Source organism: Actinomyces glycerinitolerans (assembly GCF_900098745.1).
Taxonomy (GTDB): domain Bacteria; phylum Actinomycetota; class Actinomycetes; order Actinomycetales; family Actinomycetaceae; genus Actinomyces; species Actinomyces glycerinitolerans.
Genome location: NZ_FQTT01000009.1, coordinates 424470 through 482140, shown reverse-complemented (window position 1 = coordinate 482140; position 57671 = coordinate 424470). Strand labels below are relative to the sequence as shown.

42 protein-coding genes (2 of these 42 cut by a window edge) are annotated in these 57671 nt (G+C 67.3%); 20 read left to right on the top strand and 22 right to left on the bottom strand.

The genetic code is table 11. From position 1 onward, the window contains the following. The 7 genes from ACGLYG10_RS06095 to ACGLYG10_RS06065 form a co-directional block, all read right to left on the bottom strand. On the bottom strand, window positions 1–945 hold the 5' end (the start) of the coding sequence (locus ACGLYG10_RS06095) for a glycoside hydrolase family 3 N-terminal domain-containing protein (protein ID WP_073329033.1). 1500 nt of this gene lie to the left of the window's left edge; the window shows 945 of its 2445 coding nt (coding positions 1–945); the start codon lies at window positions 943–945; the stop codon falls past the left edge of the window. A 60-nt stretch (window positions 946–1005) separates the two neighbouring features. Continuing rightward, window positions 1006–2208, bottom strand: a complete 1203-nt coding sequence (locus tag ACGLYG10_RS06090; RefSeq protein WP_083565614.1) for a family 43 glycosylhydrolase — start codon at window positions 2206–2208, stop codon at window positions 1006–1008. A 2-nt stretch (window positions 2209–2210) separates the two neighbouring features. Then, entirely contained in the window at window positions 2211–5162 is a 2952-nt protein-coding gene (locus ACGLYG10_RS06085) for an alpha-L-rhamnosidase (RefSeq protein WP_073329028.1), read from the bottom strand. 100 nt (window positions 5163–5262) lie between these two features. Beyond that, the gene (locus tag ACGLYG10_RS06080) at window positions 5263–6114 is read right to left on the bottom strand and encodes an ABC transporter ATP-binding protein (RefSeq protein ID WP_073329026.1); all 852 of its coding nucleotides are present in this window, start codon (window positions 6112–6114) and stop codon (window positions 5263–5265) included. Beyond that, window positions 6111–7913, bottom strand: a complete 1803-nt coding sequence (locus tag ACGLYG10_RS06075; protein WP_083565612.1) for a dipeptide/oligopeptide/nickel ABC transporter permease/ATP-binding protein — start codon at window positions 7911–7913, stop codon at window positions 6111–6113. The genes ACGLYG10_RS06080 and ACGLYG10_RS06075 overlap by 4 nt, the downstream gene beginning before the upstream one ends. Continuing rightward, on the bottom strand, window positions 7910–8857 hold the full coding sequence (locus ACGLYG10_RS06070; RefSeq protein ID WP_073329325.1) for an ABC transporter permease: 948 nt from the start codon (window positions 8855–8857) through the stop codon (window positions 7910–7912). Before ACGLYG10_RS06070 ends, ACGLYG10_RS06075 begins: the two co-directional genes overlap by 4 nt. A gap of 40 nt (window positions 8858–8897) precedes the next feature. Beyond that, window positions 8898–10433: an ABC transporter substrate-binding protein gene (locus ACGLYG10_RS06065; protein ID WP_073329023.1), complete on the bottom strand. Its 1536-nt coding sequence runs from the start codon at window positions 10431–10433 to the stop codon at window positions 8898–8900. A gap of 267 nt (window positions 10434–10700) precedes the next feature. Here ACGLYG10_RS06065 and ACGLYG10_RS06060 point away from each other — a divergent pair, with 267 nt between their 5' ends. Next, window positions 10701–11756 carry a LacI family DNA-binding transcriptional regulator gene (locus tag ACGLYG10_RS06060; protein ID WP_073329021.1) on the top strand — a complete coding sequence of 352 codons (1056 nt, stop codon included), beginning with the start codon at window positions 10701–10703 and terminating at the stop codon, window positions 11754–11756. Window positions 11757–11867: 111 nt separating this feature from the next. Here ACGLYG10_RS06060 and ACGLYG10_RS06055 read toward each other — a convergent pair whose 3' ends face one another. Further along, the gene (locus tag ACGLYG10_RS06055) at window positions 11868–14201 is read right to left on the bottom strand and encodes a PKD domain-containing protein (RefSeq protein ID WP_139240867.1); all 2334 of its coding nucleotides are present in this window, start codon (window positions 14199–14201) and stop codon (window positions 11868–11870) included. An 821-nt stretch (window positions 14202–15022) separates the two neighbouring features. Here ACGLYG10_RS06055 and ACGLYG10_RS06050 point away from each other — a divergent pair. From ACGLYG10_RS06050 to ACGLYG10_RS06035, 4 genes are all read left to right on the top strand, one after another. Then, window positions 15023–15967, top strand: a complete 945-nt coding sequence (locus ACGLYG10_RS06050) for a hypothetical protein (RefSeq protein WP_139240866.1) — start codon at window positions 15023–15025, stop codon at window positions 15965–15967. A 392-nt stretch (window positions 15968–16359) separates the two neighbouring features. Further along, the gene (locus ACGLYG10_RS06045; protein ID WP_211482984.1) at window positions 16360–19323 is read left to right on the top strand and encodes an alpha-L-rhamnosidase; all 2964 of its coding nucleotides are present in this window, start codon (window positions 16360–16362) and stop codon (window positions 19321–19323) included. Between the two features lie 12 nt (window positions 19324–19335). Further along, complete coding sequence (locus ACGLYG10_RS06040; protein WP_073329016.1) at window positions 19336–21030, top strand: carboxylesterase/lipase family protein; 1695 nt, start codon at window positions 19336–19338, stop codon at window positions 21028–21030. Window positions 21031–21041: 11 nt separating this feature from the next. Next, the gene (locus tag ACGLYG10_RS06035) at window positions 21042–23063 is read left to right on the top strand and encodes a CocE/NonD family hydrolase (protein ID WP_073329013.1); all 2022 of its coding nucleotides are present in this window, start codon (window positions 21042–21044) and stop codon (window positions 23061–23063) included. A gap of 18 nt (window positions 23064–23081) precedes the next feature. On the opposite strand, the gene ACGLYG10_RS06030 is transcribed toward ACGLYG10_RS06035, so the two are convergent. Continuing rightward, entirely contained in the window at window positions 23082–24641 is a 1560-nt protein-coding gene (locus tag ACGLYG10_RS06030; protein WP_073329315.1) for a DUF1593 domain-containing protein, read from the bottom strand. Between the two features lie 753 nt (window positions 24642–25394). Between ACGLYG10_RS06030 and ACGLYG10_RS16180 the strand changes: the two genes are divergently transcribed. Both ACGLYG10_RS16180 and ACGLYG10_RS06025 read left to right on the top strand, forming a co-directional pair. Next, on the top strand, window positions 25395–25538 hold the full coding sequence (locus ACGLYG10_RS16180; RefSeq protein ID WP_168709442.1) for a hypothetical protein: 144 nt from the start codon (window positions 25395–25397) through the stop codon (window positions 25536–25538). 273 nt (window positions 25539–25811) lie between these two features. Continuing rightward, complete coding sequence (locus tag ACGLYG10_RS06025; protein ID WP_244542586.1) at window positions 25812–28235, top strand: prolyl oligopeptidase family serine peptidase; 2424 nt, start codon at window positions 25812–25814, stop codon at window positions 28233–28235. Between the two features lie 220 nt (window positions 28236–28455). On the opposite strand, the gene ACGLYG10_RS06020 is transcribed toward ACGLYG10_RS06025, so the two are convergent. Next, the gene (locus tag ACGLYG10_RS06020) at window positions 28456–29064 is read right to left on the bottom strand and encodes a DUF1269 domain-containing protein (RefSeq protein ID WP_073329008.1); all 609 of its coding nucleotides are present in this window, start codon (window positions 29062–29064) and stop codon (window positions 28456–28458) included. Window positions 29065–29219: 155 nt separating this feature from the next. Here ACGLYG10_RS06020 and ACGLYG10_RS06015 point away from each other — a divergent pair, with 155 nt between their 5' ends. From ACGLYG10_RS06015 to ACGLYG10_RS16175, 3 genes are all read left to right on the top strand, one after another. Next, the gene (locus ACGLYG10_RS06015) at window positions 29220–30473 is read left to right on the top strand and encodes a PucR family transcriptional regulator (protein ID WP_083565608.1); all 1254 of its coding nucleotides are present in this window, start codon (window positions 29220–29222) and stop codon (window positions 30471–30473) included. 1069 nt (window positions 30474–31542) lie between these two features. Further along, window positions 31543–32049 (top strand): hypothetical protein, encoded by a 507-nt coding sequence (locus ACGLYG10_RS15845; protein ID WP_139240865.1) that lies wholly within the window; start codon window positions 31543–31545, stop codon window positions 32047–32049. A gap of 599 nt (window positions 32050–32648) precedes the next feature. Next, window positions 32649–32903 carry a hypothetical protein gene (locus tag ACGLYG10_RS16175; RefSeq protein WP_170866466.1) on the top strand — a complete coding sequence of 85 codons (255 nt, stop codon included), beginning with the start codon at window positions 32649–32651 and terminating at the stop codon, window positions 32901–32903. Window positions 32904–32925: 22 nt separating this feature from the next. On the opposite strand, the gene ACGLYG10_RS15840 is transcribed toward ACGLYG10_RS16175, so the two are convergent. From ACGLYG10_RS15840 to ACGLYG10_RS06005, 3 genes are all read right to left on the bottom strand, one after another. Then, window positions 32926–33342 carry a hypothetical protein gene (locus ACGLYG10_RS15840; RefSeq protein ID WP_139240864.1) on the bottom strand — a complete coding sequence of 139 codons (417 nt, stop codon included), beginning with the start codon at window positions 33340–33342 and terminating at the stop codon, window positions 32926–32928. A 118-nt stretch (window positions 33343–33460) separates the two neighbouring features. After that, the gene (locus ACGLYG10_RS06010) at window positions 33461–34441 is read right to left on the bottom strand and encodes a C2 family cysteine protease (protein WP_139240863.1); all 981 of its coding nucleotides are present in this window, start codon (window positions 34439–34441) and stop codon (window positions 33461–33463) included. Window positions 34442–34526: 85 nt separating this feature from the next. Next, on the bottom strand, window positions 34527–34904 hold the full coding sequence (locus ACGLYG10_RS06005; RefSeq protein WP_139240862.1) for a hypothetical protein: 378 nt from the start codon (window positions 34902–34904) through the stop codon (window positions 34527–34529). Between the two features lie 429 nt (window positions 34905–35333). Between ACGLYG10_RS06005 and ACGLYG10_RS06000 the strand changes: the two genes are divergently transcribed. Continuing rightward, window positions 35334–36434 carry a Gfo/Idh/MocA family oxidoreductase gene (locus ACGLYG10_RS06000; RefSeq protein WP_073328997.1) on the top strand — a complete coding sequence of 367 codons (1101 nt, stop codon included), beginning with the start codon at window positions 35334–35336 and terminating at the stop codon, window positions 36432–36434. Window positions 36435–36456: 22 nt separating this feature from the next. Next, window positions 36457–38829, top strand: coding sequence for a prolyl oligopeptidase family serine peptidase (locus ACGLYG10_RS05995; RefSeq protein ID WP_073328995.1), 2373 nt, complete (start codon window positions 36457–36459; stop codon window positions 38827–38829). Between the two features lie 47 nt (window positions 38830–38876). Here ACGLYG10_RS05995 and ACGLYG10_RS05990 read toward each other — a convergent pair whose 3' ends face one another. Together ACGLYG10_RS05990 and ACGLYG10_RS16830 are read right to left on the bottom strand one after the other, a co-directional pair. Next, complete coding sequence (locus ACGLYG10_RS05990; protein ID WP_073328992.1) at window positions 38877–40376, bottom strand: DHA2 family efflux MFS transporter permease subunit; 1500 nt, start codon at window positions 40374–40376, stop codon at window positions 38877–38879. Window positions 40377–40539: 163 nt separating this feature from the next. Next, window positions 40540–41205, bottom strand: a complete 666-nt coding sequence (locus ACGLYG10_RS16830; protein WP_073328990.1) for a sugar O-acetyltransferase — start codon at window positions 41203–41205, stop codon at window positions 40540–40542. Between the two features lie 288 nt (window positions 41206–41493). Between ACGLYG10_RS16830 and ACGLYG10_RS16825 the strand changes: the two genes are divergently transcribed. From ACGLYG10_RS16825 to ACGLYG10_RS05955, 6 genes are all read left to right on the top strand, one after another. Further along, entirely contained in the window at window positions 41494–43224 is a 1731-nt protein-coding gene (locus ACGLYG10_RS16825; RefSeq protein WP_073328987.1) for a GMC oxidoreductase, read from the top strand. Window positions 43225–44043: 819 nt separating this feature from the next. Beyond that, window positions 44044–45141, top strand: coding sequence for a low temperature requirement protein A (locus ACGLYG10_RS05975; RefSeq protein ID WP_073328984.1), 1098 nt, complete (start codon window positions 44044–44046; stop codon window positions 45139–45141). Between the two features lie 238 nt (window positions 45142–45379). After that, window positions 45380–45559: a hypothetical protein gene (locus tag ACGLYG10_RS05970; RefSeq protein WP_073328981.1), complete on the top strand. Its 180-nt coding sequence runs from the start codon at window positions 45380–45382 to the stop codon at window positions 45557–45559. 146 nt (window positions 45560–45705) lie between these two features. Next, a complete protein-coding gene (locus ACGLYG10_RS05965) occupies window positions 45706–46302 on the top strand; it encodes a TMEM175 family protein (protein WP_083565604.1) in 597 nt (198 codons plus the stop codon). Window positions 46303–46448: 146 nt separating this feature from the next. Next, window positions 46449–47486: a helix-turn-helix transcriptional regulator gene (locus ACGLYG10_RS05960; protein ID WP_083565601.1), complete on the top strand. Its 1038-nt coding sequence runs from the start codon at window positions 46449–46451 to the stop codon at window positions 47484–47486. A 127-nt stretch (window positions 47487–47613) separates the two neighbouring features. Then, window positions 47614–48231, top strand: coding sequence for a sugar O-acetyltransferase (locus tag ACGLYG10_RS05955; RefSeq protein ID WP_211482983.1), 618 nt, complete (start codon window positions 47614–47616; stop codon window positions 48229–48231). Window positions 48232–48506: 275 nt separating this feature from the next. Here the strand turns inward: ACGLYG10_RS05955 and ACGLYG10_RS05950 are convergent, their stop codons facing one another. Next, the gene (locus ACGLYG10_RS05950; RefSeq protein WP_073328979.1) at window positions 48507–49985 is read right to left on the bottom strand and encodes a CE1 family esterase; all 1479 of its coding nucleotides are present in this window, start codon (window positions 49983–49985) and stop codon (window positions 48507–48509) included. A gap of 43 nt (window positions 49986–50028) precedes the next feature. Beyond that, window positions 50029–50853: an alpha/beta hydrolase gene (locus ACGLYG10_RS05945; protein WP_073328976.1), complete on the bottom strand. Its 825-nt coding sequence runs from the start codon at window positions 50851–50853 to the stop codon at window positions 50029–50031. Window positions 50854–51128: 275 nt separating this feature from the next. On the opposite strand from ACGLYG10_RS05945, the gene ACGLYG10_RS05940 reads away from it, so the two are divergent. Both ACGLYG10_RS05940 and gtfA read left to right on the top strand, forming a co-directional pair. After that, on the top strand, window positions 51129–52352 hold the full coding sequence (locus tag ACGLYG10_RS05940; RefSeq protein ID WP_073328974.1) for an MFS transporter: 1224 nt from the start codon (window positions 51129–51131) through the stop codon (window positions 52350–52352). Next, the gene (gene gtfA, locus ACGLYG10_RS05935) at window positions 52349–53809 is read left to right on the top strand and encodes a sucrose phosphorylase (RefSeq protein ID WP_073328971.1); all 1461 of its coding nucleotides are present in this window, start codon (window positions 52349–52351) and stop codon (window positions 53807–53809) included. Before ACGLYG10_RS05940 ends, gtfA begins: the two co-directional genes overlap by 4 nt. Window positions 53810–53856: 47 nt before the next feature. Here the strand turns inward: gtfA and ACGLYG10_RS05930 are convergent, their stop codons facing one another. The 5 genes in view from ACGLYG10_RS05930 to ACGLYG10_RS05910 are tightly spaced (at most 7 nt apart) and all read right to left on the bottom strand, a layout consistent with a single transcriptional unit that may run on beyond the window. Continuing rightward, window positions 53857–54921 (bottom strand): helix-turn-helix domain-containing protein, encoded by a 1065-nt coding sequence (locus ACGLYG10_RS05930; RefSeq protein ID WP_073328969.1) that lies wholly within the window; start codon window positions 54919–54921, stop codon window positions 53857–53859. Beyond that, window positions 54918–55916: an alpha/beta hydrolase gene (locus tag ACGLYG10_RS05925; protein ID WP_073328966.1), complete on the bottom strand. Its 999-nt coding sequence runs from the start codon at window positions 55914–55916 to the stop codon at window positions 54918–54920. Before ACGLYG10_RS05925 ends, ACGLYG10_RS05930 begins: the two co-directional genes overlap by 4 nt. A 3-nt stretch (window positions 55917–55919) precedes the next feature. Continuing rightward, complete coding sequence (locus ACGLYG10_RS05920) at window positions 55920–56744, bottom strand: carbohydrate ABC transporter permease (RefSeq protein ID WP_073328964.1); 825 nt, start codon at window positions 56742–56744, stop codon at window positions 55920–55922. Window positions 56745–56751: 7 nt separating this feature from the next. After that, entirely contained in the window at window positions 56752–57651 is a 900-nt protein-coding gene (locus tag ACGLYG10_RS05915) for a carbohydrate ABC transporter permease (RefSeq protein WP_083565597.1), read from the bottom strand. Beyond that, window positions 57651–57671, bottom strand: the 3' end of a protein-coding gene (locus ACGLYG10_RS05910; RefSeq protein ID WP_139240861.1) for an ABC transporter substrate-binding protein. 1341 nt of this gene lie beyond the right edge of the window; only the last 21 of its 1362 coding nucleotides appear in the window; its start codon lies off the right edge, out of view; the stop codon is at window positions 57651–57653. Before ACGLYG10_RS05910 ends, ACGLYG10_RS05915 begins: the two co-directional genes overlap by 1 nt.

Below are 57671 nucleotides of genomic sequence, written 5' to 3'. Positions count from 1 at the left end.
TTCATGCCATTCGGCATCCATGCCGGCGGTAAGGGCGCGTTGCCCCGCGTCGGCGAAGGTCGCGGCGACCTTCTGGAATGCGTGCATGTTGCCGATGGCGCCGTAGTCGGAGACGACCACACCCGTGAATCCCATCTCCTCGCGGAGCAGGCCGGTGAGCAGGCTGCGGGAGCCGGATGCGACTTCGCCATTGATCGAGTTGTAGCAGGGCATGACGCCCCCGAGCCCGGCATTAATAGCAGCCTGGAAGGGCTTGGCGTAGACCTCGCGCAGGAGGCGGGCGGTCACGGGTGCGTGAGCACCATGGATACCCCCCTCTGAGCCGTGGAAGCCGACGAAGTGCTTGGCAACCGCCTCGGTGCGCCGGCCGGTGCCGTCGTCGGCCTGAAGGCCACGGGTGAAGGCGGCACCCAGGGCACCGGCCAACGTGGGGTCCTCGCCGTAGGCCTCGCCGAAACGTCCCATGCGGGGGTCTCGGGCGATGTCGAGTACTGGGGCAAGGGAATAAGTGATGCCGACAGCCCGTTCCTGAGCGCCGACGATCCGTCCGAGTTCCTTCTCCAGCTCCGGGTCGAAGGAGGCGCCGCGACCGATTCCGTTGGGGAGGGAGACGGCACCGGGCAGATACGCGCCGCAAACGGCCTCCATGTGGAAGGCCGCGGGGATGCCGTGGGGCTGACGGGCAATGATCTCGGCCTGGAGACGGCGCTGGAACGCCGCCACCTCGGCAAGATCGGTGACTCGTCGCATTTCCAGGGTGGTGACGTGACCGACTCCGAGCGGCGTCCCCGCGACAACGGCCTGGATGTCCGTGTCGGCGTCGCAGCTGCGGGGGAACACGCATTGCAGCTGACTGAGCTTCTCGGCCGTGGGCATGTCTGCGAGTAGACGGTCGGCGCGTTGCGCCGGACTGAGGCTGGTGTCCAACCAGGGTGCGCTGTGCATTCGGGGTCTCCTTATCGGGTCGTGCATTTGCAGGCAATCTGTTGCGGCCGCAGTCGGCGGTCAGTCGAAGTCCTCGACGCGCCACTCGTCGTGCCAGTCGATCCGGACGCGGTCGTCGTCAAAGCGAATCGGGAGCCAGACATAGTCGGCCACGGCGGTGTCGGCGCCATTCAGTTCATAGAGAGAGGCCTCGACGGCGGGGCTGGGCGCGGGGTCCAGGATTGTCTCGGCGTCGGCGCGCTGCCCGCCCATGGGCCTGAACCGCTCGGCGAAGCCCTGCTGCACCAGGCGGGCGTCACCGTTCCAGGCGGGCAGCCAACGGTCGGCCAACGCGATGTACAGGTCCTGTTTGCCCGGATGCCGGAAGACCGACGAGATCTGCGAACGGTAAGAGGTTCCGGTGACATCACCGGCGTGTGGATCGCCCTGCTCACTCCACGGCCCGTGGTAGCTGGGAGCGGTTGCGACCATGGATGGGTTGGGCAGGTAGCCGGTGGTCCCAGAGGTGATCAAATAGTGGTGCCCTCCCCGCTCGAAGTATGCGGGGGCCTCACGCACGTAGGGAGGTTGCAGCCGGGGGAAGTGGGTGGAGTAGTAGCCGGTGACGTCGGTGTAGTCGGTGGTGAGGTCGGCGCAGATCAGTTCGGAGTGGACCCGTTCGTAGTAGTAGTAGCCCTTGGCGTCGGTGGGGTCCACGACCAGGTCGAAGTCGCCGGCGTTCATGCCCAACGGCTTGAAGTCTCGGTGTGCCATCCGGTAGGGGCCGAGCAGATTGTCCGCAACCAGCACGCTGGAGCGCTGCCCGCGTCGACTCATGACCTTGACCCAGCATACGAACAATCCCGTCTCCGCATTGAAGACGATGTGTGGACGGTCCAGCTTCGCGGCCGGGTGGAGCGGGGAGGAGGGATCGTCCGGCTCCGGCGGGATGATCAGCCCACAGTCCTCCCAGTTGTACAGATCGGTGGAGCGGTAGGCGCGCACACCCCAGTGCCAGGTGGAACCGTCGGGGGTGGTGCGCTCCTTGTTCTCGCCGTACCAGTAGTAGACGCCGTCGACGACGATGATTGATCCGCCATGGGCCTGGATGCGTTTGCCCTCGGTGTCGTACCAGGGACGTCCGGGAGTGAAGCAGGTGCGGCGACACACACGCCCCGCATCCGGTAGGGACTCCGGGTGAATGGGCGGAAATGCTGCGAGGTGGAAAGGTGACGCATCCGCATCATTCGTGCCGGCCACTGGCGGGGGGTTCGGAACGTTCATGCTCATCGCAGCTCCTTGATGGCAGCACCTATCACAGTCTCGATCCGCTCCCGCAGGCCAGGTGGGGCGAAACGGGGGTCAGGCGTCAACTCGGGGGCGATAGTCGACGGCGGCCGGTCGAGCAGCGGTCGCATGCGACGAGCCAGACCGGCGGAGTCGACGGTGAGGTCCCCGGCGTCCGCCATTACTGCGATGAGCGCCTCCCAGGCGGCGGGGTCGTCCATGAGTTCGCGCACGGTCCGGGGGCGCGGCCGCTCGCGGGCGGGCAGCGGCGCCGCGAAGGCATGATGGCCGGGGCCGATGTCCACGGCCGCAGTGTCCGGTGAGTCGTCGGGCAGGCGGACCGTACCGGTCACGCCAACGGGCAGGTCCGCCGTGAGCTCCAGGACGCCGTTGTGAACCTCCCAACTCACGGCGATCCGACCGTAGGGACTCAGGTGGCTGGTGGCGGCGGAGGTGACGCCGTCGATGGGCGCAGGCGCGATCTCAACGTGCCCCCACCCCGGTACTGCGGGCGACAGTCCCGCCAGGCCCCGGTGCAGCCAGTCGGCGACGGCGCCCAGCGCGTAGTGGTTGAAGCTGGTCATCTCCCCGGGGTTGATGTCCCCGTTGGGAAGCATGGAGTCCCAACGCTCCCAGATAGTGGTGGCCCCCATGGTCACCGGGTACAGCCATGATGGGCACTCGGTCTGGAGCAGCAGACGGCCGGCTACGTCGGCGTGCCCGGTGGCGACCAGGGCCGGGATGACCAGCGGGGTGCCGACGAAGCCGGTGGCGATGTGGAATCCTGACAGGCGCACCAGATCGGCCAGGCGTTCCCCAGCGAATGCCCACTGCTGCGCGGTCGGAAGCAGGCCCCAGCAGATGGCGAGCGCGTAGACGGTCTGGGCGTCGGAGTGGATCCGGCCGACGGGGGTGACGAAGGCGCGGTTGAAGGCGGCACGTGCTTCATCGGCCAGACGCCGGTAATGCGCTGCGACGACGGCCTCGTTAAGGCTGTCTGCCGTGTCGGCGACGACGCGGGCTGAGCGGGCGAAATAGGCGGTGGCGACCACGTCGGGGTCGGCCTTCGCGTCAGCCGGACGGTCCGGCGGGGCGGTCGGATCCAACCAGTCGCCGAACTGGAAACCACCAGACCAGATGCGGTCCTCCCCGGCCAGCGCGGCAACGCGGTCCACCCAGGCGCGCATAGAGGGCAGCTGGGCACGCAGCACCTCAGGGTCGCCCGTGGCCTCGTAGACGGCCCAGGGCACCAGGGTGGCGGCGTCTCCCCAGGCGGCAGCGGGAGCATGCTTCACGGTCGGCTCGAAGGTGGGGGTGAAGTGCCGCACACCTCCGTCCGCGTACTGCTCGGCGGCAAGGTCGATCAGCCAGGACTGCAGGAACGAGGTGGTGTCGAACAGGTAGGCGGCGGTGGGCGCGAAAGCCTGAATGTCTCCGGTCCAGCCGAGCCGTTCGTCGCGCTGGGGGCAGTCGGTGGGGATGGAGACGAAGTTGCCCCGTGTCGACCACACGACGTTGTCATGCAGTTGGTTCAGGAGCGGATGGGAGCAGCGGAAGGCGCCGGCCGGCTCCAGGTCGGAGCCGATGATTACCAGTTCGACATCCTGGGCGGCCAAGTCCGGAATACCGGAGACCTCGGCGTAGCGCAGACCGTGGAGGGTGAGCGTGGGCTGGAGAACATGTTCTCCAGCGTCGGACAGGATCCAGGTGTCGGTGGCGCGTGCCGCTCGCAGGGGGCGGATACCGAGTTCACCGTCCTCGAGGACCTCAGCATGGCGGATGGTGATCTCGGTGCCGGATTCCAGTCCGCGTACGGTCAGGCGGACGACGCCGACGGCGTTCTGTCCGAAGTCGACCAGAGTCTTGCCGCTCGGCGAGTTCCAGACCCGCTGGGCGGGCAGAGCGCCGGTGGGACGGATGCGGGGCGCGACCTGGGGAACGAGCTTTGGAGATGTGGCGCCACGGGCGGCGCCGGACGGGGCGGCGGACACGATCTCAACACGGTGGGCGGATGCGCTGGGGCCGGCCAGGCGCAGGTCCGTACTCTGCCCGTCGTAGAGGTCGTCGGCGACGACGGCGGACTCGGCGGCGGTCCAGGACTCGTCGGTGGCGATGACGGTGTGGGTGCCGTCGGCCGTGGTGAGCTCGAGCTGGGCGGCCAGAGCGAGCCGGTCGCCGTATACCGCCGTGTCACCCAGGTAGCCGAGGTGTCCGCGCCACCAGCCGTTGCCGAGGAGCACATCGACCCGGTTGGTGCCGGGGTGCAGCAATTCGGTGACGTCCCAGGTGACCACTTGGAGCCTGTGGGTGTATGAGGTCCAGCCGGGGTTGAGGACGGAGTCGTCCACACGTACGTCATTGATACGGGGCTCACAGACGCCGTGGGCAGTGGCCCGTAGACGGGCTGCGAGCAGACCTTCCGGTACCTCGACCGTCCGGGAGATTACGGGCGCCCGCTCGCCGACGCCGCCGATGTCGACCGGGGCGATGAAGGCGGCCTCCCAGTCAGCCGCATCGAGGAGGGCGGCCTCGACCTCGACCCGGGCGGACCACGGTGACCACGCTGAACCGTCGGCGCTCACGGGCGTTGCGTCTGCCCCGGGTTGCGAGGCGGCTTCCGCGCCGATGGGAACAGCGGCATGACCGACGTCCTCCGTTCTCCCGCGCACGCGGATGCGGACGGTGGCGGTTTGGCGGGAGGCAAGCGGCGTCGTCGGCCAGGGCACGAGGATCTGCTTCGCAGATTTGACCGTCACCACTTCGGTTTCGTGTCCCTCCTCCCCTCCGCGGGTGACCTCCACCTCGTATTCCTCCTGACGCCACCCGTCGGGAGCACTGCTGATCCGCCATGACAGGCGCGGCGTAGCGGTTTCGACGGCTAGCAGTCGTGCGGCGGCGCGATGATGCTCGAAGCGCAGGTCGACGACGGACGGGGCGGTGTGAGCGGACATTGCGGAGTCTCCGGAGGGTTTGGTGGATGAATGGGCTGTGGGCGGCAACGTCCTACCCGGTGGTCGTGAGGAGGAACGACCACCGGGTGGAACGTCGGGGTCAGGCGGTGTGTGCCAGGGCTAGGCGCGCCCGGCGGCGGGACCGCTGTTTGACGGGGTCGGCGACGGGCGCCGCCATCTGTAGCCGACGCGTGTACTCGTGCGCCGGTGCCGTGGCTACCTGGTGCGCATCGCCGAGTTCGACTATCCGTCCCTGGTACAGGACGGCGATGCGGTCGCTCACGCGATTGACCACGCCGAGGTCATGGCTGATGAACAGGTAGGCGACGCCAGTGGCCTGCTGTATGTCCTCGAAGAGCGTGAGCACGCGCGCCTGAGTGGTGACGTCCAGGGCGGAGGTGGGCTCGTCACAGATGATCACGGCGGGGTCCAGTGCGAGCGCCCGAGCGATGGCGATACGTTGGCGCTGACCACCGGAGAACTCGCGGGGGTAACGGCCCGCGGTGTCCGCAGGCATGTTGACGGCGTCGAGCAGCTCCAGGACCCGTTTTCGGGAGTTCTCAATGCCGGCGGCCTGCAGGGGCTCAGTGAGAATGTCGCCGATTCGCATGGCGGGGTTCAGTGAGGTGTACGGGTCCTGGAAGACGACCTGGATGTCTCGGGCGATGGCGCGGCGCTCGGCACGGGAGACATTGGAGATGCGTCTGCCGCGGAAGCGGATTTCCCCAGCGGAGACGGGGGCCAGGCCCAGAATGGCACGGCCGATCGTGGTCTTGCCGGAACCGGATTCGCCGACCACGGAAAGGGTCTCGCCTGCGTGCAGGTCAAGGCTGACGCCGTGAATGACGGTGGTCCCCGCGCCCCGCTTGGCACCCGGGAAGGTGACGACGAGTTCATCGACTTCCAGGAGCGGAGTACCGGTGGACGGCGGTTGGGCGTTCGTGCTGGTCATGACTCGACCTCCATGAGTTCGACGCTGAGGGAGGAGGACAGCAGGTCGCGCGTGTACTCCTCGCGGGGGTGGGCGAACAGGGATTCGACGTCCTGAGTCTCGATGATCTCGCCGTCCTTCATGACCGAGACGGTGTCGCACAGGTCGGCGACGACGCCGAGGTTGTGGGTGACGAAGATGAGGGCGAGGCCACGCTGACGAGCCAGTTCACGCAGCAGATCCAGGACCTCGGCCTGTACGGTGACGTCCAGGGCGGTGGTCGGCTCGTCGGCGACGATGACATCCGGCTCGCATGCGAGTGCGCCACAGATGAGCACCCGCTGGGCCATACCGCCGGAGATCTCGTGCGGATACAGGCCCATGACGCGTTCGGCATCGTCGATGCCGACGGAGTGCAGCAGGGAGATGGTCCGCTCCCGTATCTGATCCTTCGACAGGTCGGTAACGGCACGCATGCCGTAGGCGAGTTGCTTCCCGATGGTGAAGGACGGGTCGAGGTTGCTCATGGGCTCCTGAGGCACGTAGGCGACCTTGTGTCCGCGGGTGGCCTGCATGGCGCCCTCGTCGGCAAGTACGTCGACGCCGTCGATCATGATCGTGCCGCCCAGTTTGAGCGCCTCCTTGGGGAGGATGCCCAGCACAGAGAAGGCGATCTGCGACTTGCCGGATCCAGATTCCCCGACGAGCCCGTGAATCTCTCCCTTGTGCACATCCAAATCGATACCGTGGACGACCTCCCGGAAACCACTGTCGGTGGTGTAGCCGACGCGCAGACCGCGGATGGAAACGGCGGCCTGCGGGTCCGGGGCGGCGACGACGTCGTCCCGGTGAGCGGCGATGGTGACCTCCAGCGCATCGCGGCGCTGGCGGCGGGTGACGACGCGCGCCCGGGCGGAGGCCTGAAGCGCATCGGACAGGGCATTACCCAGGAGGATGAGGGCGAGGATGGTCACCGAAATGACCAGAGCCGGCCAGAGGACGGCGACGGGGTTGTTGTAGATGCCGTTGAAGGAGACCTGGAGCATGACGCCCCAGGAGACGCCGGCCGGATCGCCGAGCCCGAGGAACGACATTCCCGCCTCGGTGCCGATGCCGGAGGCGAGGATGAAGGCGCCCTGGATGACGATGGGGGCGCGCACGGCCCACAGGATGTGGCGACCGATGATGCGGGCGTCGGACAGCCCGACAACGCGGGCCGCGTCGACGTAGAGCTCGTTGCGTACCGAGACGACCACAGAGCGCACCAGGCGGTAGTAGGTCGGCGCGGTCAGTAAGCCGAAGACGGCCATCATGACCGGGATGTTCGGGCCGGTGACCGCGTACAAGGCGATGAGCAGGATGATGGAGGGCAACGACATCAGCACGTCGGTGACAAAGCCGGCCACGGTTTCGAAGCGGCCGCGGTAGAAGCCGGCCACGAGTCCGCTGCTCACGCCCACCAGTAGGGAGACGCCGAGCATCAGCAGGCAGGAGATGACGGTCTGCCGGGACCCCCAGATGAGGCGGGAGAGGATGTCACGTCCCGAGCCGTCACCGCCGAGCGGGTGCCCGGGGGTACCTGGCGCGGCGTTGGTGGCTGCGAGGTCGGTGACGTTCGGACCGTACCGAGCCAGCAGCGGGGCGAAGACGGCGGTGAGGACGACCGCTGCCACAATGAGTAGACAAATGTCCGCGAGGGGGTTGCGCAGGAGTCGGAGTAATACGCTGCTATCCGCGCTCTCTCTGCCATCGCCGCCGGACGTGCCTGTAACAGTATCTGAGACGTTTGTTTCGGTTGTGGGAGTGGTTGGCGTGCTCATCGTGTTCTCGCCTTCGGGTTGAGGAGGGTGATCGCCAGGTCGCCCAGGAAGTTGACGACCAGTACGATGACAGCGGTGACCAGGACGGTCCCCATGACCATGGGTACGTCGAATATCTGCGCCGAGGAGTTGGCGAGCTGTCCCAGACCCGGGAGGGCGAAGACCTGCTCGATGAATACCGCCCCGCCCAGGAGGGAGAAGACGGTGAGGCTGAGGACGGTCAGCCCCGGTGCGGCGGCGTTGCGCAGCACGTGGCGGAAGACGACGGCTCGCTCGCTCACGCCGCGGGCGCGCAACGTGCGCACGTAGTCCTTACCGAGCTGATCGAGGGTGGCGGTTCGGAACTGCTGAGCAGCGCTGGAGACGGCACCGATGAGCAGGGCAAGCACGGGCAGGGTGATGGACGCGGCCCACCCTCCCAGAGAAACGTCCGGGGATACATAGCCGGTGGCGGGCAGCACCCGCCAGAAGATCGCGAACAGGAATACCAAGACGATCGAGGTGATGAATGAGGGCACCGCAGTTCCGAGGATTGAAAGGAATTGGAGGACCCGGTCGATCCGACCGCCCTTGACCGCCGCGGTGACTCCCAGCAGTACGCTGAGCAGCGCCGTGAGGACGAGGGCGACAGCGGTGATGGCCAGGGTGACGGGCACGCGCGTGGCCAGGGCCTCGGTCACGGACTGACCGGTGTAGAACGAGCGGCCGAGGTCTCCGGTGAACAGCCCCTGCACCCAATGCCCGTACTGAACCAGGAGGGGTTGGTCGAGCCCTAGTTCGACCATCTTGGCGGCCACATTCTCTTCGGTGACTTCGGCCTGCATCCCCATGACGGCGCGGGCGATGCCCGGGCCGTTGCCGTACATGAGGAAGAAGACCACGAAGGTGACGACCGCGAGCACGACCACCGATCGCAGCAGGTTCCTCCATACCGAGGTAAGCATGATCAATACTTCCTGTCTGGTTTTCAGCCTGTGCGGCGATTCACTGGAAGTCGCGGAGCTTGGGGGCCAGGCCCTCAAGGTCGGAGACGTTGTCAATGACGACGTTGGCGGTATGGGCGTAGAAGGAGGTGGGGTTGACCATGGGGGCGAACCAGGCCTGGTCGATGATGTACTGGTTGATGGCCTTCTGCGCGGCCTCGGCCTCCTCGTCGGTGCCGGTGCAGATGATGTCCCACTGTTCGTCGACGTACTCGTCCTTCTGATGCTCAAGATTCCAGTAGCCGGTGTCGCGTACCACGATGTCGATGTCCTGGACAGAGTCGCCGATATTGCCCAACTGCCACAGCACCACCGGGTAAGTACCCGAGAGCAGGTCACCGATGGCGTTGGCTCCGGTTAGCGGCACCTGTTTGACGGTGATGTTCAGTTCGGCGAGCTGCTGGGTCACGTAGGGCATGAGCACGTCGTGGTTCTGGCCATCCATGGTGGGTAGCTCAAGCTCGAAACCCTCGGCGTAGCCCGCCTCGGACATGAGGGACTTGGCCTTGTCTACGTCGAAGGGGTACGGGTCGGCGAGGTCATCTAGGTATGCAGTGGAACCGGGGCGGAAGATCTGGTGCGAGACCTCACCGTGGCCTGCGTACAGGTTGTCGACCATGGCCTGCTTGTCGAAGACCATGTTGATGGCCTGGCGCACGCGGACATCACCCAGAGCTGGGATGATCTCGCCCTTGTGGTCGGTGAGCAGCAGCCGGGTGGTCTGACCGTTCATTTCCTTGACCTCGAACCCGGAGCCGGTCACCTCGTCGTAGGACTGGGCGTTAACCAGGGTGCCGTCGATCTGACCGGTCTTGAGGGCGTTCAGCGCGGCGGTCTCGGAGGCGTACACCTTGCAGACGAGCTTGGCGTAGGGGTAGGCGTCGGCTTCCCAGTACTCCTCGTTCTTGGTGAAGGAGTACACGGATCCGCGGGTGGTTCCTGCCTCATCAAGCAGATAGGGGCCGAATCCCACGGGCTTGTCGTTCAGGTTGCCGGAGTCGATCAAATCGGGCGAGGTGAGTTTGACCCGGGAGACTCGGTCATTCATGAGGGGCTGCGGCTCGGGCCAGGTGAGCGTGATGGTCTGGGCATCAGGAACATCGAAGGTGATGCCCTCGTACAGGCTGCGCGTGGCCTCATTGGTAGCGGCGAACTCGAAGTTCGCTCTGACGGCCTCGGCGTCAGCTGTAGCACCGTCGGAGAAGGTGGTGCCCTGGCGCAGGTGCGCCGTGAAGCTCCTGCGGTCGTCGCTGATCTCCCAGGATTCAGCCAGGCTGGGCTCGAGCTCGCCGAACTCGTTCGGACGGCACACCAGCCCCCAAATCGCCTCTCCCGGCCAGCCCTGATAACCGGGTTGATTGTTGGGATCCCAGCCTTCGATATCGGCGGTCATGCCAAGGGTGAGAGTGTCCTTGGCGCCTCCGGAGGCCGCACCGCCGCCGGTATTGTTGGCTCCTCCGGTGCAGGCGGCGAGTATCGCACCGATAGTTACAGCAGCGGAGCCGGTGAGCATGGAGCGACGGGTGACGAGTCGCATGATGTCCTCCCTTGGACGGATGGGATACGAACTCCTGGCCGAGTCGGCGTCGACTGTCGGCCGGAACCTTGCACAACCGGACTGTGCAACGTTCTACGACGACGATAGAACCTCCGAAGACGGTTGTCAAGGAGATGGTCTCGCGACGCAACATACACGAGAGTCGGCCACTCAAGCCCCCAGACCTGCCATCTCGCGCAACGACCGCGACAGCCACGCCACCATCTCACGTTATGTAGAACGGTGCACTACATCTAGAATGCCCATGTGTCCGCATCTCCCTTACCATCAGGCCAGTCGAAGCCCCGCAAGCGCGCCACCATCAAGGATGTTGCGGCCGAGGCCGGGGTTTCGGTCGCCGCTGTCTCAAAAGTGCTCCGGAACGCCTACGGTGTCTCCGACCAAATGCGGCAGCGGGTAGAGGCAGCGATTGAGAAACTAGACTACCGCCCACGCACCGGAGCTCGCACCATGCGTGGCAGCTCGCAGACGATTGGTCTGGTGCTGACCGACTTCGCCTCACCCTTCCAATTCGAGGTGGCCGAGGCCATCGCCTCTCGACTCAACGAGACCCAGTACCAGGATATCCTGACAATCGCCGGCACTTCACCTGACGGCTACCGCAGACGCATCGATTCGCTTGTGGATCTGCAAGTCGACGGCATCATTCTGATCTCCCCCAGGCTCGACATGGCGTCTCTCAATCGACTGGCCAAGACCATGCCCCTGACCACGGTGGCGCTCCACGGGGAGCCGGAACTCTTCGATACCGTCGTCACCGACGAGTATCATGGCGCACAGCTCATGGTCGACCACTTGGTGTCGCTGGGACATGAGTGGATCGCTCACACCGCCATGCCGCTCTCCAGCGTTGAGAACGGTTATCTACTGTCGCAAACGATGAGGCGCCGAGGATTCGTCCGAGCGATGGAAAACCACGGGCTCACCCCGGACGTAATTGAGACCTACTACTCGGAAGCTGGGGGACGTGACGCCGCCGAACGTGCACTCACACGACGGCATCGCCCTACCGCCATATTCGCCGGAACCGACGCCGTCGCCTTCGGAGTACTTGATTATATCGAAGAACAAGGCCTGACCGTCCCCGGGGACATGAGCGTGAGTGGCTACGACAATGTCCACACCACGGCCTTGCGGCGCGTCTCATTGACCACCATCGACCAATCGGGGGAGCAGACCGGCAAAGCAGCGATCGACCTACTGTTGGAACGGATCAACGGGCGCGCTGAGCCGACCCGGCGCATCATCGAGCCCACGTTGGTGACTCGTAGCACAACCGCGCCTCCCCCTGCCCGCCGGTGACGCCTCGCCGGCGCCATCCTGTTCTCGCGCGCGGCAGCCCCGACCTGTGACTCCCACAGCACGGCCCGGAGGCGTGCGAACGACCTCTGCACGCCTCCGGACCGGACGCAGTCAGGCGCGTCGTCGAGCCACCAATAGCGCGCCGAGCGCGAGAACGGATACAGCACCTGCCATCAGCGCTACTGCCGGTACACCGGTCCGGGCCAATGTCTTCGCCGAGCCACTCGCCGCAGATGGCGTCGGGGTCGCCGACACCGCGGCGCCGGGCACTGTCGCGCTCGCAGTCACTGCGGTACTCGGCGCGATGGTGGAGGCCGACTGCACTGCGGGGCGGGTCGCGAGCGGCGTAGGCGCCGCATCGGTGGCCGAGGGTGTCGACATCGGAGTCGGGTCCGACTGGCCCCCGGTTTCCCGCACAACCACGCGGACCCGGGCGAGGTTCTGCACCTGGGCGAAAGAATCGGAGTTTTCTGCGGCAGCCGACGTCGCCCGCACGGTGACCCAGTAGGCACCCGGCTCAGCAAATACGTGCTCGACACTCGCACGTACGTTTTCCTCGGACGTCTGCATGGCCTCGACGTAATCACCGGTTCCGGTGAACTCCCAGTCGATACGGACCAACTCTCCTGCGGACGCCGGCATATCGGCACTCACCTCGAATCGGACCGGTTGCCCGACTTCAGCAGTGGTGGTGTCGGCAGCAAGAGTCACCACGGGCTGCACACCCGCCCGCTCCGCCGCTGTGGACGGCAGGACGACCTGACCGCCGGCAACGGTGTATGAGGTGGAAGACGCCGGCTCGACGTCTTCCTCCACCCACGCCACCAGTTCACGCAGGGCTCGTTGCACCATGGGATCGTAGGAGACGATCCGGGTCGACTTCTCGCCGGTTACCGGGCCTTCAAGGTGATCGGCGTTCTCGTTTACGTAGATCCGCAACCGTTCATCCACCCCGGCATCGCCCTGGGCTGAACGCACGCGCTCGACATACCAGGGAGCGTGCCAGGTGTAGGCGTCGACGTCCTGCAAGTTCGACACCAGAATGACTTTCCCCTGGAACAGGCCCGAGTAGGTGGCACCACCCGAGATCGAACTCGCCATCATGCCTGCAATGCGCGACTGCCGCTGCGGATAGAGCGGCTCACCGGCGTCGTCGTAAAAGCGGTTGTATACCGTGAAGCCCTCCTCCTGGGGCGGAAGTTGGTGGCGGTAATAAGAGCGCACCGCTATCGACCAGCGGTTGTCGGTAGCGATCTGTGTACCTTCCGCCAGCGCCGCCAACGCCGCCGCATCGCTCCCCTCATCCAGGTGAATGCGTCCGGTTGTAGCGTCGAGCGTGCCGACAAGCTCTCCCACGGGGGCGCCATCGTTATCCAGTACCTGCATGTCGAGGCCTTCATCCAAGGCACCAGCGGGAAAACCCTCCGTCATGAGCGCGGCCGGGGACCCGGCACCGTCGCGCTCCACAGCAGTGACGGAAAGAGTCGTATCCACCAGTGCCGCTCTGACGACTTCACCCAACGGGGAGTCTTCGGTGCCGAGGTAGCCGGACTCATTCCAGAAATCGTCGGCGTAGGTCGGGTCCATCCTCTTCACCATTGCGACATAACCGAGCAGACCGTCATCGAAGCTGTAGCCAAGAAGGTAGTCGGGGTCCTCCCAGCCCTCGAGCTGGACGCCCAGGGCAGTCATCTCCTCCAGCATCAGGGTCTGCGCATCGTTCAGACCGGCGTACGGATCGGAGCCGTTGAGTACGGCGCCGGAAATCTGCTGGCGCACGTCACCGAGAACCAATCTTCCCATCGCGCGGATGAAGAAGTTATTGGGGATGGACACGGGCGTGCCCATTACCGTGGGGACAAAGCCGTCCCAGACGCCGGTGGTGTTTTCGACGGCACCGACGGTCTGGAAGGAACCACCAGAGGGCCCATACAGGTAGCCGTAGATATGGCGCCCATCGTCGCCGTAGTAGGAGGCGGCGATCTCACGGGACACTTTGGCGGCCGCCGCCGCGTGCCTGTAGCCGCTTGAGCCGGAGGCTTGGACGGTGTATCCGCCGGAGTTAACACCGAACAGGATCGTCTCATCCGCGGCGTTCTCATCGGTGAGCGGGTAGGTGTATTGGAAGAAGCGGCCCTGCCACTGCCCAGCGGGAGGCAGGTAAACGGCGAACCGCGATGACGTCCCCTCGAAGTAGCCCCGCACAATGTGCAACGTTGTCGGCGAGGTAACATCCTCCTCCGATTCGATGACGGCATCGGCGTAGGTAGCGTCGAGGCACTCGGCAGTGACAATAACCGCACCCGTAGTCGAAGTAGCACACGACTCACCACTCCCCAGAGGCGCCGCGGCGGCGCGGGCGACCGGCATACCGCCGGCCATCAACGACAATGCGCAACACAGGAATGCCCCCAGCCACAGCAGACGCCTCGGTGGCGCAATCATGCGGCGTATCCCTCTACGCCAGCCGCCCCAGAGCGGGCGACGCCGTCGCGACGATGTCGGTCGTAGTTGAGAGGGCGGCATTGGCTTCTCTGTCATTGGCCTTCCTTCATGCAATCACCCCGCCGGGTGGCCCTAAACGCGCACACCGTCATCGACGGCGCGAACCGTGAACGGTCGACCCGGAGGAGGCACCAGCGCCCCTTCAGTTGTTCGTAGACCGTTCTACATACGGAAGGTAGACCGTCCGTGCGATGCTGTCAACACCTAGGGCATGCGTCAACCGCAAGTGACGGGAGCACCATCGCTAGCGATCCCGATTCATCTCCGACGCCACCTGCTTACTATCTGCCGCCCGCATCGATTCTTCGCCACAGGACCGACCGGCCGCCCGTGGACAAGCTGCGATCTCCTCGAGTCAAGTCTCTCGATGTGGCGTAGACCTGGTTATGCAGTGATGGCCGTGACGGGGAACAGTGCGCGCTCGCGCCGTAGCCCGCCGCATTGCACACTTCTCCTCAGAGTCCGATCTCACAATCCGCACGATTCCGCGGTTCTACTGAGACCGCCAGCAGCCATGAGCCGCCTCCAGTGTGCAACGAGGCGCCCGTTGCACACTGGAGCCACGCCACCCAACTCCAACCCAACCGACAATTCCGCATAATACCAACGAAAACTCAGTATCGGGTGGGTTCACCCCAACGACTATTGCGTGCAAGAACACCCGCCAATCCAGTCGCAGCGCACCCGCACCGCCTCCGCTACCGACCATCGAGTTCGCCTACGCCGGGCGCCCCAGCAGAGCTCGGGCCGTGGACGCCCGCGTGCAGATCTCTCCCGGCGTCGCCCTGCTTCCGACTCCCGGGCAGGCGGTGTGGGCGCAGCAGCGCGAGGTTGGCCTGGCCCGCTGTGTCGCTGCCGTTCACTCAGCCAGATCCGCGGTCGTACTCACCCATGAGGCCGCGGCACTCGTACACGGCCTGTGGCTGCGTCGCGGCGAAACCGATATTCGCATCGCGGTACCTACGAATCCCAAGCGTGCCCGACAACCGTTGGCTCCCATCGACTTCGCGGATGGGAGCCTTCCACATCTTTCCGGGGCGGGTCGTGCCGTCAGTCTGAGACGCCGCCGCTCCCGCCTGCAGCCCGAAGATGTGGAGGTGGTCAACGGGCTACCGGTCACGACCCTGCTTAGAACAGCGGTCGACTGTGCCTTCGACCTGCCTGCGCGCGAGTCGATCACGATCGTCGATTCGGCCATGCGGGCGCTGTGCCACCCCGATCGCTTCAACCCGCAGCAGGCCCAGTCCCGGTGGGAGCACGTTCGCCCCCAGTTGCTGGCGGCGGTGGAGGCCGAAGGACCACGGCGGGGAGCGGTGCGCGCCCGCGCCGTCGTCGCCATGGCGAGCCCCTTCTCGGAGTCACCCGGTGAAAGCCTGACCCGGCGGCTGGTTGTGGCACTCGGGCTGCCGCCACCGGAGTTGCAATACGAAATCCTGCTCGAAGCCGGCGGCCGGCGCTTCCTCGACCTCGCCTGGTCGGATCTGCGGTTGGCGATCGAGTTCGACGGCCGCAGCAAGTACAGCGTGAATGACGACGTCTGGGAGGAGAAGCTCCGGCAGGACGCCATCGGCGCCATGGGCTGGTCGTTCATGCGAGTGACGTACGCAGACCTCAATGACGAGGCCCGACTGACGTCAAGAGTCATGGCGCACATGCCGCCAAGCGTGACGCTGCACGCCCGCCGCGTTCCCGGCCTGTGGGAGTAGTGCGGCTCGAGTTTCAAGCACGGCGAACACCCGCACGGGTGAAGGTCGATCTCGGGACGAAAAGGACGTGTTCGCCCGCTCAAGGTCGCGCCCGGGATGAGGACGACGTGCTCGAACGTCCAGGCTGGGTCGTTCTGAGGCTTGCGACGGCGTTCTCGAGCCGCGAAGGGGGACGACTCGCCCGCCCAAGGTCGTCCTCGGGTCTGCCGGGTCGCCTTCGACGCGCGCTTCGGACACCGCTTGCCGGCCTGTCGCCAACCAGGAGGCCCGCGGGGCGACCCCCATTGCCGCCCATCACCCCCTATTGCCGCCCATTGACTCGGACCCTCCCCGCAATTAACCTTTGAGTCGTTTCAACGCCCGCCCCTCGTCACCGCAGACGGAGCCACACCGTGTCAACGCAGACAACACCAGCACCTCACGCACCGCAGCAGCCCGCCACCGCGCCCCAGCCCCCGTCTCCCGCGGCACCGGGTCCACTCCCCGAGGTCTCAGTCTCCAAGCCCGACGGCGTCCTCCCGTCTGCCCGGCCCGCCGTCCCCGAGCCCGCCATCACCGCTGCCGCCCTGCCCGACCCCGTCGGCGAACTGGCCGCCCCAACTCACCTCAAGTTCGATCAATACCTCCCCGGCGACATCCTGGGCGGCGCCTCCCCCACACCGCGCCTGTCCTGGGAGATCCCCACCGCCCCCGCCGGCTGGACCCCCACCGACGCCGAGGTCGAGCTCACCCGCACCGACCCGGCCGGCGTCCCGATCGCCGCCCCTGAAACTCTTCCCCTGGCCACCGCCGACGGCGTCCTGGTGGACTGGCCCGCCCCCGCACTCGCCTCCCGCGAGCGCGTGGCGGTGCGCGTACGCGTAACCGGCAGTGTGGCCGTCGCCGCCTCCGCCACCGCACCCTCGACCGCGGTGCCCGCCACCACCGAATGGTCCGAGCCGGTTGTCTACGAGGCCGGCCTGCTGGATGCCGCCGACTGGGAGGCGCTGCCCGTCGGCCCCGCCTGGCCGGAGAACCCTGAGAGCGACCGCCGCCCGCCGCGCGTGCGCCACGAGTTCACGGTCGACCGCCCGGTGGTGGCCGCCCGCGCCTATGTCAGTGCCCACGGCCTGATCCGCGCCGAGCTCGACGGCGGCCGCGTCGGCGTCGACGAGCTGGTGCCCGGCTGGACCGTATACGGGCAGCGCCTGGTGGCTCGCACCTACGACGTCACCGCTCAACTGCTGGACTCCTCCCCCGCCGGCGACGGCGTCGGCCGCCACGCGCTCGGCGCTCAGCTGGCCGACGGCTGGTACCGCGGACACATCGGCTTCGACGGCGGCTACCGCAACCTGTACGGGATGGACGTGGCCGCCATCATCCAGCTCGAGCTCACCCACGCAGACGGCACCCGCACCACGGTCGCCACCGGCCCGGACTGGCGGGCGGGCGCCGGCGAGATCCTGTTCACCGGCCTGTACGAGGGCGAGACGGTGGACGCTCGTCTGACCACTCCGGGCTGGTCGGCCCCCGGGTTCGACGACGCCGAATGGTCGCCGGTGGCCGTGGGCGCCCCGGACGCCGAGCAGCTGATCATGCCGCTGGATGCCCCTGTGCGCGCGCAGGAGACGCTGCTTCCGGTAGCGGTCACGGTGCAGGAGCGGCAGGCGATGTCGATCGGGGAGGCGGAGATCGAGACCGCCCCGGAGCGCGTGCTGATCGACTTCGGGCAGAACCTGTCCGGCCGCCTGCGCATCCGCGTGACCGGCCCGGCGGGCACCACCATCACCCTGCGACACGCCGAGGTGCTGGAGGACGGCCGACTGGGTACGCGCCCGCTGCGCGGTGCCGCCGCCACCGACCGCTTCACGCTGGCCGGCGACGGCGTGGAGGAGTGGGAGCCCGCCTTCACCATCCACGGTTTCCGCTACGCGGACGTGGCCGGCTGGCCGGGTGGGGCGGCGGCCGCCAAGCGGGACATTGAGGCCGGGGCGATCACCGCCGTCGTCGTGCACACCTCCATGGAACGGCTGGGCGCCTTCGACTGCTCGGACGCGCGCGTGAACCGCCTGCACGAGAACTCGCGGTGGTCCATGCGGGACAACTTCGTCGCCCTGCCTACCGACTGCCCGCAGCGCGACGAGCGCCTGGGCTGGACCGGCGACATCCAGGCCTTCGCCCCCACCGCGGCCTTCCACTACGGCTGCACCGGGCTGCTGTCCTCCTGGCTGGCGGACCTGGCGATCGAGCAGGCCGCGCACGGCACCGTCACCTGGTACGTGCCCGTGATTCCGGGCGGACTCTGGACCCCGCCGCGGCCGGCAGCCGTGTGGGGCGACGCCGCCACCGTGGTGCCGTGGGAGCTGTTCCGGGCCACCGGCGACCGCGGCCTGCTGGCCCAGCAGTACGACTCCGCCAAGGCCTGGGTGGACCTGGTGGACTCCCTGTCCGCGGACGATCACGTGTGGGACTCCGGCATGCAGCTGGGCGACTGGTTGGACCCCTCCGCCCCGCCGGACAACCCCATGCAGGCGATGACCGACCCCTACCTGGTGGCCACCGCCTTCTTCGCCCAGTCGGCCCGGATCGTCGCCCGCTGGGCGGCCGTCCTCGGCAAGAACGACGACGCCGCTCACTACACCGCCCTGGCGGACGCGATCGGGGAGGGCTTCCGCGCCCGCTTCACCGACGGCGCCGGGCACATGACCTCCGACACGCAGACCGCCTACGCCCTGGCGATCACCTTCGACCTGACCGGTTCGGAGGAGCACCGCCAAGTGGCCGGGGACCGGCTGGCCGAGCTGGTGGAGGCCTCCGGCGGGCACGTGTCCACGGGCTTCGCGGGCACGCCCGTACTCACCGGGGCGTTGACGGCGACCGGTCACGCCGACGCCGCCTACCGGCTGCTGCTGACGACCTCCTGCCCGAGCTGGCTGTACACGGTCACCATGGGGGCCACCACCACCTGGGAGCGTTGGGACTCCATGCTGCCGGACGGGACCATCAACCCCGGCGACATGACCAGCTTCAACCACTACGCCCTGGGGGCGGTCGCGGCCTGGCTGCAGCGCAGCGTCGCGGGCCTGGCGCCGGCCGAGCCCGGCTACCGGGTGATCGAGGTGGCGCCGGCACCGGGCGGGGGCCTGACCCACGCCGAGTCCATGCACCGCACCCCCTACGGCTGGGCGGCCTCCTCCTGGCGGCTGGTGGACGAGTCCGGCCGCGAGGTCACGCCGCAGGCGGCCGCCGCCGGCCAGGGCCGCCTGGAACTCGACGTCGTCGTCCCCGTCGGGGCACGGGCGCGGGTGACCCTGCCGGGACGCGAGGAGGAACCGCCCCTCGAACTGTCCCACGGCCGCCACCACCTGGTCGCCTGAGGTCCCGCCGTCATGCGAACGCACGGCGAGTCGACGTCCTCCGGCGCCCACCCCGCTTCCACGCCGATCGCAATCCCACAGCCCGGGCCAGGTCCCGTCGTCGACGCGCCTTGCGGGGCGGTGCGCGGGGTGTGGCGCAGCATCGCATCCGCCCGCGACGACGGCGCGGCCAACAGCACCGGCGGGCCCGGCCGGGCCGTCGCCGACCGGGCGGGGGCCGTCGCCGACCGCCGCACCCGCTCCGCCGTCTTCTACGGGATTCCCTTCGCCGAGCCGCCGACCGGCCCACGCCGCTTCCTGGCGCCGGTGCGCCGCGGACGCTGGGAGGGCGCGCGGGACGCCACCCGCCCCGGCCCCACCCCGCAGCGGCGCCCCTTCGGGGAGACCACCGCCATCCCCGAGCCGTCCATCCCCGGGGACGACGTCCTCGCGGTGAACGTCTTCACCCCCGCACCCGGGGACGCGGACGCCCGCCTGCCGGTGCTCGTGTGGATTCACGGCGGCGGCTTCTACGCGGGCAGCCCGGCCAGCCCCTTCTACGACGGGGCCGCCTTCAACCGCGACGGCGTGGTCACCGTGTCCATCTCCTACCGGCTGGGCTTCGACGGCTTCGGCTGGATCCCCGACTCCGACGCCCCGGTCAACCGCGGCGTGCTGGACCAGATCCTCGCCCTGGAGTGGGTGCGGGACAATATCGCCGCCTTCGGCGGGGACCCGGAGCGGATCACCGTCGGCGGGCAGAGCGCCGGCGGTGCCAGCGCCCTGGTGCTGCTGGCGTCCCCGCGCGCCCGCGGCCTGCTGCACGGCGTGATCTGCGAGTCGGGCGGCACGACGGCGGCAACCACTGCCGACGCCCGCGTGATCGGGGAGCGGGCCGCCCAGATCGTCGGCATCACCCCGGAGATGGCGGGCTGGCGCTCCGTGTCGGAGGAACGGGTGCTGGACGTCTCGGAGCAGTTCGGCCGGGAGTTCCCGCTGTTCGACGTCTCCGCCGACCTGTCGCGCTTCATCCGCCCGCCCCGGGCCATCTCCCGCACCTTCATGCCGGTGGTAGACGGGGACATCATCCCCGCCGCCACCCTGGACGCGGCGAGCGCGGCGGCGGATGTGCCGGTCCTGTGCGGCGGAGTGCGCCACGAACTCACCCCCATTGGCCGGGCCCTGAGCGGGGAGATGGCCGGGCGTGGCGCCGCGGAGCTGTTGGCCGAGGCCGGCATGCGCCCGGAGCGGATCACGCAGCTGACCGCCACCTACCCGGAACTGGCCGGCGACGAGGAGCTGCTGGTGGGCCAGGTGGTCTCCAACGGCCTGTTCCGCCTGCCGGTACTTCAGTGGGTGCGGCGGCGCGGCGCCGACCCGGTCGCGGCCGACCGCACCTGGGTTTACGACTTCTCCTGGTGCTCGGCCCTGCCCGCGCCGGCGGGCGGCCTGTCCACCCACTGCATGGAGGTGCCCTTCGTCTTCGACTGTCTGGCCCACCCGCACGCCGACGGCGTCCAGGGTTCACCACGCCCGCAGTCACTGGCCGATGTCATGCACGCCGACTGGGTGCGCTTCATCCGCGACGGCGCACCGGGCTGGGCGCCCTGGGCACGGGCCGGCACCGGACGCCGCTACGGCGGCCCGGCCGCCCCCGCCGGCGCCGTCGACGAGCTCGTTTATCCCCTGGAGCTGGCCATGCTGGCCGACGCCGAATCCGCACAATAGGAGCCCGCATCATGTCCGACAACAGTCAAGCCGCCGCGCAGCCGGACCGGACCCCGGTACGGCCATCGCCGTCGCCCGGTGGCCCGGCGCCCGAACCGGCCGGCAACATCCCCGCCTCCGTGCGCGCCGCCCTGAAGCTGCCTGCGGCAGACGGCCCCGCCTCCCACGCCATCCATGAGGTGCTGGAGCTCCCCATGCCGGACGGGACCGTGCTGCGTGCCGACGTCGTACGCCCCGCCGACGACGGCACCCACCCGGTGCTGCTGACCCGCTGCCCCTACTTCGGGGCCTGGCGGCCCATGGTGGCCGAGGTGTCCGGCGTCGACCCGGCCACGCCCGGCCTCATGGCGGGCGTGCTGGGCATGCAGGCCGCTGTAAGCCTGGACCGGGCCATCGCCGAGGGCTTCGCGGTGGTCGCCCAGGCCTGCCGCGGCACGGACATCTCCGACGGTGACTTCCGCTTCTACTTCGACGAGGCCGCGGACGGCACCGCCACGCGCGCGGCGCTGGCCGCCCTGCCCTGGTGCGACGGCCGGGTGCTCACCTTCGGCAACTCCTACCTGACCACCACCCAGTTCACCGCCGCCCTGGTCGGCACCGAGCACCTGGCCGCCATGACCGCCTGGGTGTCTCCCTCCACCTATGACGACGACCTGGCCATGCGCGGCGGCGTGCTGCTGGAGGGGCCGTCGTATGAGTGGGCGCGCCAGCAGGTGCGCACCGGGCTTTGGCGCGACGGGCGCCCGGACGCCCCACAGGAGACACTGCCCGAGCCGGTTCAGGCCTTCACGCCCTACCTGGAACGGGTCGGGATCGCACAGGCCGCGCAGGACCTGGCTACGGCGCACCGGGCCGGCGGGCACGTGGTCGACTGGGTGCGCCACCCCCTGCACGACGCCTACTGGGAGCGGCTCGTCTACCCGGTGGACGGGCTGGCTGACCTGGCGGTGCCGACGCTGCACGTGTCCGGCTGGTACGACCTGTTCCAAGGCGGCACTCTGCGCAACTTCACGGCCATGGCCGCAGGCGCCGCTGCGCGGGGCCGTCCCGGAGACGTGCGCCTGGTGGTCGGCCCCTGGACGCACCTGACCTTCGACGGGCACCTGGCCGGGCGTGACTTCTCCGGCGGCGGCACCGACGACGTCGGCCTGGCGGAACTGAGCCTGGACTTCTGGAAGGCGGCACTCGGGGATGAGCAGGCGGCGGCGCGTCTGCCGGAGGACCCCGTGCGCGTCTATGTCATGGGGGTGGATCGGTGGATCGACCTGCCCGCCTGGCCCGCCCCCGACGCCGTCGAGCAGGCCTGGCGTCTGGGCGCGGGCGGGGTGCTGCACACTCCCGACGGCCAGGCGGAGCGGAATGACGCCTCAGCGGCCGACGCCACCGCGGACGCGACCGACATGCCGGGCGCCGCCGGATACGAGGCGCCGGACACGCATGCGACCGCGAGTTCCGCGGCGGGCTGGACCGCCTGGGCGCATGATCCGGCCGAGCCGGTGCCCACCGCGGGCGGCCAGATGCTCATGGGTCCGCCGGAGAACGCCGGCCCGCACGACCAGCGCAATATCGAGGCGCGCGGGGACGTCGCCGTCTTCACCGGCGCGCCGCTGACCGAGCCGGTGACGCTGCTCGGCCCGGTGCGGCTGCACGCCTGGGTGGCGGCGGACGCCGTCGACGCCCACCTGCACGCGGCCCTGACCGAGGTGAGCCCGGACGGCACCTCCACCCTGCTGACCGACGGCGTGCTGCGGCTCAGCGCCCGCGCCGGGGCCGAGCGCCGCGACCCGCTCACCCCCGGAGAACCCGTGGAGGTGGATGTGGACATGTGGTCCACCGGCGTGCACCTGCCCGCCGGGCACCGCCTGCGCGTGCGCCTGGCGGGCTCCAACTGGCCGCGCTACAGCGTGGCCGACCCGGCGGGCGGGGCCCCGGTGACCATGCGGGTGCTGCACGACGCCGCCCACCCCAGCGCCGTCGTCGTATCCAGCGTGAGCCTGGACGACCACCCCGCAGTCGTCCGTTACGGCGCCTGACCCGCTCTTCCCCGCGTCTCAGCCAACCTCCAGTACCACGCGCTGGTAGCGGGTCAGCGGCGGCGTACCGGTGTCGGTGCCCTCCACGATCAGGTGGATGGCCTGGCCGGGGCGCGCCTCGGCGGGCACGGTCACGACGGCGGTGCCAGCGCCGTCGTCCCGGACGCGCGGCGGCATCGGGCACGGGTTGGGCCCGGCCTCCGGGTAGGCCCACCAGCGCAGCAGCACGTGATCGTCGTCGGGGTCGGTGGCCGTGGCGGTCAGGGTGACCACCTCGCCGGGGCGCACGTGCCGCACCAGCCCACTGCCGCCGTCGGCGTGCTCGACGACGACGGCCGGCGGGTGGTTGGCGTCCTCGTAGCGGGGCGTCACCGACCAGGCCAGGCGGGCGGCGAACTCGTTCTGCAGGGCACGCCACCAGCGGGTCATGTGGTACTCGGGCGGGGTGGTGCCGTCGGCGGCGCGGTCGACCACCTGCTGGGGGTAGTCGGGCTGCGGCAGGCCCGGCAAGTCGAAACGCATGTCGGAGGTGAGCGTGTCGGGCAACTTCGGGTGCGGGACCTGGCGGCCGCCCCAGCCGCCGAAGGTGGCGTTCTCCCAGGAGTGCAGGCCGTTGGGGATCAGCAGGGTGAAGTTGGAGGTGTCGCCCTCGGAGATGAAGGCGCCGGGCTCCTGCACCGGGATCCACACCTGATAGCCCTCCTCGCGCAGCTGCGCCTCGGTCTTGCCGGTCTGGCCGAAGTAGTCCTCGGGGTCGAAGTCGGCGGCCATGCGCCGCCCGTCGCCCCACACCCGGTAGGCGGCCCCCAGCGGGCCCCGGGCACTGACGTGCTCGCGCGTCCACTGCGCACCGACGAGTTCGAGGTCGGCGGGGAGCAGCACGTCCCGGGTGGTGTACCCCCAGGTGAGGGTGGCGACCTCGCGGTGCTCCAGGCCGGGCCAGTGCGGGCGGATATAGCCTTCCAGGGTCGAGTCCTGCTCCCCGAAGGAGGACAGCACCACCCGGTCCAGTACCCGCTGCTTGAGTTCCGGCCAGTCCTCCCGCCCGCCAAGCTCCTCCTCCAGGGTGCGCAGGGCGCGGGCGAAGGTGGAGATGCCGCCCCAGGCCTGGATGAACAGGGGGCGGGCGGCGTCCTGGAGGGCGCCGCCCTCGCCCGTGGCGCCGTCCGGGGTCAGCGCGATGTCCCGCAGCAGGTCTGCGATGAGCGTGGAGCCGGGGGTGACCTCGTCCATCTCCCCCTCGGCGGCGATATTGCCCATGCGCACCAGTGAGCGCAGGAAGGCGGCGGTGGGGAAGCGGGGGTCGTGCACGCGCAGGGTGTCCTCCACCTGCGCGTAGGCGTCGATGGCCTCGTCGATGTGGAGTCTGGCGCCGGGCGCGGGCCAGCGGTGAGGTGCGATGCCGCGGGCGGGGTCGCCGGTGTAATGGAACTTGCTGCCCGCATACACCAGGCCGCACAGGTCGATCTCGGCGGAGTGGGTGAGCAGGCGGATCATGGAGTTCAGGTCGTCCAACTCGGGGTCGGTGGTGACCACGACGCGGGGCCAGTCGGTCCGTGGGAAGGCTTCCTTGCGCATGGCCCCAGCGTGCCACATGCGGGCGGGCATGGTGCGCGACGGCGTCTGAACGGCTCATTAGGCCGCCCGGCGGTTGTCGGCACCGATATGCGTCTGTGCTCGAAGTTACACTGAACCCGCCTTCTCCGGCACCTTCTCCCGGAACACCCAGTGTCCTTGCGAGTTATCGGCGTGAACGTGTTGCTAAAGATCGGGATTTTGGTTGCTGTGGTGCGGGGAAGTCGGGGTGATTATGGCCTGGGAGGTTAACCCGGGGCGGTGGTTGACTTTCGGGGGTAGATGTGCGGGCCGTGAGAACACGGTCCCCACGAGCAAGGCTCTGCCCGATCTGTCAGACCCTATGAAGAAGCCCGGCCGCACCGCCGCAGGCACCCAACGGTGGAAGTGCACCGCCCCGGTTGGACCGCCCACGCCCCGTTGGACCGCTGTAACCGGCGGCTACGGCGGTCCAACCGGGGAACAGCGGTCCAACCGGGGAACAGCGGTCCAACAGACAGGCTCAACAGCCACACACCGCCACCCAACCGCGCACCGCCACCCAAGCACTTACACAACAGAACCTAGTGAGCCCGGGGGCACCCGAACCACACACACGTTCGCGCCGACAACCCCGAAGAAGGCCTCTGGAAACGCAAAGGCTGGGCCGGACGAACCAGCTAGAACACCCCGACACGCCGGTCTAAAGCAACACGTTCGCGCCTATAACCCGTCCTTGCCGGGGAAGAAGATGAGGTACGGGAGGAGGTGGGGGCCGTGTCCAAGCCGAAAGGCCGACATGCCAAAGTCCGCAAGGACAAGGGAATGGCCCGGAAGCTGAGCGAAATACTCGAATCACTCGCTCAACTGATCCGGGCCATTGGTGTCCTTGTGGATGCCCTCAGTAAGTGGTTCGGCTGAGCCGCTTACGTCGGGGAGTCATCCGGTTGCCTCCGGGTGACTCCCCTCTATTGTGCCCGCTCGCGCGCTCGCCTGACAAGCAAACGAGCCTCATCTCAGTTCGAAGACGCGGGTTAGCCCGTGACGACGCGGCCCGGCCCTCCAGAGCGCTGCCCGGCAGGACGTCCTCGACAGTTGACCGGTGCCCCGGAAGTTCGCCCCGCGTCGTCGATGGCCCTCGCCCGGGCAGCGGGCAGGCTACGCCACCAGCCCGGGATGTGCTGCAATGGGCCGGTGGATCGCACCGACGCCCCGCCCCGTGCAGACGACTCCGCGCCGCCGGAGCCCACCGAGGCGCCCGAGCTACCACCGGTGCCCGCCTGGTTGGACGAGCCCACCGGCGAGCGCGCCCTGGCCTGGGCGGCGGCGCGGACGGACGAGACCATGTCCGCCTTCACCGACGACGTGGACTACCTGCGCCTGACCCAGGACCTTCAGGAGATACTCGACTCCCCGGACCGCATTCCCGCAGTCACCGAGGCCGCCGACATGGTCTACAACTTCTGGACCGATGCGGCCCACCCGCGCGGAGTGTGGCGGCGCACGACCTGGGCGTCGTACGCGGCCGGGGCCCCCTCCCGCCCACCGCGCCCCGACGACGCCTCCGCCACCGAGTGGGAGGTGCTGCTCGACCTGGACGCCGAGCGCCGTCGGCGCGGCCGCGACCTGGCCTGGGTGGGGGCGCAGGTGCTGCAAACCGGCCCGCTGGCAGGGCGCCGCGCCCTGGTGAGCCTGTCCGACGGCGGGACGGACGCCACCTTCACCGAGGAATTCGACCTGGAGGAGCGGCGCTTCCTGGATGCGACCGAGGGCGGCTTCCGCAAGCCGCTCTCAAAGGGCACGCTGACCTGGGGCGCCGACGGCGACACCTGCCTGCTTTCGGACGACTTCGGTGCCGGGTCCCTGTCGCCGGCCGGACTGCCGCGCCAGGCGCGTCGCCTGCGCCGTGGGCAGGCGCCCCGCGACGCCGAGGTGCTGATCACCGGAGCCTCGGATGCGATCGTCACCCGGGCCAGTTGCGATGCGTGGGGCCGCACCTGGCTCATGAGCATGGGTGGCCTGGGCGACACCCGAGTCTGGTGGCTGCCCGACGACGCCACGGTCCCCGCCGGCCAGAAGGCGGCGCGGCGGGCGCTTGCGGCCGACGGCGAGAACGTACCCGCGGACGCGATCCGGATCGAGGCGCCGCCGTCGGCTTCCATCGGCGTGGGGGCGCAGTGGCTGACGATCCAGCTGCGCGAGCCGTGGGAGGTGGCGGGACGCCGCTACGAGCCGGGCATGCTGCTGGGGGCGCCGCTGAGCCAGTGGCTGCACGGCGAGCGCGACGGACTGGAGGTGCTGTTCGCCCCCACGTCCTCGTCCTTCCTGTCCGCCGCTACGTGGACCCGCCACCACCTGGTGCTCACGGTGCTGGACGACGTCGCCGGCCGGCTGGAGGTGTGCACCCCGCCGTCACGGTGGGAGTCGGAGGCGGGCGAGCACGCCGCCGACCGGCGGCAGTGGCGTCACCACTGGATCGACCTGACCGGGGCCGCCCACCGCCCGAGTGAAGCCGAGGCCGCCGCGGCCCCGGACCCCACCGAACTGCGGCCGGGCCGGCCCCTGCTGGAGGTGACCGCGCAGGCGGTGCGGCAACGGGACACCGACTACCTGTTCATCTCCGCCTCGGGCTGGACCACCCCGCCCACGCTCACGCTCGCCCGCCTCACCGAGGTCGGCGAGGTGACCGGAATGTCGGTGCTGCGGCAGGCGCCCGCCCGCTTCGACGCCCGCGGAGTGCGCGTCAGCCAGCACGTGGCGGTCAGCGCGGACGGCACCCGCGTGCCCTACTTCCAGATCGGTCGGCCACGTGCCGGCGCGGACGCAGGCACCGGCGACGGCGGGACGACGTCGGTTCCGGCTGCGAGCACACCCGGGGCGGAATCCCAGACGCGGGGGGCGTCGCCCGGACCAACCCTGCTGTACGGCTATGGCGCCTTCGGCACCAGCCAGACCCCCTGCTACCAGCCGCTTACCGGCAAGGCCTGGCTGGAGCGCGGCGGCACCTACGTGGTGGCGTGCACCCGTGGCGGCGGCGAGTATGGACCCGGTTGGCACCTGGCGGGCACCGCCCGGGAACGGCACCGGGTGGTGGAGGACTTCGCTGCGGTGGCGCGCTCGCTGATCCACCGCGGGGTGACCTCGGCAGGGCAGCTGGTGGTGCACGGCGCCAGCGCGGGTGGGCTGCTTGCGGGTGAGATGCTCACCTGCCACCCCGAGTTGATTGGCGGGGCAATCGCGGAGGCGCCACTGCTGGACCTGGAGCGGTACACGCGCCTGCTGACCGGCGCCATGTGGCGCTCCGAGTTCGGGAATCCAGATGATCCCGACGACTGGGAGACCATGCGACCCCTGTCTCCCTTCCATGCCCTGGTGCCGGGGCGGGAGTATCCGCCGCTGCTGCTACTCACCTCCACCGCCGACGACCGCGTGCACCCGGCGCACGCCCGCGCCATGGCCTACCGGATGCGTGCGCTGGGGCTCGCGGTCGGCTATGTGGAGCAGACCGAGGGCGGGCACGCAGGCACGGCGATCTCCGCCCAGCGGGCCGCCACGACCGCCCTCATCCACGCCTTCGCTTGGCGGGCCGCCACCCGCCGACATCGCCGAGACCGGTAGAACCAACGCACCCAGATCGATAGATCTTACGTACCCAGTTCGGTCGACATGGCGGCGAGGCCGTGCCATAGCGTCCGCTAAGCGACTTAGCGGTCTGCCGTATACCTGCCGGGACTTAATAAGCAAACTGCTAACTTGCTAACTGGCGTAGAAAACGCCGAAGTGGCGCGGCAGCACGAGGGGACAGCCCTTCGGCCGTCCCCTCGTGCTGCCGGAACTCTCAGCTCTGACGCTGGAAGCGCGCCTTGAGGCGGGCGACGCGCTCGTCCCAGGCCTCCTTGCGCTCCTGCCGGCGCTCCTCACGCATAACCCGGGAGGCCTCCCGGTCGGCCGCCTTGGCTGCCTCCTCCGCGGCTTCCAGCTCCGCAAGTACCTCAATGGCGGGGCGACGCAGAACGGTGCCGCCCTGAGCCGCAGCGAGCCCGTCCAGCACCTCCGGGGTCACCTCCTCAACCTCGGCGAAGATCGCCGTGGTCCCCGCGGGAAGGCGGGAGCTGAAGTCGCCAATGATGGTCTGGCTGCGGTCAGCACGCTTGACGTCCGCGATAGAGCCCACCAGGGCACCGGCACCCCATCCGAGCAATATGCCCAGAGGACCGCCCAAGATGCCAACAAACATCCCCACTAGGCCGCCCGTGCCCGCACCGGCACCGATTATCGCGTCGTCCCCCTCGGCCACGTGCAGGCGACCGTCGGGCTCGCGTTCCAGGATGACTGCGGAGGGGACAGCGATACGTCCCTCTGCGGAGGCCTGACGCAGGTCGCTCAGGGCCTCGTAGGCCTTGCTCGACTCGGCGAAGGTGATGGCTGCGAAGTTGTGGTCGGTCATGATCTGCTCCTTCCAGGTCCTACGGCATCTCTCACCGCGTAACCGGTACCAGTCAACCGACTGCACCTGACTCAGTCCACGGACCGGTGACCAAAAAGCGACCACACCATCGTGCAACTTGCACAACATGCGCTTCGATACACATAGTTGTCGCCATGAATCAGCCGAGCGCCGCGCAGGAACCCCTGGACATGCCCGAAGAACTGCGTCACGAACTTGCAGAACACCTGGAACGGAGGGTGAATGTCGATGTGACCGACATCCTGACAAGCATCACGCGAGAGATTCCTGAGCTCGCCGTCGACGCCGAACTCCGAGCCCTGGCCACGGACGCAATCAAGTCGGCATATCGGTCATTAAGCACTGTCCTCCTGATGGAGACCACAGGCGACGGGCCCCTAGCTGCGGCGGGCGAAGCTGTCGTACGCCGCCTGGCGGATCAGAACGTAGCCGCAGACATCATCGAAACCGTGTTCCTGAATGCCAGCCGTGTATTCGTCAAGGACGTGGTTGCCGACGCAGTCGAAGTGCTGCCCACGGAGCTGATTTCACGGATGCTGCCGGCACTGGTGGATCTTGTCTTCGCCCAGCTCATCTCCCGCAACCGCAGACTCATCAGTGCTTTCACGGATCGCGAGCGGTGGCGCCAGCGACGCAGCGATGCCACCCTCCAGACCCGCATCCGTTCGGTTCTGGCCGGAGACATCACTGACGACGCAATCGCCTCACGTCTGCTCGGCCACCCGGTGTCAGCCTGGAATCTGGCCACCGTCGTGCGGCCCCGGTACGACGCGGACGCTGCGGTCTCCCGGCTGGAGCGCAGGTTGTCCAAGGCCGTTCCGGAAAGCCAAATCCTTGTCATCGACATGCTGGAGGACACGGTAGTTCTGTGGGTTTCCAGCCAGTCGCAGCCCACCGGCCGCCGCTGGGCAGAGCAACTCCGCAAGGACGACTCCCTGGTCGGCGCCTTCGGGGAGCCGGGGCGGGGCATCGCCGGATTCGTGCGCACCTACGAGCAGGCGATGGCCGCATTCAGGGTGGTAACCGCATCGGCAGCGGGTCCGAGCGCCGCCGACTACGGCGAGATCGCGCCGCTGACCTTCATGTTGCAGGCACCCGGGAGAACCAATCACTGGCTGCGAGCCACCCTTGGCGCACTCGCCGCTCCCGGCGACGACGCCGAGCGACTGCGCTTCACCCTGCGCCACTACCTGGCGTCCGGAGAGAATGCAAGCATCACAGCCAGCCACCTCTACATCCACCGCAACACCGTCAACTACCGCATCACCCAGGCAATAGAAATGCTCCCGGAGGGCCTGGACGGACACCGTACCGACGTCGCTCTCGCACTGGACCTGCTGGCCTGGATTCCCGACGTCGCCGACGCGGCCGACACCGCCGGAAAATAAGACCGTCAACATCGCCTCCCGCCGAGACCGGTGCGAGTACCGCGCTGAGATCCGCACTAACCTCGGTATTTCACGTGGCGTGTGAGATGGGGGTGAAGGTCCCTCGTGTCGCCTGGAATGATGCGGAAAACTGGCATCCGTGAATCCGAGAAGGGACGCACCGGCGGCGAATAATAGGGCAGGTTCGTATCCGAGTGTGGGGCACGCAGCACCACGGTCTCGTCACCAACGGCCACTATCATCCCGTAAGCAGGTGGAACAGCTTTCCCTCCGCGACAGAATACGCCCTCGCCAAACATCAGCCGAATTTGCATTACGAACAGCCGCGGTTCACAAAGGAATCGGTCAGCGGCAGGCGCGGGCAGTCTCCGCCAGGATGCCACCAGAAAAGCGGAAATCACAGAAAGTGACAGATGCGCTATAATCGCGCCGTACGACCTGATGTACTCCTGTCAACTGGAGGTGTCTTGATGACGAGAAGACTCACGATCTCTAAGTCCAAAAAACGCCTTCTTGTAAGCATGGCAGCGATATTGACGATCGCCGCCGCACTGACGGGCGGATGGATCTGGAGGACCAGGCCCGCCCTACGATCCGTGGCTTCTCCTCCCGGCGGCGAAGAACGGATCAAGGTTCGCCTTGGGGAAGGATTGCTACCGCAGCGGACTACGGCAGGAACAATCAGTCCAGGCGGATTGTCATCCGAGGGACATAAATGGGTGGGAACAGTCGTGTGGACTGACAGCGACAATGCCACTACGAGCTACAAGTTGCCCCTCGGCGAGTCTGTGCATATTGATCGACTTGGAGTGGTCACGCTAATCGCGGTTGAACCAACTCCTCTCGATCAAGTGTTCCATCGACGTCCCGGCGGAGGATACCGTATGACGCTCAGTATTGACTTGGAACCTACCGCACAGCCGTGCAACATGGGCGACTGTTAGATGCGCGCATTGAATTGAACACAAGTTCTACGCCGCCCTGCTTCGGCGCAAAGTTACGATGCACCCGAGGCTCGCACGGCAGCGTACTCCCGATAACCGGAGGTGTCCTGATGGCGAGGAGGCTCATGATCTCCAAGTCCAAGAAACGCATTCTTATAAGCATCGCGGCGATACTGGTCATGGCCACCGCACTGACAGGTGGATGGATCTGGTGGACCAGACCCGTACTGAGATCCGTGCCTTTACCTGAAGGAACAGAGCCAGACCAAGTCATGGTACAAGGCGGGTCGATACCACCGATACTTACGACCGCGGGAACGATATCCTCGGCCGGCTTGCGCTCCGAGAACCGTGAGTGGATAGCGAAGCTGCGTTGGACCGACCTGCAACACACCAAGTACCTTTACGAGCTGCGACTCGGGGAGCCTGTCGAGGTGGAAGGTCTGGGAAGCATTACACTTGTGAGGGTGGACCCAGTCCCGCTATTTGACTCAGACAGATTATCATGGCTGCCGGGCATCAAACCGAAACTCGGAAGCGGAAACAGACTTTACTTCACACTCATTTTTGAAGACGGCGTCCGGGAATGTGAGATAGAAGAATATAACTGCCCTCCGCGGCCAGAGCAATAACGACCTGCGATTCACCGAGGCTAACACCTATTCTCCATCGTCCTCAATGGTCATGACGTCGAATTACTTCTCATAGTCCGCTCGGGAAATCCGTATCCTTACATTGGGGAGGTCTTCCCGGACCAAGGTGCAGCCGTCCATGCTGCGGTCGATTTCCTACAAGGCCACGGCTCCGTCGTCGACAGAAACTACCGTTCACATGACTACTTCGCGCGCATGTTCGAACAGGCGCGGCTGGCATGCAACAGCTTTTGTTGGACGGCTGTTGCTGAAAGGCAACGAAACACAACCGGATGCGCTATCATAAAGGCATCAGATCTGACTGGTAACAACCTAGAGGCACCCTCATGACAAGAAGGCCCACAATATCCAAAGAATGCGCCCTTATAGGTGTGGTAGCACTGTTACTGGTAGCCGCCGCACTGACGGGCGGGTGGATCTGGTGGACCAGACCCACGGAACGCTGGGCACCCATTCCTGACGGACTCGAGAAGGACGAGCACATGGCAGTCGGGTCCTCCCTTCCACGAGAATTCACGACTGCAGGGACAATAGCTCCGGCTGGAATACGTTCCGAGAGTCATGAGTGGATCGCAGGCTTGCGCTGGACCGACCTGGAACGCACTGAGCACATCTATGAACTGCATCTCGGGGAGTCAATCGAAGTGGCCGGATTAGGACGTATGACCCTCGTCGGCGTAAAACCAGCCCCACTCATAGATCCGAACAAGTTCTCATGGCTGCCAGGCATCGAGGGAAAGGATGGCGGCGGAAGCGCAATCTATTTCGTGCTTGAATTTGAAGACGGAGTCAAAGCATGTCACCCCCAGGACGGAGACTGCCCGCGTTTCTGAACTACTACTTCACACGCCGCGACTACTCCCCGCCATCCTCTATCGTTGTTTTGCCGAAGTATTTCTCATAGTCCGCCCTGGGGATTCGTATATACCCACCCTCTATGTCATTTTGAGGTCTATCGTATCCCTCAGCAGTGTCGTTGCGCCCCCAAGGGTTATACAGGGTTACGGTGTCACCGTCGATGGCGACAACGGTGTATGCATGAGCGGATCGTTGTCCTTGACCCTCATAGTCTCCGCCGACGATGCGGTATTGACCTTCTTCGTCCGGCTCCGCACCAGGTTCGACGTCCGGCTTCCAGCTTTGTTTCCCCTCGCCAACAGTGACACCCTCATCCTCATCCTCTGAGAGAATCACGCCATCATCGTCGGTGTCCGCCAGGGCTTTCACCTTGTCCCCGCCATCGAAATTGCCACTTCCGGTGCTGGCTACCACAGGCTTTCCAGCCTCAACAGCCTCCTCAATCTCCCGCCACTCATCGTCCGTGTATTCATTCTGCTGCTGAGGGAATATACCCCACCTCCGTCCGGTGGTATCAACGACCTTCGAGTCGTTACCCCGATATATGCCTCATCACTTCCTCCGGCCTTCCGCCGTCCCTGATCGCCTCGTCCCCGAAATGCTTGCCGTACGCGCGCTCGTACACCGAAATAATGTCATACCCACTGTTGCCGTAGGTGTAGACGTCGTCAACTTCAACCTCAACCTTCTTACCGTCATCGTAGAGCGTGACAATGAATGCCTGCTTGGATTCATCCCACCGCATGTTCTCACGCAAAACCTGCTTGCCCTCATCGGTCCACGAGTACGCCTGCAACGTCGCCATAAGATAACAGTCGCCGAGCAGACTTTGGTGTACGTCGTTCCAGTCCTCGCTGCCGTCCAACTGCTGTTTGATCTTCTCGATCTCGGCATCGGTCAGCTTTGTCTTGTCTTTCGTATAGTCGACCTCGTCATCGGCTTTTCCCTTACCACCCTGATCCAACAGCCCGGCACCCTGACCCGGTACCCCCGCACCCAGGGCCGTGCTCAAGGCCGCCGCGGTGCGTATGGCGGCGAGGCTGACCTCTACGAGTATGCCCGCCCACGCCTGGGCGACCGCGGGCACGACCGCGGCAGCTACGATCGCGGCCGCCGGGGTGCCCAGCGCGGCCAGCACCGTCCGGCCGGCGAACTCCCGCAGCTCATCCGCCGCCGCGATCGCAGAATCAAGGACCCGCGCGTAAGCCTCCAGAGGCCCCGCACCCGCCTCTAGCCGCTCGGCATCACGCTCCAACGCCCGAGTCAACTCCCGAGTTCCTCGCCTGAAAGCATCAGCCGTAACGCCCTGGAATGACGGCGTGGCACCACGGGCGTAATCAGCCAGGTCAGCCGCACCCCAGAAACTGCGGGCGGCGCTCTTCCAATCCTCCGCAACCGCGCGAACAGCCGCCGGATCGCCGGGCACCTGCCCAACCAGGATGCCGCCGACGCCCATCGCAGCCGCAGTTGAGACTCCGCCAGTTAGCGAGGAGGACGTGGACAAGGGGACCATAGGGGAACTCTTTCTCAAAGTAGGTCAAATGAGAACAAACACCGGCGGTGCCAATCAATCAGCGACGAGCGCCGCGGTCATCGAATCAGCTGGTCAGGCCGCGATAACTGACCACCCGACCGGTGTCACGGTCGACCACGGTGCCGCTGGAGTGACCGCTACCGAACCGGTGCGACAACTCACCAAGGGCTCGCGCACCGTCGGCGGCCTCCTCATCGGTGTTCGTAAAGTCCCGTTGAGCAGCCACCAACCCGTCGGCCAGCTCCACCGCGCGGGACGCGCCCTGGGTCGCCCGGTCCTCGAAGTGGTAGGCGAACCGTGCCGCCGCAGACGCCAGCACCGGTACACCGAAAGCACCCTCACTACCGGTATTCACAACAACACCCCCTACCGCCGCCTGGCACTCCTCCAGCAGCGCCCCGCCACGGCTCGACTCCTCAGGGACGACCTGTAGAACCACCAAGAACCTCCACATGTCCCTGCCACGGCCGCCGCTTCTCAGGACGGACCACGGCGCTCACCGATTGGCATACAAACGGTCACCGGTCAGCGTCACGCGCCTTCGTCTTACCCCCGCCGACGCTGTAACGGCCACAACAACACATGAGGGCTCCCCACGAGCCTCAGACGGCCCAACGCCACGCGCGGCCATCCGGCCCGGCAATCAGGTGCCCGGGGCCGTCTTCGAACCTGCAAGCAACGGAGCGGCGGCGCCTGAGGCGGTCCGCCTTATCGCCATTCCGGGCGGAAGGCCCCCGCTCCGCCCTGACACACTCGCCCATGCTCCGCCTACTGTCGCCGTATACGCGGCGGCGGCAACGAAGTCGCCGCGAGCAGCCAATTGCAGCAGGCGAACCGCAGCCGCGCTGCGCGAACACTTTCGGAGGTCACCGTGTCCGAGCAAACCGCCCCCGCCCACAAGCTCGCCGTCATCGGCTACGGCACCCAGGGCGTCTACCACACCCGCAACCTGCGGGCACTGGACGACGTCGCCATCGACGTCGTCGGCATCTACGACACCGACCCGCGCGCCAACGAGGACGCCGAGGCCGACGGCCTGCACGTATACGCCTCCGCCGAGGAGGTTCTCGCGGACGAGGCCATCGACATCGTCTTCATCTGCACCCCCAACGACTCCCACCACGACTACGCCGTCTCCGCGCTGCGCGCCGGCAAGCACGTGCTGTGTGAGAAGCCCGCCATGATGAACGCCGCCGAGATGCGCGAGGTCGCCGCCGTCGCCGAGGAGACCGGCAAGCTGTTCATGGTGCATCAGAACCGCCGCTGGGACCCCGACTTCAACGTCATCAAGAAGATCTACGACGAGCAGCTCATCGGCGCGCCCACCTACCTCGAGCAGCGCATCCACGGCTCGCGCGGCATCCCCGGCGACTGGCGGCAGCTGCCGGAGCACGGCGGCGGCATGATCCTGGACTGGGGCGTGCACACCGTCGACCGCCTGCTGACCATGGTCGACTCCCCCGTGGTGGACGTCTACGGCGAGCTGTCCTTCGCGCTCGGCCACGAAGTCGACGACGGCTTCCGCGCCCACCTGACCTTCGCCGACGGCTTCCGGGCGATGGTGGACGTGTCCACCACCTCCTTCCTGCCGGAGGCGAAGTTCTGGATGCAGTCCGCCACCGGCACCGTGGTCATCGAGGACTGGGAGATGAACGGCCGCATGGTGCGCCGCACCGGCGCCGAGGAGGACGACGCCACCCCCGTGCAGGCGGGCGTGGGCCTGACCAAGACGATGGCTCCGCGCATCCTCGACTACAAGGCCCTCGCCTCCACCACCCCGCCCGTGGAGGTGCTGCCGCTGCCCGAGGTGGACGTGGACGTCATGGACTTCTACCGCAACGCCCGCGACGTGGTCGACGGCGTCGCCGAGCCGGTAATCACCAACGAGTCGGTGATCCGCTGCCTGACGGTCCTGGAGGCCATCGTGGAGTCCTCCCGCACACACGAGGTGATCCACCCCGAGCAGGCCTGACCGGCTTTCCCGCCGCACTCCCGTGAGCACCCTCGCCCCACCCGGCGCCGCGAGCACGCCCCCGCCGGCCGACGGCGCGAGCGAGTCTCCTCCCAACGACGTCGTCGCCCCCGCCTGGCTCTACGAGGCCGGCGGGGAGCGGGCGACAGCGTGGGTAGATGCCCACAACGAGCGAACCCGGCAGGAGTACGCCTCCTCCCCCGACTTCGTGCGCCTGGCCAATGACCTGAAGTCGGTGCTGGACTGCCCAGACCGGATCCCCGCCGTCGCCGACCGGGCCGGCATGCTCTACAACTTCTGGACCGATGCCGACCATCCCCACGGCATCTGGCGCCGCACCAGTTGGGAGTCATATGCCGCCGGCGCCCCATCCCGTGCCGACAGGGCCCCCGCCCCCACAAGCTGGGAGACCCTGCTCGACCTCGAGGCGCTGAACGCGCCCGGTGCCCTGCCGGCAGAACTCGGTTGCGGCAGCGGCGAACATCTGGTCTGGGGCGGAGCGCACGTACTCACCACCGGTCCGCGCGCCGGCCGCCGCGCGCTGGTCTGCCTCTCCCCCGGCGGCGGCGACGCGAGCCTCACCCTGGAGTACGACCTGGACGCGCGCCGCCTCATCGCACCGGCCGACGGCGGCTTCCACCGTCCGACGTCGAAGGGGACGATGACCTGGGGCGACGACGCGGGCGAGTCCGTCATCGTCTCCGCCGACTTCGGGCCCGGGACGGTGTCGCGGGCCGGCTACCCCCGGCAGGTGCGGCGTCTGCGGCGCGGGCAGTCCTTGGACGAGGCGGAGGTGCTGGTGACCGCGGGAGGCGACGCCGTCGCCGCCTTCGCCTCCCGCGACCCGTGGGGGCGGACCTGGCTGACCACCATGCCGAGCTTCCAGCGCACCCGCATCTGGCTGCTGCCCGACGACTCCGACTGCCCGGCGGGCACCGGCCCCGCCCGCGCCGCGTTGGCCGGCGGAGCGCCCGCCGGCACGGTAACCACTCCCGACGGCGACACGGTCCCGGCGGGCGCAATCCCGCTGGAGGTCCCGGAGGACAGCCTGGCCGGTGTCGGACGGGACTGGCTGACCATTCAGCTGCGCAGCCCCTGGGAGGCGGGCGGTGTCACCCATCCGGCCGGCACCCTGCTGGGCGCCGGCCTGGCTGACTTCCTGGCGGGGCGTCGCCGGCTGGAGGTCCTGTTCGCGCCCTCCGCCTCATCCACGCTGCTGTCGGCCGCCTGGACCGCGGGCCACCTGGTGCTCACGGTGCTCGACGACGTCGCCTCCCGCCTGGAGGTGTGCACGCCGCCGTCGCCGGAGCCTGCGGGCGCCGGTGCGAGCCCCGCCAGCGGGACCAAGTGGGGGCACCACTGGATCGATCTGACCGGCGCGGCGGATCGGCTCGGATGCCCCGCCGTCGACGACACCGAGTTGCGTCCGGGACGGGCGCTGCTGTCGGTATCCGCCGCGGCGCTGCGTCCGGCGGATACCGACTACCTGTGGATCTCGGCGTCGGGATGGACCACGCCCTCAACGCTCGCCGTCGCCCGGCTGACCCCGTCCGGGGAGATCACCGGCATGGCGGTGGTGCGGCAGGCACCCGCCCGCTTCGACGCGCGGGGAGTGCGGGTGAGTCAGCACCAGGCCACCAGTGCGGATGGCACCCGGGTGCCCTACTTCCAGATCGGCAGGCCGGCGCCATCGTCGCCACCGGTGCTCGTGCACGCCTACGGGGCATTCGGGAAGTCGCTTGTGCCGGGATACGAGCCCGTCACCGGGAAGGCCTGGCTGGAGCGGGGTGGCACCTACGTGGTGGTCAATACGCGCGGCGGCGGTGAGTACGGGCCCGGTTGGCATCTGGCGGGCGCCGGCGCGGGGCGAAGGCGGGTAGTCGAGGACCTGACGGCGGTGCTGGACTCGCTGGTTGCACGCGGCGTAACCACGCCGGAGGACATCTGCCTGTATGGCTCCTCGGCCGGCGGTCTGCTCACCGGGGAGGTGCTGGCCAGGTGCCCGGAGCGAATTGGCGCGGCCGTCCTGGAGGCGCCGCTGACGGACATGCGCCGGTACACCCAGCTGTCGGCCGGGGCTGCGTGGACGGCGGAGTTCGGCGATCCGGACGATCCGGAGCAGTGGGCGTGGCTGCGCGAGCACTCGCCGCTGCATCTGTTGCAGACGGGACAGGCCTATCCTCCGGTGCTGCTGCTGGCCTCGGCGGCGGACGACCGCGTGCACCCGGCACACGCCCGCGCCCTGGCCCACCGGCTGGAGCAGCTAGGACAGAAGGTGACTTACTTCGAGACTGCCGCGGGCGGACACGGCGGCGGTACCACCCACGCCCAGCAGGCCTTCGTGAGCGCCCTGACGCACGACTTCGCCCGCCGCCACACCCGCCGAGGTCGGTAGATCTTACGTGCCGAGGTCGGTCTGCAGTACCCCGCACACCGGCATCCTCAGGACGTGGCCGGGATGGTGGCGCGCTCGCGACGCATGGGCAGGCGGAAGGCCATGAACAGCGCCAGTCCCATGGAAACGGTCGGCATCCAGAAGGCCCGCCCGAAGGCGTCCGCCGCCTGGGCCAGGCCGTTCGCCAGCTCCGACCCGCTCAGCTCGCCGGCCACCGCCGCCGCGCCCGCGTCCGTGCCCGCCAGGAACAGCGCTAGCAGCACGGACACGATCGCAATACCGACGGCGCCGAACACCTGCTGGCCGATGTTGAACAGGGTGGTGGCGTTGCCTACCTCCTCGCGATCGACCGCCTGCAGGGCCGCCGTCGACACCGGCATCATGGTGCCGCCGATGCCGAGCCCCTGAACCGTAAGCACGACCCCCAGCCACCACAGACTCGTGTCGGCTCCCACCTGGGTCAGCGCGAGCACCGAGGCGAACATGGCCGCCATGCCGAAGGGCACCACCCGCCCGGCGGGCAGCCGGTCAACGAGGTTGGAGGCGATAGGCATCGTGATGAGCGCCCCCAAACCCGTGGGCGCGATGAAGAAGCCGGCCGCCATGGCACCCAGACCGCGCACCTGCTGGAAGTAGGCGGGCAGGAGCAGCAGGTCCGCCGTGAAGCCGGCCTGGAAGAAGATCGCCAGCGCGATGGCATTGCGATAACCGCGCAGCCGCAGGATCGTCAGATCCAACAACGGGCGCTCGGCATGCAGGCTGCGGCGCACGAAGGCCGCCACCATCACCAGCCCCAGCACCAACGGCACCCACACCACCGGCGCGGTGATGGCCGCACCGCCGCCGGCGTTGGACACACCCCACAGCGTCAGCGCCAGCCCGGGAGACATGAGCACAACACCGGGCACGTCCAGGCGGACGGTGCCGCGATCGTCGTCGCGCGGGAGCAGGAACAGCCCGAGCCCGGCAGCCGCCGCCCCGAAGGGCAGGTTAATGAGGAACACCCAGTGCCAGGAGGCGACCTCCACCAGCCAGCCGCCCAGAATCGGCCCCATCACGGGGGCGATCAACATGGGGATGCCCATCAGGCTCATCATGCGGCCGAGATTGTTCGGGCCGGCGGCGCGAGCGACCAGCGTGGTGCCCACGGGCATGATGCAGCCGCCGCACAGGCCCTGCACCACGCGCATGATGATCAGGAAGGCGAGGCTCGGGGAGAGGGCGCACAGCACGGAGGCGATGGTGAACAGGGTGATCGAGCCGATGTACATCCAGCGGGCGCCGATGCGCTTGAGGCCCCAGTCGGTCAACGGGATGATTGCCGCCACCGCGAGCGCGTAGCCGGTCACGGTCCAGGCCACCGTCGAGTATGCGGGCAGGGCGCCGTCGGGCGCTGCGAAGTGGCGTTGCAGTGCGGGGATGGCGACGTTGATGATGGTGCCGTCCAGGACCGACATGAATGAGCCGATCATGACGACGGCGGCCACCCGGTAGGGGCTGGGCGCCGAACGGGCGGGAGAAGTGGGGATACGGGAGTCCGCAGTCATTGGTGTGCTTTCTTCGAGGAGGAGCGACGAGGCCCGGCCTGCGGCGATCGCGTGCGGTTGCGAGGCGGCGTGAGCGTGCGGCACGGGGCTTCGGGCGAACGCGGCCGGTGCGCGTTGAGGGGCGGTACGCCGTGGGCCGGGGCTGGGCGAACCGTCCCGGCGGTCAATGCCCGTCCGCCCCCGCGGGGCGCCGCTGCGAATTCAGTCGCCCGTAGACGGCGGAGGTGGGACTGTGTACGGAGTCGGCCTCGGTGATCTCGCGGATCGGGCGGGCCGGGGTGCCGAAGACGAGCCAGCCTGCTGGCACGTCGTGAGTGACCAGGCTGCCGGCGCCGACGACGGCGTCGTGTCCGATGGTGACGCCCGGCATGACGGTGACGTTCGCGCCGAGCCAGACGCGGTCCTCGATGACGACGGGGTCGCCGTACTCGGCGCCGCCGGTGTGACCGTCGGGGTAGGTCAGGTGGCGGCGCTCGGAGGCGAGCAGGGGATGGGTGCCGGCGGCGATGGTGACGCCGGGACCAAGCTGGACGTCGTCGCCGATGGTCACGGGCACGTCGTCGAGCAGGGTGAGGTTGAAGTTGGCGAAGAAGCGCGCGCCGATGGTCGTGTGGAAGCCGCAGTTGACGTACAGCGGACCGCGCACGTATGCCTCCGGGCCGAGGCCGGCGAAGAGCTGCGGCAGGATTTCGGCGCGGGCGGGGTCCAGTTCGTCCAGCGCGTTGTAGCGACGGCACAGGTCGTGGGCACGGGCCTTGAGCGTGCGGTAGGGAGGCCAGGCGGCGTCGAACAGCAGGCCGGCGCGGGCGCGGGCGTCCTGATCGTCCATGTCGCACCTCCTCGTCCTGCCTCTGACGGCAAACCGCACATTACCGGGCCCTTCATCCGATTCTCGTCGACTTGAGAACGGCTTTCGCCCGCGCGGGGCAAAAGCCCGGGGCCGCGGCGTTGTCCGCCATCGGGGCGGATTCATACGGTGGTTTCAGTCGGCTCGCAGCGCCGTGACGCGCTGCTACCGCGGGTCGGACCGCCCACGCCAAGCGGGCGCCACGCGCATCAAACATCACCGGACGGGGCCACCGCGGGCTCCGCCGGCCCCACAAAGGACGTGCACACCATGAGCAACCTGCACCAGGCGCAGGATTCCCCCAACATTGACCGCCACTTCGACGCCGTCGTCATCGGCTCCGGCCCTGCCGGCTCGACGGCGGTGCGCGAGCTGACCGCCGCCGGCATGGACGTGCTCCTGCTCGAGGCCGGCCGCGAGCTGACCGAGGAGGACTTCACGCCGCCGGTTTATGGCAAGCCCAAGCCCATGGGCATGGACATCATGACCCGCGCCAAGCGCATGCTCGGTAGCCGCCAGTTCAACCAGGCCCGCCGCTCCTTCTACTCCGACTCCTCCTCCCGGTTCCTGGTGGACGACCTGGCCAACCCCTACACCTACCCTCTCGACGCCCCCTACCTGTGGGTGCGCTCCCGGCTGCTGGGTGGCCGCATGCACGCCTACGGCCGCGTGCTGCAGCGCATGAGCGACGTGGACTTCAAGGCCGCCAGCCTCGACGGCGTCGGCATCGACTGGCCCTTCGAGTATGCGGACCTGGCCCCCTACTACGACCGGGTGGAGGAGCTCGTCGGCGTGTACGGCGACGCCGATCCCGGTGTGGAGCACCCGCCCGCCGGCAGGTACGTGGGCCCCGGGCACCTGAACGAGATGGAGCAGGAGTTCAAGCGGGTCGTGGAATCCCGGTGGCCCGACCGACACGTGATCTCCTGGCGCTTCCAGGCCCCCTTCCTGGACCGCGTCCCCCCGGGCATCCGCGAGGCCCGCAAGACCGGCCGCCTGACCATCCGCACCAACGCCGTGGTCTCCCGCATCACTACCAACGCCCGCACCGGCCTGGCCACCGGCGCCGTCTTCATCGACGCCCGCACCAAGCGCGAGCACCGGGTGACCGGCGACGTGGTCATGCTGTGCGCCTCGGCGATCGAGTCGGTGCGGCTGCTGCTGAACTCCGGGTCGAGTCGTCACCCGGGCGGGCTGGCGAACTCCAACGGGCTGGTGGGGCACTACCTCATGGAGCAGTCCATGACGCTGGGCTTCGGCGACGACGCCCGTCGCCCCGGCTACTTCGGTCCCTCCTCCCAGTGCGAGGAGGACCCCTTCTACGGCAACTCCGGCGGCTTCCTGATCCCCCGCTACCAGAACCTGAACGGGCAGACCGAGGCCTACAAGCGCGGCTACTCCTTCCAAGGACTGGCCGGGCGGGTGCCGGTGCCGGAGGACTCCCCCGCCATGTTCGGCTTCGGCGCCGGCGGGGAGATGCTGCCCCAGTACGGCAACCACGTGGCCCTCTCACGGCATGTGAAGGACAAGTGGGGCATCCCCGCCGCGCACATTGTGTGCCGTCCGGACGACAACGACCGCACCATGGTTGCCGCCGCGGTGCGGGACGTCACCGAGATGATGCAGGCCGGCGGCTACCGGACCAACTTCGTAGCCTCGACCTTCGGAGTGCACTCCAAGCACGTGTGGCCGGACTTCAACCCCGCCCAGCGCGCCATGTTCCGGGTCGGGATCCGCATGAGCCTGATGATGGGGGTCTCCATCCACGAGGCGGGCGGGGCCCGCATGGGCCACGACCCGGCCACCAGCGTGCTCAACGGCGTCGCCCAGTCGTGGGATGTGCCGAACCTGTTCGTCACCGACGCCGCCTCCTTCCCCACCGGCTCCACGGAGGGGCCGGCGCTGACGATCATGGCGGTCACCGCCCGCGCCTGCGATTACATCACCCGTGCACACGCGGCCGGGGAGTTGACCCGCCCCACCCAGGACGTGGTGCTGTAGTCCTGCGGGCACAGGGCATGCGGGGCCGGCCTCGGATTCGGTGCGCCAACAACGGCGGGGCGGGCCGGTTCCGGAGGCGGCGCCCGCGCGGTCCCGCCGCAACCGGTCGCCCCGGCCCGCCGCCCGGCGCCGCTCTGGCCGGAGTGACCTGGGTCCCCCGTAATGCCCGGTGCGGGCAGAAGCGCGCGGCCCCACCGCCACCCCGATCCGGTAACGGTTTTCGTTGAAATACCAACCCCTCCGCCGCCAACCTCCCGGTCGCGGTGGTGCGTGTCACCGCGACCGGGCGACGTTTGCGTGCCGCCCGCGTTGATAACGTGTTGCCACCGGCCACCGCACGGACGCCCATTCGGAAGGCCCGGGAATCCGGGCAATCCAGCTGGGACCGCGCGGCGGACCACACAACACCGATTCAACTCTTCTAAAGGAGCAACACATGTTCTTCAGCGCCATCGACGCCAACACCGCTCGCGCCATCGCCGAGGCCGTCAACGACCGCCTCACCGAGAAGACCACCGACGAGCAGCAGTGACCACTCGCCCCTGACCCGGTCAACGCGCCGCGTCAGTAGCAATCACGAACAATCCCGCCCCCTGCACAACGCAGGACGAGGCCAACGCATTCGGGCCGGAGACAGCGAGGTCTCCGGCCTTTGTCGTGGCCGTGCCACCCCGTGAAGCCGCTCGCCCCCCGCGAGCCCGGCACCCCGAGCCACCCTGATCCCCATCTACAATCCGCGCCGTGCCGAATTCCGCAGACCCATCCCCGTCTTCAGCCGAGCCTTCACCCGCGTCTCCAACTGCGCCGTCGCACCGGCCGGTGGACACCGTCATGCTGTTCCTCGACCTGGTCTACGTGTTCGCCGTGGCCGGCATCAGCGGCCTGCTGCGCGCGGACGGCGCCCTCGGGCTGATTCACGGCGTCATCGTCCTGGCGGTCATCTACTGGCTGTGGTGTATCACCTCCATTCAGGCGAGCATGCGCGACGTCACCACCAACCGCAACCGGCTGGTGGTGCTGGCCCTGGCGCTGGTGACACTCGCCGTCGCCATCACCGTCCCACAGGCCTTCGGGGCTCACGCCCTCGCCTTCGCCGTGGCCTGCTGGGCGGCCCGCGGCGTGCTGCTGGTCGGCATGGTGGGCACTTCCTGGCGGGTGTTCACACCCGACCTGCTGGGGGTCGTGGTGACCGGGCCACTCCTGGTGGCCGGAGCACTGCTCGGCGGCAACGCACAGCTGGGGCTGTGGGCCGCGGCCGCACTGCTGGAGCTGGTCAGCCCGTCATTGCAGCGCCGTCGCATGCGGAACCTGCGCTACGACGCCGAACACGTCGTCGAGCGCTTCGGCCTGCTGGTCATCGTGGCCCTGGGCGAGACCGTGGTGGGCATGGGTGAGCCGCTGAGCGAGGCCGAGACCATCGACTGGCAGCAGGCCGTCGCCGTGCTGGCGGCCTTCGTAATGGTGGGCGGCCTGTGGTGGTCCTACTTCCACCACAGCAGCGGCCTGGTGCTGCGCCTGCTGGAGACCGCGCAAACCCCCTTCGACGTCGTACGCGAGGTGCTCGTCTACGGCCATCTGGTGCTGATCGGGGGCATCATCGCCATTGCCGCCGGCTTCCACAGCGTGCTGGAGGAGCCTGAGGCGCCCATGGGCTGGAAGATGGCGGTGCTGCTGTGCCTGGGGGTGGCCGCGTTCCTGGCGGTGTTCCTGCACGTGCGCGCCCGCGTCTTCTCCCGGCTGTATCGCTCCCGCCTGGCGGGCATGCTGGCGGCGGCACTGCTGGCTCCCCTGGCGGCGACGACGCTGCCCGGCTGGACTGCCCTGGTCGCCGCCGCCGGCATAACGCTGGCAGTGTCTGCCTGGGAGACCCTGTCCCCCACGTCCGCCGGACTGCCCGCCCTTGAGGACTTCCGCTGAGCCGCTCCAAACATGCTCATCACAGCGGACTCCGGCGTACCCGGGCACCTGGGCGGTCCCGTCGTCGAATATGACGCGTACGCGCCGACGACGCCGTCGGCTCCCACGGCTGCTAACGTGCGCTCGGTGGCCTGTCAGCCGTGCCCCGGTACCGTTCCCGGGTGCGCACGGTGAGGACCGGCCCCGTCCACGTCCACTTCGACGACGGGCGTGGACTCCTCCTCCTGAAAGGACCAGCGTGTTCGTCCTAGTCCCCACCACACCACTGGATGCCAACACGATTCGCTTCATTGCGGAGTCGACCAATGCCATGCTGGAGGCGCGGGCCGCAGAGCAGACCGCGCGAGGCGAGCGCGGTACCGGTGTGCGCCGCCATGCCCCGGTCGGCACCCGGCCGACGGCGCTACCGGTGAGCTGAGCGCATCGCCCCCAGTCGTCTGCTACGCCACTTCACCGTTGGGTACGCCAGTTCGAGCTTTACTGAACGGCCCGCAGCCATTCAGTAGACCCCCAAGTGGCGTAGCAGACGGCGGACCCGCGTAGTAGAGCCCCGAAGGAAACCGCATGACCAAGAAGCCGCCCGTGACCATGGGCAAGGAGAGGCTCGCCGCCTTCATGGACGCGGTCCTCGCCATCATCATCACCATCCTCATCCTCGAACTGCCCCAGCCCGAGGTGGTCAGCCCGGAGGGACTGTGGGCGCTGCACGACGAGCTGCTGGCCTACACGGTCTCCTTCGCGTGGTTAGGACTGCTGTGGGCGCGCCTGCACTATGAGTGGGATCCCGCCGTGGTCATCACCCGCAGAACCGTGGGCCTGAGCCTGCTGCTGCTCTTCTTCGCCTCCTTCTTTCCCTACACCACGACGCTGGTGGCGCAGAATCCGGGCAACAGCACCGCGCAGGTCGCCTACGGCCTGGTCTTCCTGCTGACCTCCATCAGCCGTGTGGCGGTGCGCCGCTCGCTGCAAGACGCCGACCAGGGCAATGAGGCATTGGTTCCGCTGCGCCGCGACAGCCGCACGCTGACTCCGGCGGAGTGGGGTCTGCAGGCGTTCGGTCTGGTGCTGGCCGCCGTCTGGGTGCCGCGCGCGATGACCGTGGCGCTCCTGGGCGGCATCTGTGTCAGTCTGATCGCCTATCTGCAGCGCCGCGGGAACTAAGCCCGAATGCGGTGGCCCGCCGCAGCAACCGCTAGCATGACGGCGTGATCGAGGAGGATCGGCGCCGAGTGCACAGCCGCCGACCTTCTGCCGTTAGTCGGCACCGCCGTCCGCGGGACCAGGCAGATCGCAGTGAAGGAGATGCGGTGCACAGCGACTCGCCCGACGATGCAGTACTGGCTCGGGCACTGAGTCTGCTCGCCGCACGGTTTCCCCTCTACGACTGGACCTACAGGGAGGTACCCGGAACCAGCGGCACCGAGGTCGGTTTCGAATGGTTCGGCGGGGACGACGAGGATGTCATGGTCTGTGTCTTCCGCGGTAGCAGCATCGGCGAGCGCTTCCACCGCCACGGGTTCTTCTTCCTCAACTATGCCTATCAGGGGGACTACCAGGCCCTGAGCCACAGGCCCGACAACTTGGTGACCGTGCACGAGGGTGAGATGTACGCGGGCCAGCCCTTCAGCGGCTACGCACTGCACTCCAGTGTGGGGAGGCAGTGCACGATCGTCGGCGTATTGGTGCGTACCCAGACCTTCTACCGCGAGTTTCTCCCACCGGTTATGGCCGACGCCGAACTGCTTGACTTCTACTTGGGCCCGCGCGACGACGCCTTCAGCGACGAATTCAGGCATGTCGCCATACCCGACTCCTCCCCGGTGCGTCGGCTGCTGGAAATCATGGTGGTGGAGTACGCCAACCGCCGTGGTGACTCCCAGCAGGTTCTCAAGCCGCTGGCGCTGGCGCTGGTCGAGCTGGTGGCCCGAGAATGGCGGACGAAGCACACGGCGGAGGTGGGACGAGGCGAAATGTCCGACCACAGCGGGGGAACCGGAGCTATAACTGTAGGTCCCGAGAACACCACAGGCCCAGACAGACCCATCTCCTCCGTCATCATCAAGGCCATATCCCGAGACCTGGGGCGAGTCAGCCTGCGTGCGCTGGCGGACCGTCTGGGCTACCACCCCAACTATCTGAGTACGTTGGTCCGCAAGGAGACAGGAAAGACCTTCTCCCAGCTGGTCCTCCAGCTGCGTATGGAACGCGCTGCTCTCCTGGTGGAGCGGACCACGCTGCCGGTTGAGGAGATCGCCAGGAATGTGGGCTACTCCTCCACGAGCAACTTCTACCGGGCCTACATGGGTTACTTCGGCCATTCCCCTCGGGGGACGAACCACGGCTGACCTCTTGCCTTTGCTCCACTGAGCGCGCTATCTGAGGATCTACCCCAATGGTGCTGAGGAATGGGCGCTGCGCAGGGTGGTGCGGGGATGCCAGGATTCGGTGTGGCCCCGCAATCAGGAGGACACCTTGACCGCACAACCACCAGCCTCGTCCGGCCGAGCCGCCGCGACCGGCCCGAAGACGATGAGCGAGCTCGACAGGCTCGAGGCAGGCCTGGAGTACCGCTATGACGACCCCGAGGTTGCCCGACGCAAGGATGCCGCCTCCGCGGGCTGCCGCAGGCTCAACGACTGCGACCCTCTGGACGCAGTTGCGCGCGAGGCGGCCGCCCGTGATCTCCTCGGCTCCGCCGGGGAAGGACTGGACATCCAGCCCGGCTTCCACTGCGACTACGGGAAGAACATTCACGTCGGCAGGAGCTTCACCGCCAACTACAACGTCACCATTCTTGACGGAGCGCCGGTGCACGTCGGCGACTACTGCATGGTGGGGCCGAACACCATTATCACCACCACCGGTCACCCGCTGAGCGCCGCGGCCCGCAGGGAGCGAAAGGCGATCAGTCGGCCGATCAACATCGGCGACGACGTGTGGCTGGGCGGCAACGTCACCGTCCTGCCGGGCGTGACCATCGGTGACAACGTCGTCGTCGCCGCGGGCGCCGTCGTCACCAAGGACGTCCCCAGCGGAAGCGTCGTCGCCGGGGTACCGGCCAGAATCGTGCGCACCCTCGGCGACGCCTAGCAGCACCCGGACCAACTGAAGGCCTGTCCTGTGCCCGTCGGCAACCGACACCGAGTTCCGGGTGGGGACCGGACGCACGCACGAGGAGAACGACGCTCGCCTCATGCTGCTGCCCCAGGACGTGGCCGACGCCGTCGTGTTCGCATGCAAACAGAGCAAGGACACCAGCCGTGTGATGGAGATGCCCCTGGGCGCAATGTCCGGGAGCTAAGCCGCCCCTCACCAAGGTCGGTCGATGTTACGGTTCCAGCTCCGTGGGCTCCCAGTGCGCTCACTCAGACGAGCAGATCACGCAACAGGACCGCCATGTTCGTGGACAGGTTGGCGTGGTGGTCCGTCACGTACAACACGCCGTCACGCGTCGAGCAGCGCAACTCGAGGACGTAGGAGGCGAACCACTCCAGAGAGATCCATAGGCGACCGTCACGATGCACGGCCTCAGCGAGCATGGAGGTCACTCGTCCGTTCCTCACGCACCCGATGCCGCCGCGCGCGAACTGCAGGCTCTGTCCATCGGACAGCGTCAAGACCGCCACGGCGCCTCCCTCTGACTCCTCCAGCACAGCGTCGAAGGTGGACGCGATGAAGCTCAGGGGAACGTAGACGTACTCCCCGCGCACGAGTGCGTCACCCCCTAGCCCGTGGTACTTGAGCTTCCTCCAGGTGAAAGCCTCCCCGCCGAGATCGACGACGCCTCCACAGACCCAGGCACGACGGCAGCCGTTTGCCACTGCGACCGCGAAGCGGTCTCCGCGCCGCGGACATGAGGGCCCCGTGTCCTGGATGAATCCGTTCTCATGGCGACGTACACCCGAGAATAAGTAGTCCCATACGAGCTCGGCATCATCGAAGGTCTGGCCGTGATCGCGGTTGCGCACATCCCGGAACACCAGGTCCGCATGTCCGCCCCGATAGAAGGCGAAGTTGTCGTCCCCTCGGATGGAGATCGCGGGTGGCTCGGTGATCCCATTGACAGCAAGCCAGTACTCGCGGTTGCGACGGACCACTTCCTGAACTGGCATCCCCGCATCCTTCGGCGGCCCGTCGAGGTCCAGCCGAGACTGCCAGATGGCTAGCGGACCGGCCCGGTTCAGAGGGCGTCCGTCGGCATCGAAGAGAAGGTTGGGTTTGGCCGGGCCACCGGAACCGGCCGCCCCCGCCAGCACGTCCCCGAAGTAGCGGGCGAACTGGGAGGTCATGAGGTTCCCCATGGACATTCCCTGCATGAACACCCGGCTCCGGTCGATGGAGTATTCCTGGCAGCACTGCTCAATGAGACCGAGAATGAAGCGCAGATCATGGTTGTCCTTCGGATTGGCGGGAGGAGTGTTCAAGTACATGCCCTCAGCATCCGGACGGGTGAAAGCCTCGACGTCCTCCGCAGCGACGTCCACGGTCCAGAAGTTACGGGTTCCAGCGCTCGGGAACGCCACGATGAAGCCCTCCCGGTCGGCCACGTTGGTCCATGAGGTGTACACGGCCTGCGCCCACCCGGTCATCATGCCGCCGTGCAGGGAAACGACGAGTGGCACGGGAACCGTCGGGTCGTAGGACTCGGGCGCATAGAGGTACCAGTGGTCGACGACGCCGTCAGCGATCTCTCCGGAGCATTCAGCCAGTCGGGGAGGGAAGGGCTGGGAGTTGTTGCCGTTCTCATTTACGACGATGCTGGAGTTCTTCAGAGAATTTGGGAGATAGTCCCGGTTGTCGTCATCCGGGATGCCCGGGCGAATGAATGCCGATTTTCCTGTCATGTGAAACACCTTTCGCTGTGCGGGTTGTGGGCCTCCTGATGCCTCAACGGCATGCATCCTCAAGATCGAAGAATTCAAGGGCCTCTCGGATGGCGCGGTCCCAGAAGTCCCACTCGTGTCCGTACCCTTCGGTGATGACGAACTCTGCCTCAAGACCGATCTCCTCGGCGTGCTTCTTGAAGGTCATCAGATCAGGGACTATGTAGTCGTCATCGCCGCCAGTGTGGAAGCGCAGCCGCGGCAGCGCCCCGCTGGCGGCCTTCTCGTCGATGATCCGCCAAACGTTCTCCTCCGATGCCTTGAAAGCCTCCAAGCCACCAGCGTTATCGGCCATGCCCGCCAGACGTCGCGCGAAGATGTCATCCGAGGCGAGGTACTCCTCGGTGAGGAGATCGAAGTTCTTCGGCGTGGCGGACAGTACCACCGCCGCGGTGAAGAGTTCCGGGTGGTTGACCGCGAATTTGATGGTGGCTCGCCCGCCCATAGACAAGCCCGCGATGAAGTTGTCCTCCCGCCTGCGTGAGACCGGGAACCAGTTCCAGACCAACGGCATGAGCTCCTTGATGACGTAGTCGTATGCCTCGTATCCCAGCATCGCACTACTCCAGTTGGAGAAGTTCGAGTTCTGCCCGCTCGGCATGACCACCGCAATGCCCTTTTCGACGGCGTAGCGCTCGATATTGGTCTTGCGCACCCAGTCGCTGTGGTCGCCGAAGGTACCGTGCAGGAGCCACAGAACCTTAAGGTCTCGGGTCCGCTCGTAGTAGTCGGCCGACTCCTCGGCCTGCGGCCGGTCCGGAAGGATCATTGTGAACTCTTGATTCGCGCGCAGGTACCTGCTCTCGAAGTTCATGGTCAGCAACGCCATAGCTTCTCCTCGTGTCATCGAATCCGGCACGGCATCCCCGCCACACCGATGGTGCGCAGCAACTATCCGCCTCTCACGGTGCCTGCGTGAGCCGCCATCCGGCGGCGAAATGCCGGATGATCGCGCCGCGATGGCGGCTCAAACGCGACGCGCGTCCTGATTGACTCGGCACATGACGCGGATCGCAGCGCGGCGTACACCGGCCGCCTGCGCCACGCGCCTGAGCATTTCCCGTCCGTACCAGAGCGCCTCCGGGGGAGGCATCGAGGTCACGTATGTCCGCAGTCAACAACCAACGCATCTGGTCGACTGGATTCACCATCATCTTCGTCATCAATGTCATCATCAACTTCGCGCAGTACATGATGATCACACTCGTGCCTAAGTTCGCGCAGTACCTGGGCGCCTCGGCCGTGGTCATCGGCGTGGTCACCGGGACCTTCGCGATCACGGCGCTGGCGGTTCGCCCCCTGGTCGGGCCTGCCACCCTGCGCCTTCGCAGCCAGTGGCTGCTTGCAGGCACGCTTCTGATTCTGATGACCGCCTTCATCCTCTACTCCTCGGCAAACAGTGTCACGGGCCTGTTCGTGGCACGTCTCTTACACGGAACGGGAATGGGATTCCTGGCCCCGGTAACCCTGTCGCTCGCCAGCCAGGCTCTCCCGGCGGAGCGCATGGCGCAGGGCATTGGGGTCTTCTCCCTGGGCCAAGCGGTGGCCACGGCCATCGGCCCGTCAACGGGGCTCTGGCTCCTGGGCGTAATCGGCTACCGGGGAACCTTCCTGACCTCTGGCGCTCTAATCGTGATCGCCTTCCTGATGACCTGGGCGCTCTCCCCCGCTCCTCCGCCAGCGCGCGCCGGCAGCACGTCCTTCTCCTGGAGATCCGTCATCGCACCCGAGGCGGTGGTCCCGGCCATCGTCATCTTCTTCCTCGCCGGCGCATACTCGGGCATCAACGCCTTCATCGTTCTGCTCGGCGAGTCCGTCGGAGTCGCCGATATAGGCACGTTCTTCACCGCCTACGCCCTGACAATCGTGATCTCGCGCCCCTTGGCGGGAGGTATCTCGGACCGACACGGGCTGGCTGTCGTCATCGTGCCGGGCATGGTGGTCTTCGGTCTCGCATTCGTCGTCATCAGCCAGGCGCATTCCTTGGCCATGTTTCTTGTGGCCGGAGTGTTCTCGGCCCTGGGTTACGGCATCTGCCAGCCCGCAGTCCAGACATGGTGTCTGATTAGCGTTGAGCCAACGCGAAGGGGCATCGCAAGCAACACCAACTACATCGGCGTCGACCTCGCCTATCTCGTGATGCCAGTCGTTGCCGGTGCAATTGTCTCCCGGCTCCGTGACGCAGGTGCCTCGGTGGCGTCCGCGTATCAGATCATGTATCTCTCCCTAATCGTCCCCGTGGCCATCGGTATGGTCGTATTCCTCGCCTATGGCCGGCGCAGTCTATCCCATCAGACCAACAACCCGAATGATCGGAGTTCATCATGAAGCCCGTCGTCAACCAGGCCATGCTTATCACCTACGCGGACTCTTTGGGGGGCAACCTGATGCGCCTGCGTGCCGCCCTGGACACTCACCTACCCGGAGCGTTCGGGGGGCTCCACATCCTGCCCTTCTTCCGCTCCTCGGGGGACCGCGGTTTCGCGGTCATCGATTACGACGACGTCGACCCCGCCTTCGGCGACTGGTCAGACATCGACGCCCTCGGCAAGGACTACTTCCTCATGGCTGACTTCATGCTCAACCATGCCTCGATCCGCTCCCGGGAGTTCCTCGACTACATGGCACGCGGAGACGATTCCACCTACCGATCGATGTTCATCGACTGGGACGAGTTCTGGCCCGAGGGGGAGCCCTCGGACGAGGACATGGAGCTTCTTTACCGACGCAAGCCGGGTGGCCCGGTCAAGGAGTTCACGCGAGCGGACGGGAGGAGCGTGCGGATCTGGAACACCTTCTTCGACGAGCAGGTTGACATCGACCCCTACGACCCCGCCACCCAGGCGTACTACGAGCGCAACCTCAGCCGGCTGGCCCAGCACGTGGCGGCCATCCGGTTCGACGCCTTCGCCTATGCCACTAAACGCCCCGGCACCAGCTGCTTCTTCGTCGAGCCCGATGTCTGGGAAGTCCTCGAAATCGGTCTGAAGCCCCTGAAGCCGTACGGCACCGTCATGCTCCCTGAGATTCATGAGAATTACCGCACGCAGATGAAGATGTCCCGCAAGGGGCACTGGGTCTACGACTTCGCCCTGCCCATGCTTACTCTGCATGCTCTGTTCACCGGGCGCACCGATCGCCTCGCGCACTGGCTCGAAGTCTGTCCCCGCCGCCAGTTCACCACTCTGGACACACACGACGGAATCGGCGTGGTAGACGTCGCCGGCCTGCTCAGTGACGAGGAGATCGACCTGGTCTCACAGCGGGTCGACGCCAACACGGCAAACCTCAAGGGGCACGGTCCCGCTCTCCCGGCGATACACCGGGACGGGAAGAAGGTCCGCTACCAGTTGATGACAACCTACTACTCGGCTCTGGGGGAGGACGACGCCGCTTTTCTCCTCGCCCGTGTCTTCCAACTCTTCGTTCCCGGGATCCCACAGCTGTACTACGTCGGGGCACTCTTCGGCGCAAACGACATCGCGGCGCTGGACCGGGTCGGTGATCCCCGCGCCGCCAACCGACACGACTACTCGGAGGCGGAGATCGCGCAGGCAGTCGCCCGCCCTGCGGTGCAGACGCTCCTGGCCGCTCTGCGCCTGCGCAACACCTTCCCAGCTTTCAACGGTCATTGCTGCGTCTCGGAGCAGGGTCAGGGGCGCATCAGCGTCACATGGGATGACGGAGCCTGCGCGGTACTACTGGAGGCGGACTTCTCCGACCACTCCTTCGTCATCAAGGCACGGCGGCGGCACGAGCCCTGGCGCCAGGTACTAGTGTCCTGATACCTCACCGACGGGGACGGCCGACGGCGCGCCCGGGAGGCCCCGGCTCAGGACCCCGCCTGATTTCCGCTCCTCGCCCAGGGGTCCAGTTCCGTGCCGAAGACGGCGAAGCGCTGGGCCACGCATCCCAGCCACAGGTAGAACAGATGACGAGAGTTACTCAGGTCGAGGTCAAAGGTGTCCTGAAGGCGATCGACGCGCTTCTGCACGGTGGAGTGGTGCAGGCCCAGCTCGACGCAGGCGCCCCGCACGGACTTGGCCCTGGTCAGGGCGGTCACGGTCTCCTCGAGCCACGGGATCTGCTCAGCGGTGATGAGCTGCACCGTGGGATCGGTCATGACGTCCTCCGGCATGGCATGGAGGAACAGGGGGGCGATCACCTTGAAGCGGTCCCATTCCAACAGCTTGCCGAAGGGGGCCATACGGAGCACCGTTCGCGCTCGGCTCCACGACTCCATGATATCCGTCGGCGCCACCGCCGGGCCGGCCCCACCTCGGTGACCGGGGAATTCCGAGTCCAACCTGATCGAGGCGGGCTGAATGACGGCATACACCCGGACGGCACCGATATCGGTCGTGGCACTCAACTGATCGGCTCCGGATATCTTCGTGGTCGCCAAGACCCGATATGTCCGGTTGGCATCCAGCCGCAGTGAGCTAATGAGCTGGACCCGCCGGTCGGCGGCTACCGGGTCATTGAGGAGGATGGACCAAGCCTGGGCGGGGCTGGGGGCGAATGAGTCCATGCGGTCGCGCCAGCGACTCACCCCCTGAACCAGGCGTTCAAGTACCAGGCGATCAGTGGTGCTGGGGTCGGGATTCTCCACCCAAATTCGGCTTCCGGTGTCCGGCGAGACGCACGCCGTCGGCCAACCGGACTCGGGACCAGTCGACCTGCTGGGCAGACGACGCCCCGCGGGGTCGACGCGGATGTCGATCCCGCGGTCCTGCAGGCTCATCCCCGTCACCGACCCGGTCAGTGCGGCACCCCCGCGCAAGTACGCCTCCGGCCCGGCACCGCTGCCATCCAGACTGTCGAAATAATCCAGAACACGCAGTGCCACGCCGGCCTCGGTATCCCGGGCGGCAAGCCTGGACAGAAGGTCCCTCACCCAACCACCTTATCCTGGGGCCCGTAGCCGAATATCCGCCCCAGCCAGCTGTTACGGGACTCCAACGCCGCCCGTCCCACCGAGGTGTGGAAATGGTTCTCGAAGCCGTGGTAGCCGCCGTCCCACACGTGCAGCTCGGCGGAGCCACCTGCCCGCCAGATGCGGGCTGCATAGTCGATGACCTCGGAGCGGAAGGTCTCGGCCGAGCCCACCTCCAACAGGGCAGGCGGCAACCCCGCCAGGTCCTTCACCCGGCCGGGAGTGTTGAACCTGACCTCCCCTGGGTCCGTACCGGCCAGGACCATCGACCAGGCCCTCCGGTTCTCCTCCGCGGACCACGGTCCCGTCAGGGGCTCCTGCCGAACGGAGTCACCGTCTGCGTCGGGGTCGAGCATCGGCGCCATAAGCAACTGACCAGCGAGCGGAGGGCCTGAGTGTTCTCTGGCGAGCAGGGCGGTGCCGGCAGCCAGCCCGCCGCCGGCGCTCATGCCGGCCACGACGATCGCCTCGGGGTTGATCCCCAGCGCCTGGGCGTGCTCGACCACGTAGCACAGGGCGGTGTAGCAGTCCTCTACCAGAGTGGGGGCGGTGAACTCCGGCGCCAACCGGTAGTCGACACTGAAGACGCTGGCCCCGAAGTCGTCAATCCAGCCCTCAAAGTCCGTCACGCCGTCCCAGGGCGTACCCACCATCATCCCGCCGCCGTGAATGTAGAACACGCACGGGCGCAGATCCCTGGCCCCCGCGGCGTGGGTGTGTACCAGGCCGATTGGGTATCCGTCAGCCGCGGGGACCGTGAGATCCTCGACCACGTAGCCCCTGGCCTCGTAGCCCTCGCGGATCTCCTCGGAGAAACCGCGGATATCGGTCCTCATAGCCTCTAGGGCGTCCGCGTCGAAGGGCATGGGTACAAAGCCTCGCACGGCCAGGGCGCCGGCCAACTCGGCGTCATAGGCGGGACGCAGCGGAACCTGACGGCAAAACAACTCACCCATGGTTCAACCCTTCACCGAGCCCTGCAGCAGCGCTTGCTTGAACTGACGCTGGAAGACGATGAATACCAGGAGCGTGGGGATCATCATCAGCAGTGCCGCGGCGCACAGCATGACGACGTCTGTGGCATAGGCCCCTTGAAAGCCAGCGAGTGCACCCCCAACAGTTCGCTGAGACGGATCGTCGATCATCACCACGGTGAGCATGAAATGGTTCCAAGTCCACAGGAAGCTCATAACCATCAGGGTGGACAACGAGGCCTTGGCGATCGGCAGCTGGATGCTGACGAACGTGCGGACTGGTCCAGCGCCGTCGACCTGTGCAGACTCCTCGAGCGCCCCAGGGACGCCGAGGAAATGCGTCCGCATCCAGAACACGCCGAAGGGCATCTGCATGGCCACCAGCGGCAGCGCCACGCTCCACACGGTATTGGTCAGATTAAGGTCCCGCATGGTGATGTAGAGCGGCGTCACAAGGCTCTCCGTGGGCAGGGTCAGGCCCGCGAGGAAGACCAGGAAGAAGATCGCGGATCCGGGCACCTTCAGCCAGGTAAGGGCGTAGGCCGCCATGGTCGACAAGAGTAGGACCAGGGGCACCACAATGATGACGAGCCGAGCGCTGGAGAGCATGAGTGTCGGAAACTTGGCCAGTTCGAAGGCGGTGGCGAAGTTTTCCCAGTGCAGAGCGCCCGTGAAGGAGATCCCGGCGGGCAACGTCCCCGGTTGCGCCAAAGCTACAGACAGCAGCGCGACGAAGGGCATGAGAGTGTAGATGGCCAGGGCAATGAGAAGGGCAGAACCTGAGAACCGCTCACGGCGTGAAATGCGCATGGTTACGTCAATCCTTCGAGCTGAGCTTCTGTAGCGGAATGATGACGAGCAGGACCACGGCCATGAGGACGATTCCCATGGCGGCGGCGGCACCGACCTTCTGCTGGCTGAAGGCAAGGAAGTAGACCTCGACGCCTGGCACCATGGTGGCCCGCGCCGGACCGCCCTGAGTGGTCATGTAGACGATGTCGAAGCTGGCGAGCGCGGCAATGATGGTCATGGTGGCGCACACGACGATCTCCCTGCGCAGGCCCGGAAGCGTCACCGCACGGAACTCCTGCCACGCGTTGGCACCGTCCAGACGGGCGGCCTCGTAGAGTCCCTGGTCGATCTTGGTGATGCCGGAGGACAGCATCATTGTCGTGATACCCAGCAGGGCCCAAGTCCCGATGAACCCGATTGCAACCAGGGCAGTCTTTGTATCGCCCAACCAGGCCCTGGTGATGCCACTGAGTCCGACGGCGTCGAGGATCTGGTTGACCAGCCCCTCGCGCGAGTAGATCCAGCTCCAGCCAATGGCGGAGGCGGCCATGGGGATAACTTGAGGGAGGAACAGTACGGTTCGTACCAAATCGCCGCCCCGTCGACGGGCGACGTGCCCGGTCAGCGCCGCCGCTGCCAACGCAAGGACCAAGGTTCCGCCGGTGAAGAACACCATCAACTCGAAGGAGTGCAGCAGCGTCACGAGCTTGGACGCGTTAGTGAAGATGTCGACGTAGTTCTTCGTCCCCACAAAGGTGGCCTCCCCAACCCCGTTCCAGTCGTAGAAGGAGTATTGGATGGCACGCACGAAGGACCCCAGGATGAGCCACCCGTACAGGCCCGCCGCCGGAGCGAGGAAGGCGAGGGCAATGAGAGTTCGTTTCCAAGACCGGGGTCGGCGCGCCCGGGTGGCTGCCTGTGCCATCAGCCGTTCAACTCCTGCTC

Excerpts from the sequence above, each read along its gene's own strand:
- ACGLYG10_RS05925 (WP_073328966.1), bottom strand. The coding sequence starts at position 55,916 with ATGGGTGAGTTGTTTTGCCGTCAGGTTCCGCTGCGTCCCGCCTATGAC.
- ACGLYG10_RS06035 (WP_073329013.1), top strand. The coding sequence starts at position 21,042 with ATGTCCGACAACAGTCAAGCCGCCGCGCAGCCGGACCGGACCCCGGTA.
- ACGLYG10_RS06070 (WP_073329325.1), bottom strand. The coding sequence starts at position 8,857 with ATGCTTACCTCGGTATGGAGGAACCTGCTGCGATCGGTGGTCGTGCTC.
- gtfA (WP_073328971.1), top strand. The coding sequence starts at position 52,349 with ATGAAGCCCGTCGTCAACCAGGCCATGCTTATCACCTACGCGGACTCT.
- ACGLYG10_RS05965 (WP_083565604.1), top strand. The coding sequence starts at position 45,706 with ATGACCAAGAAGCCGCCCGTGACCATGGGCAAGGAGAGGCTCGCCGCC.
- ACGLYG10_RS06065 (WP_073329023.1), bottom strand. The coding sequence starts at position 10,433 with ATGCGACTCGTCACCCGTCGCTCCATGCTCACCGGCTCCGCTGCTGTA.
- ACGLYG10_RS06055 (WP_139240867.1), bottom strand. The coding sequence starts at position 14,201 with ATGATTGCGCCACCGAGGCGTCTGCTGTGGCTGGGGGCATTCCTGTGT.
- ACGLYG10_RS05945 (WP_073328976.1), bottom strand. The coding sequence starts at position 50,853 with ATGGCGTTGCTGACCATGAACTTCGAGAGCAGGTACCTGCGCGCGAAT.
- ACGLYG10_RS06030 (WP_073329315.1), bottom strand. The coding sequence starts at position 24,641 with ATGCGCAAGGAAGCCTTCCCACGGACCGACTGGCCCCGCGTCGTGGTC.
- ACGLYG10_RS06090 (WP_083565614.1), bottom strand. The coding sequence starts at position 2,208 with ATGAACGTTCCGAACCCCCCGCCAGTGGCCGGCACGAATGATGCGGAT.
- ACGLYG10_RS06085 (WP_073329028.1), bottom strand. The coding sequence starts at position 5,162 with ATGTCCGCTCACACCGCCCCGTCCGTCGTCGACCTGCGCTTCGAGCAT.
- ACGLYG10_RS05920 (WP_073328964.1), bottom strand. The coding sequence starts at position 56,744 with ATGCGCATTTCACGCCGTGAGCGGTTCTCAGGTTCTGCCCTTCTCATT.
- ACGLYG10_RS05990 (WP_073328992.1), bottom strand. The coding sequence starts at position 40,376 with ATGACTGCGGACTCCCGTATCCCCACTTCTCCCGCCCGTTCGGCGCCC.
- ACGLYG10_RS06075 (WP_083565612.1), bottom strand. The coding sequence starts at position 7,913 with ATGAGCACGCCAACCACTCCCACAACCGAAACAAACGTCTCAGATACT.
- ACGLYG10_RS05915 (WP_083565597.1), bottom strand. The coding sequence starts at position 57,651 with ATGGCACAGGCAGCCACCCGGGCGCGCCGACCCCGGTCTTGGAAACGA.
- ACGLYG10_RS06020 (WP_073329008.1), bottom strand. The coding sequence starts at position 29,064 with ATGACCGACCACAACTTCGCAGCCATCACCTTCGCCGAGTCGAGCAAG.
- ACGLYG10_RS15845 (WP_139240865.1), top strand. The coding sequence starts at position 31,543 with ATGATCTCCAAGTCCAAGAAACGCATTCTTATAAGCATCGCGGCGATA.
- ACGLYG10_RS16830 (WP_073328990.1), bottom strand. The coding sequence starts at position 41,205 with ATGGACGATCAGGACGCCCGCGCCCGCGCCGGCCTGCTGTTCGACGCC.
- ACGLYG10_RS06010 (WP_139240863.1), bottom strand. The coding sequence starts at position 34,441 with ATGGTCCCCTTGTCCACGTCCTCCTCGCTAACTGGCGGAGTCTCAACT.
- ACGLYG10_RS16825 (WP_073328987.1), top strand. The coding sequence starts at position 41,494 with ATGAGCAACCTGCACCAGGCGCAGGATTCCCCCAACATTGACCGCCAC.
- ACGLYG10_RS06080 (WP_073329026.1), bottom strand. The coding sequence starts at position 6,114 with ATGACCAGCACGAACGCCCAACCGCCGTCCACCGGTACTCCGCTCCTG.
- ACGLYG10_RS06015 (WP_083565608.1), top strand. The coding sequence starts at position 29,220 with ATGAATCAGCCGAGCGCCGCGCAGGAACCCCTGGACATGCCCGAAGAA.
- ACGLYG10_RS05940 (WP_073328974.1), top strand. The coding sequence starts at position 51,129 with ATGTCCGCAGTCAACAACCAACGCATCTGGTCGACTGGATTCACCATC.
- ACGLYG10_RS05950 (WP_073328979.1), bottom strand. The coding sequence starts at position 49,985 with ATGACAGGAAAATCGGCATTCATTCGCCCGGGCATCCCGGATGACGAC.
- ACGLYG10_RS06040 (WP_073329016.1), top strand. The coding sequence starts at position 19,336 with ATGCGAACGCACGGCGAGTCGACGTCCTCCGGCGCCCACCCCGCTTCC.